This is a genomic window from Geobacter argillaceus (genome assembly GCF_007830735.1).
In the GTDB taxonomy this organism is placed as follows: Bacteria; Desulfobacterota; Desulfuromonadia; order Geobacterales; family DSM-12255; genus Geomobilibacter; species Geomobilibacter argillaceus.
In genome coordinates this window covers 1-56824 of sequence record NZ_VLLN01000015.1, presented here as the reverse complement: position 1 = coordinate 56824, position 56824 = coordinate 1, and the positions used below count along the sequence as shown (strand labels likewise).

The window sequence follows — 56824 nt, the reverse complement described above, 5'->3', positions numbered from 1 at the left end:
GGGAGTCGCCGGTGATGTCGGCAATCTCCTGCACCTCGTCCCGCATGTAGTTGTGGGCGAGCAACAGGGCGTTGCGGTCCTTCAGGAGGGCGCGGATGGTCTGTTTGATGTCGTCAGCCGGCATGCAAGCCTCGCAGCAAAATGTTCCCATTATGCCGTATACGGTACGGGACAGCGGGATGGTAGTCCATCTGACGCCGTCTTGTCAAATCCTTTGCCCCGCCGGCCCCCCATTCCTTGACACCCTGCAGGAAATCTTCTAATATTTCCTTACTTTTTGCGACAGCAGTCAACCAACGCGAGGTCTCATATGTTTGGCATCGGCATGCCCGAATTGATCGTCATTCTCGTTATCGCCCTCATCGTCATCGGCCCCCAGAAGCTTCCCGAACTGGCCCGGTCCCTCGGCAAAGGGCTGGCCGAATTCAAGCGGGCCACCGATGACTTCAAGCAGAACATTGCCGAAGAGACGCAGGCTCAGGAAGAAAAGGAACGGATCGCCAAAGAGGTGGCCGCGAAGGAGGCCGCTGAGAAGGAGGTGGCTGAAAAGGCTGCCGCCGGTTACGCCGCCGCCGAGAAGGGCACGACCGCCTCTGACAAGAAGGAGCAGGCCAAAAGCTGATCCGGGACCTACCTCTGCGCACTGCACATGAAAAAGGAAAGGGTGACATCCACCTTTCCGTCCGGTCTCTACAACGAAGAAGGCCCGCCTTGTTGGCGGGCCTTCGGTTTTTTTTATATCTTTGTTCCGTTTTTCACGGTGTCGTTCCGGCTGCAGTTACACCGGATGCAGACTGCAATTATGTATGTGTCCTGCCAGGCGGAGTTTCCTCGATAGTATTTACCCTCCTTTTCTGAGCAGTCTTGTTACGTTTTCTCTGCAGTCTGTTACAGGTAGCTACCTGATTAGACTATAGCGCCGATGAACTGATTTTACAGTCTATTAAATAATTTTTTATGCAGGTATACTGCTGGATGTTGTGCTAAAAAGATAGCCCCCCCCTTTGCAGTGCCAATCCCTACAACGATCTGCTGACAACAAGCCTCCCAACGCCCTCACGCCAGCCGTTCCCAGACGGTCAGTTCGGCGATGCTGTGCTGGAACTTGCGCCTGGTCTCTCTGATGACGAACGGCACGTCACGCGCTTCCCCCTTCTGCCGGAAATGGGGGGCCAGCGCCTCCTTGAGCCCGTCCAGGGTGGTCACGTTCTCGCCCGCCGCCTTGTAGCCGCCGAGCCACTCCTCTTTCTTCGTGAACTCCTCCAGCCAGGTGTAGGGGGAGGTGATCACCAGCAGCCCGCCCGGGTTCAGCCGCTCGTGGATGGTGGTGAGAAAGCGGCGGGGCGAGTAGAGCCGGTCGATCAGGTTGGCCGCCAGGATCAGGTCGTAGCCGGTGAACTTCTCGGGCAGGTTGCAGGCATCGGCCTGGAAGAACGCGACCCGCTCCCTGATCCCCTCCAGCCCCAGGTCGGCCAGGCTGATCTCATGGTACGACATGATCTCCCCCTCCTCTGGGAGGGCGTAGCGGAGATATCCTTCCTCCTGCATCCGGGCGGCCAGCCGAAAGAAGCGGGTGGAAAAGTCCAGGCCGGTGACCCGCTCGAACCCGCCCCTGGCCAGCTCGAAGGTGGCCCGCCCCACTGCACACCCCAGATCGAGGGCGTGCTCGTGACGCCGTCCGGCCATAAGCTCCAGGCAGATCCGGGCACAGGCTGCGGGGAAGTTGGGGACGCCGAAATGCCCGGGTCCGTAATGGGCGTCGCAGTACTCGGCCGTCAGGGCATCGGTTTCGTACTGGTCCTGGTGGATCTCCACCGGGGCCGCGCTCTCCACGTAGCGGAACCCGGCGTGCTGGAAGAAGTGGCGGCGGAAAGCGTAACGCGCATCGCGGGTCGCCTCGTTGCCGGTGGAAATCCAGGAGCCCCCCTTGATCAGGTTGTGGCGGGTGTCGAAGGTGGGGGTGGAGAAGTCGTCGTACCAGGGGTGGATCTCGAAGCCGTGGAACGGGTAGATGGGGGTCTCGGTCCACTGCCAGACATTCCCCAGCACGTCGAAGAACTCGCCGAAGCGGAACCGGTCTACCGGGCAGGAAGATGCCCACTGCTCCAGGTTGGTGTTGCCGGGCGCCCGGTCCCACCACGGCTGATCCGGGATGGCGCAGACGTCCCGCAGCCGGTGCCACTCGTCCTCGGTGGGGAGCCTGATCGTAAGGCCGGTGCGGGCCGCCTGCCAGTTGCAGAACGCCTTGGCCTCCAGGTAGTTGACCTCAACCGGCCAGTTCCAGGGGAGCGGGATTTCCTCCGCCATGGTCCGCAGCAGCCATCCCCCATCCTGCTGCATCCAGAAGAGCGGATGCTCCGCCTCCCGGAAGGTGCGCCAGTTCCACCCCTCCTCGGTCCACCAGCGCTGTTCCCGGTAACCGCCCGCCTCGACGAACTCCAGGAATTCCCGATTGGAGACCAGGTACTGGGAGGCCCTGAACCCGGCCACCTCCGCTTCATGGCGGCCATACTCGTTGTCCCAGCCGTACAGGGGGTGGTCGTGCGACTTGCCGAGTACGACCCGGCCGCCGGGGACCGGCAGCAGCTTGTTGGCCGGGGGCTCGCCCGTCTCGCGGCAGATGTCCCAGAAGGGGAGCCGCACCACCTGATCGATGGGGAGCTGGCGGATCAGGACCGATGACGTTTCAAGGTGTATCCGCTCGTGCTCGATCCCCATCATGATCGCCCAGAACGGGTCCCCCCAGGTGATGGGCAACATGAGCGGCAGGCGGCGGATGACGCTGTCCACCAGGTCGCGGGCCTTATCCCGGTACTCCTTTACCGCCTGCCGGGTCGGCCAGTCGTAGCGGGTGGCGTCCAGGTCGTCCCAGGACATTTCGTCCACCCCCACGGCGAACATCGATTCGAAGCGGGGATTGATCCGCGTGTCGATCACCCGGGCGATGGTCAGCTTGTTGATGAAGAAGGTGGCGGTGTGGCCGAAGTAGAAGATGAGCGGATGGCGCAGTCGATCGGCCCGCAGATAGAACGTGGCGTCCTCCTTTAGAGTTTCGTACAGCTTCTCGTCGATATCAAAGGTCCGGTGGAAGTACTCCAGTATCTCGCCCCGCTTTGCCTCCGGATCGCCTTCGTTCAGGATAGTGGTATGGGTTCGCTTCAGTTCCACGGCCGTTTCCTCCCTGCGTGCCTCAGTCGTCCGAACGTCACGGAATGAGGACGATCTTGCCCAACGTGCTCGCCTCCATCACGGCGTGGTGGGCCGTTGCCGCCTCGGCCAGCGGCAGCTGGCGGCTCACCACCGGCCGCAGGGTGCCGTTCTCCAGGCCTGCGCCAAAGGCGGCATGCATGCTTGCCAGTTCGGCTTCAGTGGCGTTGTAGAGAGTCATGCCGAGGATCGCCGCCTCCGTTCCCATGGCGTCTCTCGGATCGATCTCCACCCGGCCGCGGCTGCCGATCACCACCACCCGCCCCCCCTTGGCCAGCAACGGCAGGTCGTTCCCCAGGTTCACATTGGCGAGCATCTCCAGGATGATGTCGACCCCCCTGCCGCAGGTGAGCTCCCGGAGCTGTTCGAGATATCCCGCTGACCGATGATTCAGGACATGGTGCGCACCCTGGGCCGTGACCAGTGCCTTCCCCTCCTCGCTGCCGGCAGTGCCGATCACCCTGAGGCCGGCAGACCTTGCCAGCTGAACCGCTGCGATGCCGGCCCCGCCGCTGGCGCCATGGACCAGGACTGTTTCACCAGCCATTGCGCCTGCCCGTTGAAACAGGGCGCGGAAAGCGGCACCGTACGGCACGCCGATGGCCGCCCCCTGGGCGAAGGTTACCCCTTCCGGCAGCGGATGGGTCTGGAACTCTTTGCACAGCACCTGCCCGGCGTAGGTGCCGGACAGGGACCATGAGGTATAGACCCGCTGGCCGACCTGGCGGTGATGGACCCCGGGACCGACGGCGCTGACGATGCCTGCCCCGTCCAGGCCCGGGGTATAGGGAAGCTTGAGGTCCGGCCGGTACTGGCCGGAGCGGATATAGGTATCGACCGGGTTCACCCCGATGGCGTGCAGCATGACGACCACCTGATTCTCGGCGGGTGTCGGGTCGGGGAGTTCTGCCAGCTGCATCACCTCCGGCGGCCCAAAGGTATTGACGCGAATCGCTTTCATGATGATTTCCCCTTTCTTTTGGCGACGGAGCCGTTTCACATGTTCAGTATACCACCACTCCGGGAGGGATGGCGTATACTTGAGCTATGGCAGGCATGGCACCGAAAGGCCAAATCGTGGGTGGTTGCGGAAACGGTTTCCATACCTCACGGCAACAAAAAACAGTTTGCTTTTATAGACGACCGGTCTATTATTGTATCCATGGACAGAAACGAAACAAGAGAACATATCGTCCAGGTGGGGACCAGCCTGATCACCCTGCACGGTTACAACGCCACCGGTATCGATGCGGTACTGAAGGAGGCGGGGGTTCCCAAGGGGTCGTTCTATTACTATTTCAAGAGCAAGGAAGAGTTCGGCCTGGCGATCATCGATCATTTTGCCGAGCGGTTCGAACAGCGACTGGATACATTCCTCAAAGACAATGAGGTCACACCACTGAACCGCATCCGCAACTTTCTGGAGAGCGGCCAGACACGCGTCATCCAGAACGAGTGCTCGAAGGGGTGCCTGATCGGCAACCTGGGGCAGGAACTGGCCGATATCAATGAACGGTTCCGCAACCGTTTGGAAGAGATATTCAGTGTCTGGCACGAACGGTTCGTCGCCTGCCTGGAGGAGGCACAGGCTGCCGGAGAACTGCCGGCCGGAATCGATTGCCCGGCAGTTGCCTGTTTCATCCTTTCCGGCTGGGAAGGGGCGATTCTCCGGGCCAAGGTGATGAAATCCCCGCTGCCGATGCGTGGCTTCATCGATGTCCTCTTTGCCTCGGTGCTACAAAAAGGGTGAAATTTTTTCACCCGGCTATAGACGACCAGTCTAATATGTGATCAATTAAAGAAAAGGGAGGAAGTCATGAAGGTTGTCAGTCTGTTGGGGAGTCCGCGGTCAAAAGGAAACAGCACGGCCATTGCCAACCATATCCTTGAAACAGCAGCCAAGGGCGGCGCCGAAACCCGCTCGTTCGAGCTGAACCGGCTCAATTACCGTGGGTGCCAGGCCTGCTATGCCTGCAAGAAGACTGTCGACCACTGTATCCTTGAGGACGACCTGGCCCAGGTGCTTGCCGCGGTTCACGAAGCGGATATCGTGGTACTGGCATCGCCGGTCTACTACGGAGATGTGACAGCCCAGCTCAAGGGGTTCATCGACCGGACCTTTGCCTATCTCCATCCGGACTACCTCGTCAACCCGCAACCGAGCCGGCTGGCCCAGGGCAAGAAACTGATTTTCGTCCTGACCCAGGGGAACCCGGATGAGACACTGTTTGCCGACGTCTTTCCTCGCAACGAGATGTTCCTGAAGTGGCTGGGGTTCACCGACATTCGGCTGATCCGCGCCTGCGGGATTGGACCGGCCACCGTCGATGAAGTGCCCGCTGCCGTCCTGCAGCAGGCCGAGGACACAGCCCGAGCGCTGCTGGTGTAGCACAACCGCGCCAGCCATCTTACCCGGAAAGGGGGTGACACATATGCTACGGAAACGTTATCAACTGCGGGCAACTGCCCACTGCAAAGAAGGCTGCCTACTACAGTCCCGGGCATGACGTTAAACTGCCCATCCTATTTGGGAGAAGGGGTGCTGGGGGGGGAAGACATTGGTGACACTCAGAAACATGGCCACGGCTGCGTGGCAGGTAACGAGGCTTCATGACCGACGGTAATACCGGGAAAGGACAGCCGTCATTGTCGGTACTGCTGCTGATCAGCTGTACGGTCTGTTTTGTCTGCTTCTTCGGCTCGTACATGCGGATACCGGTCGTGCCCCTTTTTGCCTCATCGCTCGGTGCCGATTCGGTCCAGGTGGGGCTCATCAACGGCGCCTTCATGCTCATGGCCGGCTCCCTTTCCATACCGTCGGGGCTGGTGTCCGACCGTCTGGGCCGGCGACTGCCCATTCTGGCCGGGCTTCTGCTCCTGTCGGGCTCGTCGTTTCTGCTGTTCTGGAGTACCAGCCCGTTGCAGATGGCCGGCATCTACCTCCTGTTCGGCGTCGGCCTGGCGGCATTCGCCCCGACCCTGATGTCCTACGTGGCCGATTTCACCCCGCCCGACATGCTTGGCCAGGCGTTTGGCTGGTATACCATGGCGCTGTACGGCGGGATGACCATCGGTCCCGCGACCGGCGGCTTCCTTGCCAAGCTGCTGGGGTTGCGCCAGGTGTTTCTCGTCTCCGGCGGGCTGATTTTCATCATGTTCTGGGTGGCGCTGTTTTTTCTCCCCGTCGCGCGCACACCGCACAGAACAGCTTCGCGGCCGGCGATCATCCCGTCGCTGAAGAGCCTGCGGCACAACCGGCCGCTGCTCGCCTGCCTCACCGTCACCATCGGCACCTGCATGGGGTTCGGGCTGTTCGTGACCTTCATGCCGCTGTACATCACCAGTCTGGGTCTGAACGCCGGGGATGTGGGCACCGTGTTTGCCGCCCAGGCCCTGGCCAACGCACTCTCCAGGATACCGTTCGGTCGCTTGGGCGACCGGGTGGCTGACCGTGGCGTTTTTGTGACCTGGGGACTGGCGGGATTCGGTCTCGCCATTGCCGCCTTCGCCTTCTGCACCACCACGATCCCGCTCATGGCCGCTGCTGCCATGATGGGGATCAGCATGGGAATAGTATTTACCGCCATCGTCGCGCTGATCGCCGACGTGGTGCCCCGGGAGCTGCGGGGACTGGCCATGGGATGTTACAATACCTGCATCTATTTCGGGATGATGTTGAGTTCAACGGGGATGGGCGCGATCATCCGGTCGGCAGGCTACAAGACATGCTTCCTGCTGAACGGGGCTATCAGTGCACTGATCCTGGTGATCTTCTTTTTCCTGTACCGGCAGCCGGCCGTGACCCGGCCCGGTTGAACCCAGTTCGTGAACGGGAGGAGTCATGGAACAGACGATACGCAAGGAGATACAGCAGTTTGTTGCGACCAGCCCGGATAACCGCTTCCCTGAGGGTGACGGGCCCTATTTCGACGAGCCGCTGGTCGGCTATGCCGCTGCCGGAGATCCCCTGTTCGCGGAGTACCGGCAGATCATCGGTGCGTTCCACCAGACACCGACTGAGGTTCTGACAGCGGCCTGCGGCGCGGTGACGGCTGCGACGGTCATCTGCTGGATACTGCCGATCAGCCGGTCTATCCGTGAGAGCAACCGGCGGGAGGAACAGTGGCCCTCACGGGAGTGGGCGCTGACCCGCAGCAACGGTGAGACCGTCAATGCTGCCCTGCGCCGGCACCTGGTCGCCTGGCTCGAAGGGGCCGGACACCATGCCGTGGCCCCTCAACTCGCACCAACCTGGCAGCAACTGGCCGAAACACCGGTCGGGCTTGCGTCGACCTGGTCGGAACGTCACGCCGCCTATGCGGCTGGACTCGGTACCTTCAGCCTCAACGACGGCCTGATTACGGCAAAGGGAATCGCCCATCGCTGTGGCAGCGTGATCACAGACCTGCCCCTGGCCCCCACCCCCCGCATGTCGGCCAGCCACCGGAGCAACTGCCTCTATTTCCGGGACGGGAGCTGCGGCGCCTGCATCAAACGGTGCCCGGCCGGCGCCCTGTCCCTTCAGGGGCACGACAAGAAGGCCTGCCTGGGCTACGTGTACGGAGCAGTGCCGGCGGCGGTGGGAAAAGAGTATGGCGTACCCCACACCGGCTGCGGCCTCTGCCAGACCAGGGTCCCCTGTGAGGCACAGATCCCGGCTGTTCAGTAGTGCGGCGGGGGCTCTTCCCCTTCTTTCGCAACCATAATGGCGGTCATTGCGTTAGGCCAGCCCGAGTAAAACGCCAGATGGGTGATTACCTCGATCAATTGAGCCCATTGTTCAACGCCATTTCCTCGTACAGCTCCAGCTCGCTTATCCTTTATCCCTCCGCGCGGCCAGGACTTTCTCCGGCGTAAGCGGCAGGGAGCGGACGCGGATACCGCTCGCCGCAAAGAGGGCATTGGCCACCGCCGGTGCAATCGGAGGGACACCCGGTTCGCCGACGCCGCCGGGCGGGTCGCTGCTGGGAACGATCTGCACCTCCACCTCGGGCATGGTGTCCATGGCAACCAGAGGGTAGCCATCGAAATTCCCCTGTTCCACCCGGCCGTTTTTAAGGGTGATGGCGCCATAGAGGGCAGCGGACAGGCCGAAGGCGATGCCGGATTCCATCTGGGCCTTGACCGTGTCGGGATTGACCAATTTCCCGCAGTCCAGGGCGCACACCACCCGGTGAACCGTCACCTGCCCCTTGGGATCAAGAGAAACCTCGGCCACCTGGGCAACGTAGCTGCCGAAGCAGTCCTGCACTGCTATCCCCCGGCCACGTCCCTTCGGGAGCGGAGCACCCCACCCCGATTTCCTGGCGGCGGTCTCCAGGACGTTGAGGATGCGGGGGTGCTTTTTCAGGAGCGCCCGGCGGTACTGATAGGGGTCTTGGCCGGCGGCATGGGCCAATTCGTCCAGGAAACTCTCCATGACGAACGTGGTGTGCGAATACCCCACCGAACGCCACCAGAGCACCGGGACCCGGTTTTTCGTCGTGTGCAGTTCCACCTGGAGGTTCGGGATGTCGTAGGGCGTGTCGGCAGCCCCCTCGACCGAGGTGCGGTCGATGCCGTCCTTGACCATGCCTTTCTCAAACATGGTGCCTGCCACGATCGATTGTCCCACGATCCGCTGCTGCCACGCCAGAGGCATCCCCCGCTCATCGAGGCAGGCCGAAATCCGGTCGTACCACATTGGACGGTAATAACCGCCCCGTATATCGTCTTCGCGGGTCCAGATCACCTTTACCGGTTTCTTCACTGCCTTGGCCACCTGCACCGCCTGGACAACGAAGTCCGAGGCGGGATTGCCGCGTCGGCCGAAGCCTCCCCCCAGGAAGGTAGTTTCCAGCGCCACCTGTTCCGGCTTCAACCCTGCAACCCGTGCCGCCGCATTGCGGTCCACGGTCTGGAATTGGCTGCCGGTGCGGATCAGGCAACTGTCGGTTTTCAGGTCCACGAAGCAGTTAAGCGGCTCCATGGGGGCATGGGCCAGGTAAGGGACCTCGTACTCCACATCGAATTTTCTGGTTGCCTTGGCCAGCGCCGCGGCAGCATCCCCCTCCCTGCGGGCGACCAGGCCGGGGGTCTCCGCCAGCCGGGCATACTCGGCACGCATGGACGGGGTCGATATCGCGGCCCCGTCCCCTTCCTCCCACTCGACGGTGAGGGCCTCGCGCCCTTTGAGCGCCGACCAGAAACCGTCGGCGATAACCGCCACGCCCGCCTCCACCGCCACGACCTGCCTGACGCCGTGGATGGTCTTGGCCTTGGCGGCGTCAAAGGATTTCACCCTCGCGCCGAACACGGGAGAGCGGGCTATGACACATGTCAGCATGCCGGGAACGCTGACGTCGATGCCGAAGATGGCGGTGCCGTTTAGCTTGGCCGGGCTGTCGAGTCGGGGCAGCGGCTTGCCAAGGAGGGTGCCGGCTCCGCCCTTGAGTTTCGGGTTCTTGGGCACCGGCAGGGTGGCCGCCTTGGCAGCCAGCGCGCCAAACCCGAGCTTTTTCCCGCCCGGACCGAAGACCGTACCGTTTTCGACGCGGCAGTCCGACGGAGCAACCTTCCATTCCTTTGCCGCGGCGGCGATCAGCATCTCCCTGGCTGCCGCCCCGGCAAGGGAGAGGCGCTCCCATTCCGTGCGCACGCTGCTGCTCCCCCCGGTCACCATGATCGGGGCTCCGACCCGGTTGTATTCGGGGGCCACCGGTGAAGCGAGGAACGTGACCTTTCTCCAGTCGCAGCAGAGCTCCTCGGCAACCAGCATAGGCAACGAGGTGTAGACACCCTGCCCCATTTCGGACTTGTTGACGATCACGGTCACGCGCCCATCGGGTGCGACCCGCAGGAACGCGTTGGGGGTAAACTCGCTCCCGGTCGCGGCCAGGAGGTCGCGCCCAAACGGCAGGTGGCAGGCCAGAAGCAATCCACCGCCGGCCAGGACACCGGTGGTGATGAATTCGCGTCGGGTCATCCCCTTCTTATTACTCATGGTTTCCCCCCTTTCCCCGTGGCGGCGTGGATCGCCCGGCGGATGCGGCCATAGGTGCCGCAGCGGCAGAGGTTGCCGCTCATGGCAGCATCGATGTCGGCATCGCTCGGCTGCGGCTTTTTCTTCAACAGGGCCACCGCGCCCATGATCTGCCCCGGCTGGCAGTAGCCGCACTGGGATACCTCCTCTGCCAGCCACGCCTTTTTCACCGGGTGATCTTCCGGAATCCCTTCGATCGTCACGACCGGTTTCCCCTGAACGTCCTTGACCGGCGTTACGCAGGAGCGTTCAGGTGCACCGTCGATAAGGACCGTGCAGGCCCCGCAGAGCCCCTCGCCGCAGCCGAACTTGCTGCCGGTCAGCCCCAGTTGCTCACGAAGGACCCATAACAGCGGCGTTTCAGGGTCCACGTTCACCGTATGTTCCTTGCCGTTGACTACGACGATCATCGCTCCCTCCTTTTCGTATCTGGCCCTTACTCAGGCCTGTATTGTTCGTCGCTGACCTGTTCCTTCCAGTCGGCGGTCTTGCCTTCCAGGTTCTCCTGAATGGCGATATGTGTCATGGCAGAGTTTGGCGCGGCTCCGTGCCACGTTTGTCATGGTCTGAGCCTCCGAAAAGGTTACGATGCTGAATAGTGCGGCAAATATACTTGCCAGAAGTATGGTGAATTTTTTGTTCATGCTGCTCCCCTCGGTTCAGTTCAACCCCTTCTTCTCCCAAAAATTGTACATCAGATCCGCAATTTTGAAATTGTTCAGATCCGACATGAGCGCAACAATTAACTTCCCAAACCTTGTTTTCATCGTTTAACCCCTTATATCAGTGCCTTGCCGAAGAACTGGGTCAATTCCCCCATGGCTTGATTCACATATTATTCATTTGCGTCCTGTCATTTTTAGTGCAGCCTCGGGTACACCGTACCCCAGAATGAGCAAAGGCAGATAGACCGATCCTGTTGAATTATTGCCTGATAGCACGAATTATTGGGAAGTAAGCGTAAAGCAACGGAGGGGAGGCCAACAGTATGCAGTGCTGGTGGAAATCATGAGAACACGGGCAGACATACAGGGAATTTCGAATATCTATAGGCAAGATACGATATGATATTTTCTGGGAGGTGACATTGCCCGATAGGCCGAAGAAGGGGGGAAATGCGGGACATCCCCGTATTCCCCTTCCGACAGGTTTGCTCCTTCATTTATCCGAAATCTTCTTTCTCCCCGGCGGCAAAAAATTTTCCCCTGTAACCACGCTCCTGCCGGTCTTCTCCTCAAGATCCACCCGAGCTTTCCTGGCGATGCCGCCCCCCTTCTTCCCTGCCACCTTGTTCTCCTTCATGCCGGTTGCAGCCATCGTCTCGGCAATCTGGCGGGTGGAAAGCTCGGCCAGGGCGGTAAAGATCAGCTCCGCTTCACTCATATGGTCACGCAGGTTCTGGGTCTTCAGCCCTTTGAGTTTCTTGTGCTCCTTGACGGCGACACCGGCCCATTCCTGATGAATGATGTTGGTCAGGATGGCAAACTCGCTCTCCTTCTTGATGTCGTGATCTTTCCAGTAATCAGTCAGCTTGTTGCGGGTTTCCTGCCCCATCATCCGCTGCTGGATCCACTTTTCGCTCCGTCCGTGCTGCTGCCAGTACTCCCTTGCCCGGTCCAGTGACCGCGCCGGGTCGGCCATATCCTGCATCCGTTCGTAGCCGACCTTGGCCAGCCAGAGTTTGATCGGCTCTGCCTTGGGGCTGGGCACCGACTGGGTCAGGCGCAGCAGAGTTTCAGCCGTTGCGACATCAGTCAAACGTTGCTTCCCGTCCTCAGCAGTCATTTTCAACTGGTAACAGTTTGTTACCAGTTGACTGCCTTCCTTACCCAAGCGGCCTTTCAGTACCTTCCAATATTTTCTGGCCGTTTGAAAATCAGGCTGTTGCAACAATGCCCGGATGATATCAACCACCGAGAAATACCAGGTTTCGGTTTCCTCGTCATAAAGCCTGCGGATTTGATAATCTTCGAAAATTGCCAGCTTGTTTTTCATAGCACCTGAACCTCTTGATTTAGGACGCAGGAATTCCAGCAAATCAGGCTACTTAGTTTCTTTTCCCGGCACGACAGCATACTTCATAAACGAGAAATGCCGGTCAAAACCAAAGGCCGTGGAAAGCTTCATGCGCTCCATCACGGCAAAGCTGGTGCAATCCACGAAGCTGAAATCCTGATCCCGATATTTGCTGAAGATATCCCAGGCCCGCTCTTCATCGGTAGGCGTAACCGCAACCACCCTGACGAAACTGCTCTCCATCAGCTTTTGCCCGAAACTGCACGCGGCCTCATGCCCGATTCGATAGCGAATTAGGGTGACTGTTTCCGAGAAAATGAAGTTAGTGGTAATGAACGGCATCGTGTTGGCGGTCAGGAAAGCCGCCGCAGCCTTATGATCGGCATCGTCGCTGTCTACCAGGGCATACCAGGCGCCGGTATCGACAAAAATGCCGTTCACGGCTTCTTCCCGTATAGTACGGCATCGTGATCGCGGGCCGTATGTTTTTGTCCGCTCCCGCCGATTCCGACAATGGAGTAGACCGGATCATTTTCCGCTACACCCGGCTTTGGGGCGAATTTTTCAGTAATCATCTCGCGGATCAGCGCGGAAAGACTTTTCTTCGTTTTGCGCGACAGATCCAGCAGCGTCTGATACTGCCAGTCATCGAGAGAAATTTGGGTTCTATGCTTGATCGATTCCATAATCGGGCCTCCACGCAAATCTTACATCAGATGTAACTGCCGTCAATCGCCGGAAACGGGAAAGGGCGCCGCAATCAGCGCCCTTCGTTCAATTGGGGACGTAAAGGGGGCAGGAACAGGAAGCCAGGTTGCCGAACCTTTTTCAGGATTGATTCCTTTGGATCAGAATGCCGCACGCATGATCTGAAGGGCTTCATCCTTGCCAATCGAGGTCAGGATGCCCAGCTTGCCATTTTCCACTGCCTTCTCTGCCATAACTTCCAGGTCTTCTTCCTTGACGCCTGCCTCACGAAGGTTCGCCGGCATCTTGATGGCGGCATAGAAGGCCTCCAACGCCTTGACGCCTGCTTCCGCGGCTTTGGCGTCGTTCTCCTCGCGGATATCCATGACATTGCGAGCGAATCGTGCAAAGACCGGCAGGTGCTCAGGAGCTGCACTCATGGTATGACGCATCCAGGCGGGGGTCAGAAGCGCCAGGGTGACGCCATGGGTCATGTCGTACCTGCTTGAGAGTTCGTGTCCCATGCCGTGCAGCGGGAATGCGAACCCCGGTTTGCCGAGCACAAACTGGAATCCGGCCAAAGCTGGCCCACATGATGTTGGCGCGGGCGTCATAGTCCTTCGGGTTCGCCAGGATCTTCGGGGCGTCCTCCAGCACAACCTTCATGACCCCCTCGTTCATGCGGTCCTGAACCTTGGCAACGACATCGGGGGTGAAATATTGTTCCATGAGATGGCAGAGGATGTCCGCGACGCCTGCCATGGAATGATATTCCGGCACCGTATAGGTGTATTCAGGGTCCAGGATGGAGAACCTGGGATTGAGGAGCGGGTGCATGACAACCTTTTTCTTATGATCCGCACCGACGGTGATGACTCCCCCCATATCCATCTCGGAACCAGTCCCCGCCATGGTCAGAATGGTTGCCAAGGGGGCCGCCGCGCCGACATTGGACACTCCCGACTCCCTGACAAAGAGATCAGTGACCGGGCCATCATACTTGACACCGGCCGCAATGGCCTTACAGGCATCCAGGGTAGACCCGCCCCCCACGGCCAGAATGAAATCACAGCCGTTTTCGCGATAGAGTTTGATCCCGTCCTCCACGCTTTCGATCCGGGGGTTTGGCTGGATACCGCTCAACTCCACGTGGGCAAGACCGGCCTTGCCGAACTGCTCAAGAATGGCCTCGTAGATGCCGTTTTTCTTGATGCTGCCGCCGCCATAGGCCAGCAGTACCTTGGAGCCGCCATGAGCCTTGATGGTTTCACCGAGAATATTGATTTGTCCCTTGCCGAAGTAGGCAGTGGTTGGAATGCTGTAAATAAAGTTATCCATGATAATTCCTTTGTTTCCACTCTTAGCGACCGGTTAACTGTTCCAGCTTTTCCGGGTAGCGGGCACCGTGCACCTCGATCTGCGCGGCGGCCTTTTCGATGGCGCCGAGATCGTCGGCAGTGAGTTCGATGGCCACCGCGCCGATGTTCTCGTCCAGCCGCTCCAGCTTAGTGGTTCCCGGGATCGGCACGATCCATGGCTTCTGGGCCAGCAGCCAGGCAAGCGCGATCTGGGCAGGTGTCGCATTCTTCTGTGCTGCGATTTGGCCTATCAGATCAACCAGGGCCTGATTCGCTTTCCGGGCCTCCGGCGTAAAGCGTGGGAGGGTGGTGCGGAAGTCGGTACTGTCGAACGTCGTGCCCTCATCGATCTTTCCGGTGAGAAATCCTTTGCCCAGAGGGCTGTAGGGCACGAGACCGATTCCCAACTCTTCAAGGGTCGGAATCACTTCCGCTTCAGGATGTCGCCACCACAGCGAGTATTCACTCTGGAGTGCGGTCACGGGCTGCACGGCGTGGGCGCGACGGATCGTCTGTACTCCGGCCTCGGAAAGACCGAAGTGCCTGACCTTCCCCGCCTGGATAAGCTCCTTCACCGCTCCGGCAACCTCCTCGATCGGCACGTCCGGATCAACACGGTGCTGATAGAACAGATCGATGACGTCGGTCCTGAGCCTCTTCAGGGAGGCTTCGGCCACTTCCCTGATGTGCTCCGGCCGGCTGTTCAGGACCGGACCGCTCCCCTTCATCGCCCGGGGATCGATGCTGGTATCGAAACCGAACTTGGTGGCAATCACCACGTTGTCCCGCAGCGGCGCCAGCGCCTCACCGACCAGCTCCTCGTTGGTGAACGGGCCGTAAACCTCGGCGGTATCAAAGAAGGTTACGCCCCGCTCCACGGCAGCCCGGATGAGTGAAATCATCTCCTGCTTGTCTTTGGGCGGGCCGTACGAAAAACTCATCCCCATGCAGCCGAGCCCGAGAGCCGAAACGTCCAGACCGCTTTTGCCTAAAATACGTTTGTTCATTGTTCTCTCCTTTACCCTGTTCAGGACTACCTTGTTGATGATTGTATCCTAGCCCTGAACAAATGAAATCGGGTAGACCAATCCTGTCAATTTCTTGCCTGATTGTACAAAACACCGGATAATGGTTGTAACGCAACGTGGAGTTGGGTAGCATTTGACCATGGAGGAATCAATGATGGAAGCGGCATTTATGCAGGATAATGACAATAACAGCGTGGAAGTTACGGTCAAAGCCCTGGGGAAGAGCATTGCCCGATGGACCGGCAAAAGCGAAATACTTGAGACCGCGATCTCTGGATTGTTAATTTATCAACACGATGAGCCAACCCAGCCTCGAAGCGCTCTGTACGAACCGTGCGTGTGCCTGGTCGCACAGGGGGCCAAACGTGTCATGCTCGGAGACGACACCTATGTCTATGATGCCCACCATTATCTGATCACCTCGGTGCATCTACCCACTATGGTGCAGATTGCCGAAGCGAGTCAGGAAAAGCCTTGCATGGGACTGGTGTTGAAACTTGATCAGCGCGAAATTTCACAAATGATGGTGGACAGCAATCTCCCCCCGCCGCGTGTGCAACAGTCAAGCCGTGGCATGGTGCTCGGCGAAGTAACAATGCCGCTGCTCAACGCCTTTCAACGGTTGATCGACTTGCTTGCAGATGAGAAAGACATTCCGATCCTGGCGCCGGTCATTAAGCGGGAAATCATCTACCGTCTGCTGGTGGGGGATCAAGGGGAGCGCCTGCGCCAGATAGCATCGGCGGGGAGCCAGAGTCATCAGATCGCGCGGGTAATCGGTTGGTTGAAGGGGAACTTCACGCAGCCTTTACGTATCGATGACCTGGCTGCACAGGCCCGCATGAGCAGTTCCACGTTTCATCACCACTTCCGGTCGATGACCGCTCTCAGCCCTTTGCAGTTCCAGAAGCAGCTGCGCTTGCAAGAAGCCAGGCGTTTAATGCTGGCAGAACACCTTGATGCCGCAACCGCAGCGTTTCAGGTCGGCTATGAAAGCCCCTCACAGTTCAGCCGTGAATACAACCGGTTGTTTGGGGCACCGCCGTTACGAGACATTACGACACTACGTCAGATGTCTACCGCTGAATAACTTATTGTAAAAAATAGGTTTGAAACCAAGTACTGCATATGGCATAAGTTCAAGGACTTAATTAGGTGCCTTAAGGAGTCCGACAATGAACAGCATCCCCGCCCAGGAGATCAAACGGCGTGGTATCCTGCTCGACATCGGCAGTCATGATGAGGTTCGATGTTTCGGTGTCTATAGCCGCGAGGCGTTGACAAAAACACCATAGCCATGCCATAAAATAGCTTGCGTATCAAAGGCCGCTTCCACCTGCTGAAGCGGTTTTTGTATTTTTACAGCGCTGGAACGCAGAAATAAACCTGGAGAACGTGTGTGGACAACAGAAAACGGTTACTGAGCAGAAACAAGACGATAGCCACGGGCTTGATGATTGGCGCGGCCATACTGTTTGTGGTCGCCCGCCTGCATAAGGGGCATGGGGCCTGGGAGTGGGTCGCCGCCTTTGCGGAAGCGGCCATGGTGGGCGCGCTGGCGGACTGGTTTGCAGTGGTGGCGCTGTTCCGCCATCCCTTGGGCGTGCCGATCCCCCATACGGCGATCATCAAGAACAAGAAGGACGCCATTGCCGGGAATCTGGCCAGCTTCATCCGCGACAAGTTTCTGGCCAGCGATACCCTGATCGCCAAGCTGAGGGCGTACAACCCGGCCGAGCATCTGGCCGAGTATCTTATGTCGCGGGACAATGCCGCCGGACTGGCCAAGGGGCTGACCCGCCTCTGTGCCGACTCCCTGGATTTTCTCGATGACGAGCGGGTGCAGCAGCTGTTGAGATCAGTCCTGAGCGACCGGATCGACAACTTCGATGTCGCGACATCAGCCGGCACGATCCTCGATGCGCTCCGAAATAACAATCGCCACCAGATCGTGCTGGATGACCTTTTGAAACGCTGTGCCGTATGGCTAGCTACCGATGAAGCCCAGACCAGGCTGGCCAAGGCCATCGACGACATGTGTACCAATGAATATCCGCTGCTGGTGGCCTTCATCCCCAACCGGGACAAGTTTGCCCGAGGAGCGGGTGAAAAGATCGTCAAGAGGGTCAACGCCTTCATCCAGGAGGTCAATGCCGATCCCGGCCATGAGGTCAGGTACCGGTTCGACAGTGCCGTGACAGGCTTTATCGCCCGGCTGAAGAGTGACCAGGGGTTACGCGACAAGGTCGAGGCGATCAAGCGCGACGTTGTGCATAACCAGGCCATAACCGAGTATGCGCAGAATCTCGGCAGCGACCTGAAGAACTGGCTGCACAACGATCTGCAGCAGCCCCGGTCGCGGGTGCAGGAGAAGATCGCGGCGGCTGTTGCCGGCCTCGGCACGACCCTGGCGCACAACCAGGGGCTGAAGGAGTCGCTGAACGACCACCTGGAAACGCTGGTGCTGCACTACGGGGATACGCTACGCACGGTAATTGCCGGGCATATTACCGGCACCATGCAGCAGTGGGAAATAGACGACTATACCAACGAGATCGAGCTGAGCATCGGCTCGGACCTGCAGTTCATCAGGATGAACGGCACCCTGGTGGGGGGCGTGATCGGCCTGCTGCTGCATGCGGTATCGCTGCTGCTGGCATAGCCATCCCCGATTTCCAGTAATCATCACCGGAGACCGTTATGAAGATACAGAGAGTGACGCTGGAGAACCGCCCCAAGGTCTACGCCCTGTTGCAGCGAGCCTTTCCGGGCAGTGACTACGAAGCCGGGCTGGTGCAGAAACTCCACGAGAACGGCAGACCCATACACGAATGGGTCTGCATCCATACCAGCAAGGTCATCGCCTACATCGCCTTTTCCAATGCCTATCACGGCAGCGCCATCTGCGGGCTGCACCTGGCGCCCATGGCCGTGGCACCCGACTTTCAAAAGCAGGGGGTGGGGTCGGAACTGCTCAGATTTGCCCTGCGGCAGGAGGCGATCAAAAGCCAGCCCCTGTTTGTCCTGGGCAAACCCGGCTATTATCAGCGCTTCGGCTTTGAGCCCTGCAGTCTGCCTGTCTGCCCATTTGACAAAAACAATGCCCATTTCCTGAGTATGCGAAACCCAGGTGACACCAGCTTTGTTGTGAGCTATGAACCTGAGTTTAAGACTGCTGCCGTACCGCCAAGCCCGCAGGGCAAGAAGCGCCGGGCACGGTGAGAAGGGCGGAGTCTCGGGGACGGGGTAGAAAGAGATACCGCATTGCTGCAATGCCTGACCCGCGATTCCTTACAACACGTCCCATTTTTTCTTTCCTCACTGCAAACAGATCCCGCTGAAGCGCGGCCAATCCGTCAAACATTGACATTCCCACCCCCACCCGCTATACCAATCCCATGAAACGACGGCTGATCCAGCTTGTACTGACCCTGATCCTGGCCTGCCCACTGACCGCCTCGGCAACCGAGGAGTATGCCTCGCAGACTGGCCGCCCATGCGCCACCTGCCATTTGGACCCTTCCGGCGGAGGTGAACTGACCACGGCCGGAAGGGAATTTGCCGCGGCGCACCGCGAAGGGGCGGCCAAACCGGCACTTTCGACTATCTCCAAAGGTTTTCGCTTCGCAGCCGGCTACGTGCATCTTCTGACCGCATTCCTCTGGTTCGGCACCATTCTCTATGTCCACCTGGTACTCAAGCCGGCCTATGCCTCCAGCGGCCTGCCACGCGGCGAGGTGCGGGTCGGTGTCGGTTCCATGGTCGTCATGGGGATTACCGGCGTCGTCCTGACCAAGTTCCGGATCGGTTCTCCCGAGCTGCTCTTGCAATCCCGCTTCGGCATCCTGCTGCTGGTGAAAATCTCCCTCTACCTGATCATGGTGATCTCGGCGGCCTTCGTGGTCATCGTGATTGGTCCACGTCTGCGCAAACAGCGCAACGGAACTGTCCCGTTGATCACCAGCGGCGATATGAGCGCCGAAGAGCTGGCCATGTGCGATGGCAAGGAGGGACGTCCTGCCCTATTCGCCTACGACGGGATGATCTACGATGCCGGCGCCAGCCGTTTCTGGAAAATGGGGAGCCACATGGGCCGTCACCAGACCGGGAGCGACCTGACCGAGACCCTGGCCCAGGCGCCCCACGGAGCCGAGATGATGGCACGCCTGCCTGAGGTGGGGCGTCTGGTGACCGGAGTTGCCCGTCCGGCGCCGCTCCATGAGCGGGTGTTCTTTTTCATGGCCTACATGAACCTGGTGATCGTCTTCCTGATCGTGCTGATCCTGGCGCTCTGGCGCTGGTGGTAACATCAGTTGCGTGAAACAGTTTCCGACGAAGTTCCAGTAACCCGTCAATCAGCCAACAGGCTTATACGAATTCCGAGGTAGGTTACTTGATTCAAAAGGCGGCCGAATGGCCGCCTTTCCTTTTGCCTTGGCAACAATCTACTGTTGAACACCACACGAACCCACTACTCCTGCGGTCAGACCAGGTATCACGTGCTCCAGCCGGACCGCCTTTGATAAAGTATGTGCCGATTAGCGCTAATCTTCCGCAACATACGTTCCCCCTCCCTTGACGGGAGGGGGGCAGGGAAAAAAGGTATCTTGCTCAACTTGGGCTGGATCTGCCGTTTTCCGCCATTGGCAGCGGCTACAGCAACTGATCAAAATCCGGCGTAGTACTATTCCAGCCGGAAGTGTGGTACACCTACCATCAGGAACGCTCTCGAAGGAACTACCCATGAACAACAACGATCTACTCCGCAGGCTCCGTTACGTGTTGAACCTGAACGGCGAAACCATAGCCGAACTGTGCACGATGGGGGGGCATGAAATCAGACCGCTGGACGTGCTGAAACTGCTCAAAAAAGAGACTGAGCCGGGCTTTGTGGCCTGCGACGACGGGGTGATGGGCTCGTTCCTGGACGGCCTGATACTTTCCCGGCGCGGTGCTCACGAACCGAAGCCCGGTGCGGCTGCGGCAAAGGAGACGGCGCTGAACAACAACCTCATCCTCAGGAAGCTCAGGATAGCCCTGGAGTTGAGTGATGAGGCCATGTTGGCGATTCTCGCCAGGGCCGGGGTTCAGCTCTCAAAATCCGAATTGTCCGCACTGTTCCGGGCAAAGGGGCACAGAAATTTCAAGCCCTGTGGCGACCAGATGCTCCGCAACTTCATCCGTGGCCTGACGCTTGGCGACAAATACGTGGGGAGTCCCGGGACGGGACAGGGGCCGGGCGAAGGGAACAGCCCGTGAAACGGTGCCATCCGGGCACGGAAGCACGATGAAAATAGGCGGCCCATCGGCCGCCTGTCGCTGCAGAAATGGGAACCTGTCATGAAATTCACCCTGTTAACTCATTTCAAGGAGCTGGAAAAACGATCGAACACCGGCCGCCTGGTGGTGGATGTCCTGGGGAGCAGGGCCGAGCAGATCCGCTGGGATCGGACGAGGCCGCCGGCCAGACTGGTGGAGGAGATCGAGGCGGGTGGTGTGGCGCTGATCTATCCGGGGACTGCGGACGAAACCGGCGGCGATCTGACCGGGATACGTCACGTCATCCTCATCGACAGCACCTGGCATGAAGCACGGAAGATTCACCAGAAAAGCCCGTATCTGCAGAGGGCCAGACGCATTGGCCTCAAACCCGCCACAAGGTCCGTGTACAACCTCAGAAGAAACCAGAAGGAGGCGGGGCTCTGTACGGCCGAATGCGTCATTGAAATCCTGCGCAGCACCGGGAACCATGAAGAAGCGAAGCGTCTGCAGGAGCAGTTCCTGGCATTCATCAGGCCGCTTGATGCCGTGAGCGGAAAAGGTGAAGACGCGTAGACAGGGGGGATTCTGAGAAAACAGGGACACTTTCCCTTCCCTCTGTTATAGTGGCGGCATTCGGGTTCAAAAGACCATCGGGAAAGGAAAATACATGCTGGTACCTGTACGGCTGATAGTTGTTCTGTCTTTACTGGTCATGCTCTTTGGTTGCAGCAAGTTGACAATGGAGAACTACTCTAAAATCAAGATGGGGATTGGGTACAGCGAGGTGGTCACGATCCTCGGCAAGCCTGACAGCTGCTCGGAGGCTCTGTTTGTCAGGAACTGTGTCTGGGGGGACGAGCAGAAGAACATCACGGTTAATTTCTTGGGAGATAAGGTGGTCCTCTTCACCAGCAAGAACATCCGGTAAACCTGAACAAATTCCCGGGACACATACGTAAGTCACAGGCGACCGCTTTGGCCGCCTGTGACGTTTCATGGCCTTCTTCCCGGCACCCGGACTCACGTTACCGTGTGCCCTTTACTACGAAACGATATGGCGGTACATTTTATCCGCTGCTGATGATACATGGCGGAGATAGGGCGGATACCATACACAATGTGCCACCAACAGGAGATACCACTGTGGAACCTGACTTGAACCAGCTGCGCAACCTGATAAGCAAACGTAGGGATGAGATTGAACAGAGCGTTGCCGGAACCGGCTATCTGGCAAAGACCGTCATCGGCGTCGGCACCTTCTTGCTGGATAATGAAGGGAATATCGATCTGCTCTCGTCCAAACAGCTGGCCACCTTTGAAAAATTCCTTAAGCCGCTGCTGGAGAAGACTCACCGCTGACCGGCCGGGTGTATTACGGATTGGCGCCATGCGGAGGGATGATGAAGAAGTCGTGTTATGCGTGGGAGGGTGATACGCTCGTGCTCAACATCCTCGGCACGCCCAATGCCAAGCGGGACGCCATCGGCAAGGTGAAGGGACACCAGCTCTGTGTCAGCGTGACGGCAGTCCCCCGTGCCGGGCGGGCAACCGACCATATGGTGCGGTTTCTTGCCGCCGAGTTTGGCGTATCGGTCGGCGACATCCAGGTGGTGTTCGGACGGATGAATGTCAATAAACAGCTGCGGATCAAGGCCCCCACACGCCTGCCGCCGGTCATCGGACAGCAGGGACTGTTCTAGCTGGGGACAAATTGTCGCGGGAAAGAGATTCGCCATGGCGCCGGGGATGACGCGGTCGAGTGGTGCGGGCAACAGCACCCGTACTGAGGACCTGTTTGCTGAAATGGTGCAAGCGACGTACGAAGGAGAGGACATGGAGAACAGCGAACAACCGGAACTTTGCCGCCTGCAAATCCTGATGGTCGCCCGCGTTGACAAGCGCGGCGTCTGGCTGGAGGCCGGCGGTCGGCTGGCGCACCTCCCCCTGCGGGAGGCGCCCGATGCAACGCCGGGCGAGCTGTTGGAGGTATTCCTGTATCAGGACGTGGCCGGCGAGTTGCAGGCCACCTGCCGTCTGCCGCTGGCCCAGGCTGGCGAGTTCGCACTGCTGACGGTCCGGTCGGTTGGCCCCCATGGGGCGTTTCTCGACTGGGGCATGGCAAAGGAGCTGCTGGCGCCGTTCAGTCTCCAGCCCGAGCGGATGCAGGTCGGCAGGAGCTACCTGGTGAAGGTCGATCTCGATCCGCAGGGCAGGCCTTTTGCCAACGCCCGGATCGATGACTGCCTCGACCGCGGCCGTCCCGATCTGCATGAAGGCGATGCGGTAGCCCTGCTCGTCTGGCAGGTCACCGACCTCGGCGCCAAGGTGATTGTCGACCAGCGTTTCCCCGCCCTGCTCTACCGGGACGAACTGCCGGCCGGCACCCGCCCCGGCACGCAACTGGCCGGCTACGTCAAGCGCCTGCGCGAAGACGGCAAGCTGGATGTCACCCTACGCAAGGTGGGGGCCGAGGGGGTGGCAGAGGCCCGCGAGGTCATCCTCAAGGTGCTGGCGGCCAATGGCGGCAGCTTGCCGCTGCACGACCAGAGCTCACCGGCTCTCATCCAGAAGACCCTGGGAATGAGCAAGAAGACCTTTAAAAAGGCGGTGGGGGGACTCTACAAGGATGGTCTGGTAACACTGACCGAGGAGGGGGTCAGGCTAACGGGGAAAGGGGCGGGGGCAGGCCCCGAAAGTTAGGAGAGGGGCTGGAGACGACCATGCACCAAGCGGCCGCCTGCCCCGTTGGAACAAACGGCCGCAGACACGCCTGACAGGCCCCTAGATTTTCTCGAACAGATCCTTGCCGGCTCCGCAAATGGGGCAGGCCCAGCCATCGGGAAGCTCCTCGAAAGGGGTTCCCGGCGGGACACCGTTATCCGCATCCCCCTCGACAGGGTCATAGACATAGCCACAGACGGTGCATTTCCATTGTTGCATGGCGTGTTCCCTCCTTGCCGCCATTCCTGCCGCTACGCTGCCCTTTGCGGACGTCACTTAGTCCGCAGATCAGACAAGCGGCGTGTGCCGGCTAGCCACAACGGAGCAGCTTCTTCCCATCCTGGAACAGTACGTCAATCTTGCCCGGCAGGACAAGCAGCACGATGCCGAGCCCGAACTGCGGGTGCGAAAGCAGGTTTTTCACGCGGTACGTACCGTTCATATCGTACGGGACTGCCTGTGCCGGATCCATGCCCGACTTCAGTGCCGTCCACTCGGCAGCAGCAGCGGCCGCAGGATCGGCTTTTGCTGCGCGGGGAGTCGCCGCTTTCTTCTGGGTGGCTTTGGCGGCAGCAGGCTCTTTGGCTGGCTTGATCGGATGATAATTGTGGACGCCGTGGCAGGTATTGCACTCAACGCGCACTATCTGTTCGCCGACCATGGCGACAATCGTATGGTTCAGTATTTTCCGGCAGCGGGTACACCGTGTTTCAACAATACTCCCTGCCGACAGTTGTCCTCTCATGACCTCTCCCTTCGGTTGCTGTGCCCAATAAAAAACCACAGGGTTGGTCCCTGTGGTTCAGGTGCCTGCTAGATATACCATGTTACTGCGTGCGGAGCAATTGCAAAGCCACGATTGCCGGCAGCGCCCGTGCGCTGCAGAAACAAGCATCGAAATTCGGTGCCACCATGTGGCAGTCCGTCAAGCGGCCGTCCGGACTTCGCCGCCCTATGCGATCTCGTCCTCTGCAGGGGGCTGTTCCGGGGTGTCGTCATCAGTGACGGTGCTGTTTTTAGCCAGCTTGCGCTGAAGCTTTTCCTCGTTCTTTTTCTTTCGCTCTAATTCCTTTTGCCGTTTCTGAAACTGGAAATTGGGCTTTGCCATCGGGTAACTCCTGTGCGAACGTGATCTGGGCCAGACCGACCTTTACGGAACAGGTACTGTGATGCCTGTATCTGGACAGCACCAGTGAGCCGTTCAGGACAAAAAAAGCCCCGGGATTCTCCCGGGGCTTTTGTGGTCTACTGGAGACGATGATTAGATACGGGTCACGTTTGCGGCCTGAAGCCCTTTCGGACCCTTGGTTACTTCAAATGTTACTCTATCACCTTCAGCAAGGGATTTGAATCCGTCACCTGCGATGGCGGAAAAATGACAAAATACGTCTTCGCCATTTTCCTGCTCGAGAAAACCAAAACCTTTGCTGTCGTTAAACCATTTTACTGTTCCGTTTACCATTTGTGTACCTTCTCCTGATTACTTCCTGTTGTTGTTGTCCGGCACTGTGCCGAATCTGTTTTCGACCCTAACAGCTTTGTTCTGTTGATGTCAATCTATTATATTCAAGCAACAGCTGCTGACATATTTCAGCATCCGCAATAACATGCTTATTCATTAAATTTATTCACGTCGATATATCGGCAGATATCATAAAATACGCTGTAAACATGGCATGTTAACAGATTTGTTCAGATTATAGCCACTACAACTGGCGACAATTACCGCGAACGCGCCTTGCTAATGTAGTGACCCTGCCGTATTATTAAATGGATATGATGGATTTAAATGGTGATTTTGCTACTGGAAGGCCCACGAGTTGCTACTTGCTACTCACCCACCTCAACAAAAAAGAAAGCGGTACGAATCCATGACAATTAAAGTCGGCAACATTGTAAGTCACTCAGGCGGGCTGGGATGGGGCGCCGGCAAGGTCCTGGAAGTAACACCCAGCTCGGTGATGATCCAGTTCAGCGACGGTCATAACCGGAAAATTGCCGCATCTCACTTCACTACCTTGGAGCCAGCCGCCCCGGGTTCTTTTTCTCCTCCCCCTGAAACTACTGTCGAAACAAAGGCGCCCCGAGTTCCCAGGGTAGCAAAAAAGAAAAAATAGTCGGAAGGGCCGGAGCCGGTCAAAACAATGCAGGAAGGCAAGGCATCGACGAGAGCTGACAATGGTCGATGCCGAGTTTGTAGAGTTACATAATTTCGAGGGGCTGTTTGCCAGTCTACTTCTTTTCCGGGGGAAACAAAAAGGGAGAAGCAGCTACTTCTCCCTTTTCCCTCATAATCGCTTCTGCAACACACTTACAGCCCATGCAGGTTGCTGAATTCGCCCCATTCCAGATAGGTATGGGGTGCCTCGACAAAATCGTAGATGTTTTCGATCACCTCAAGATGTTTTCTCTCATCATCGGCGATTTTCTGCAATAGCAGCCGGGCATTTGGCTGAGTTTCGGCTGCGGCCATCCCTTCATAGAGCCTGATGGCCTCTTCTTCGGCCTTCACAATGTGCCAGAAGCCATCCAGGTCCTTCCGCAGCTCATGCATAGTATCGCTGCTTTCAAACAGCGTCTGGAAGCAGCTCTTCACGTCTCTGGCCCGGTCCACCATCGTCGATTCGGCATCGGCCGGATTGATCTGCTGCTTCATGGTTTCAAGGGATTCGCGATGCTCCCGTTTCGTTGCGGCAAGAAGCCCAAAGATCTCCTTCAATTCCCTGTTCTCCGTTTCATGTTCGAGCCGCTCGAACAGCCGCAACCCTTCCTCTTCGACCCTGGTTGCATAATCGAGGACGTTCATGCTGTTCACCTCCTTCTCTCTTACAAGTATAGCAGAAACGGCGGCATGTTTCATGGTCGGCGGGTCACGCTATCATCCGGCGGCTGCCGCAGTCAGCCGGTGCTTGACGAAGTGACACAGTTGAGCTCCCTCACCACTCACCGGCCTGCCACCTCCCCCCCTGCCGGGTGCCCCGACGCTTCAGTTCGGTATCTATGGCGTTGAGCAGTGCCAGTTTGTTCCAGCGGGGAGCAATCAGGTCGCGACTGCCATCTCCCACCAGCCGTTGGACCAGGACATTTGGTGCCAGCCGCTCCAGGAAGTCGCAGACCAGACCGACGTAGTCATCCTCGTTCAGTAGCGCGACATCACCCTTTTCATAACGTCTCGCCAACTCCGTTTCTTTCAGCACATGCAGGTGGTGGAGCTTCACCCCGGCCACCCTCAGACTGTTCAGATAGTCGGCCGTGGCCAGCATTTCCGCACGGCTCTCTCCCGGCAGGCCGAGAATGACATGGGCGCAGACGCGGATACCCCTGCAACTGGCTTCCCGGGCAGCCGCACTGAAACTGGCCGCGTCGTGGCCACGGCCGATCCACGCCAGGCTCCGGTCATGTGACGACTGCAGCCCCAGCTCCAGCCAGAAATAGGTGCGTTGTGCATAGCCGGCCAGGAGATCGAACACTGCCGGCGGCAGGCAGTCGGGCCGGGTGCCGACAATGAGGCCGACGATATCCGGAACCGCCAGCGCCTCGTCGTACAGGGCCTGCAGTTGCTCGACCGGGCCGTAGGTGTTGGAGAAGGCCTGGAAATAGGCAAGAAATTTTTGCGCATGGTACCGCCTGGCCAGGAACGCCTTGTCCACCTCGAGCTGCTCCGCCACCGACCTCCCGCGGGCAATGCCCGGTGCCCCGGCCCCCCGGCTGCTGCAATAGATGCAGCCGTCGCTCCCCGCGGTTCCGTCCCGGTTGGGGCAGGTGAAGCCGGCATCCACGGAAATCCGCTGGACACGGCAGCCGAAGAGGGCCCGCAGCTCTTCGGTAAACTGGTTGTAGCGTTTGGCTCCCATCGGCCTACCATAATCCACCCGGTCAGGTTTTGCAAGGCACCCCCTTTTCTCCTTGCCTGACCGGTTGCCACGGATTACACTCCCGGAACCGCTGAGGTGGGCGGGGCGATCAAACACGATGGGGAGCATTGCGTGACCAGGACCGAGAAGAGCTGGATACTCTATGATGTGGCGAACTCAGCCTTTGTGCTGGTCGTCGTGACCGCGGTCATGCCGATCTTCTTCAAGGAGATCGCCGCCCGCGGTGTAGCACCGGAGGTCTCCACCGCCTGGTGGGGATATGCCAACTCCCTCTCGTCACTCATCCTCGTCGTTCTGGCCCCGACCATGGGGACCTTTGCCGATTATGAGGGATGGAAGAAGCGGCTCTTTGCCATTTTTCTGATCGCCGGAGTCGCGGCAACGGCGCTCCTCTTCTTCTGCCGGGAGGGTGCGTGGGGTTACTGCCTGACGGTATTCGTTGTGGCCAGTACCTGCTGGTCCGGGGCCAACGTCTTCTACGACGCCTTCATCACCGATGTCACGGAACCGGAGCGGATGGACATGGTCTCCACGGCCGGCTACGCCTGGGGTTACATCGGGAGCGTCATCCCCTTTCTGGCCGTAATCGGTCTGATCCTCGGCATGAAATCGCCCGGCGGGACCGTCATCCCGGCCGCGGCCGCGCGGGCCGGCTTCGTCATCGTCGCCATCTGGTGGCTCGTTTTCTCCCTCCCGCTCCTGCGGGACGTACGCCAGGTCTACTTCTGCCCGCAGTCGGACCATCCGGTGGCAGAGGCGTTTCAACGGATGGTCGTAACTTTCCGCCACATCCGCGGCTACCGCAACTCCTTCCTGTTCCTGCTGGCCTATTTCTTCTTCATCGACGGCATCAATACCGTGATCACCATGTCCGTCGCCTACGGTATCGATATCGGGCTCAGTACCACCACGCTTATCCTGGCTATCCTGATCATCCAGATCATCGCCTTTCCCTTTTCTCTCCTCTGGGGCAGGCTGGCCGGCCGCTTTGCCGTGAAGCCGCTCCTGCAGGCGGGGATCGCCATCTACTGCCTGATCACCTTCATCGCCTTTCTGCTGCCGTCGCTTCCCACCGTGCAGGCCCGGACCATCGTGTTCTGGATCCTTTCCGTCCTGGTCGCCACCTCCATGGGGGGGATCCAGGCCCTCAGCCGCAGTTTCTTCGGCCGGTTGGTCCCACCTGACCGGTCGGCGGAATTTTTCGGTTTCTACAACATCTCCGGCAAGTTCGCCACCATCACCGGTCCGTTCCTGGTCGGCATTACCGGGCAGTTGGCCGGACACTCGCGCTACGGCGTGCTGAGCATCCTCATCCTGTTCGTGATCGGCAGCCTGGTGCTGGCAAGGGTTGACGAGCATGCCTGAGGGGTCGGCATGATCCTGTACCGGCTGCTGCGACTCTTCTTTACCCTTTGGCTGCGGCTTGGCCACCGACTCGCCATTGTCGGCGGGGAGCGGATTCCCGCCACCGGCCCCCTCATCCTCTGCGCCAACCACTCCAGCTACTACGACTCCATGCTGCTTGCTCTCTGCACGCGGCGGCCCGTCCGGTTCCTGATCATCGACGATTTCTACCGCCATCCGCTGCTGGGGTTCGTCATCCGCCATTGCGGCGCCATTCCGGTCACGCTCCGGGGAGGCGACCGGGAGGCGCTGCGCCGCGGGACGGAGATCCTGCGCAGTGGCGGGGTTCTCGGGATCTTCCCCGAGGGGAGACTCACGCGCACCGGCCACGTCGGCGGCGGCAAACAGGGTGCGGCGCTCCTGGCCGCGGCCAGCGGCGCCAGTATCGTGCCGGTCACCATCTGCGGCGCCTATGATGTCTATCCGAGAGGACGGCGTCTCCCCCGGCCGGGGAGCATCAGCGTGCTGGTGCACGAGCCGATACCGGTCGATGCAGGGCGGCGGCACGACCGGGCATATCTCCGGGAGGTTACGGAAAGGGTCATGGCCGTTATCGGGAACGGCCTGGAGGGAGGGGTTACAAAAAGCTTTACATGGCAGGGGTGATACGCTATATTTCCCGTTCGCGGAGAGGTGTCCGAGCGGCCGAAGGAGCACGACTGGAAATCGTGTGTATGCCCAAAGCGTACCGAGGGTTCAAATCCCTCCCTCTCCGCCATTTAACAATCTGGCGATGTCCGATACAGTCCGAAAGCCTCTGAGAAATCAGGGGCTTTTGCTGTTTTTACGTCCAGACACATCCAGCCCCATATTTTGACATCCGGTGTTTTTATGGTATTTTTACACCCATAATACCACAAAAAATTTCTGATACCATAAAAACCGGGGGATATATGCCAAAGCGTGTAATTCCGCTGACCGACGTCCAGGTTAAGAACGCAAAGCCCAAAGAGAAAGACTATAAGCTCGCTGATGGGTTCGGCCTGGTGCTGCTTGTAAAGAAAACAGGCGGGAAGCTCTGGCACTTCAACTATACCTTCGACGGGAAGCAATTGCTGTTATCCCTCGGCACCTACCCTGAAATAACTCTCGCAGACGCCCGCCAGCGGCGTGAAGACGCCCGCAAACTCCTTGCCCACGGAATATGCCCCGGAGAAGCCCGTAAAGCTGAGAAGCAGTCGCAGACTCAGCAGGCTGAAACCTTCGAGTCAATCGCCCTTGAATGGTACAACCGACAGGTGCCGGTATGGGCTGCCACCCACGCCGCCACGGTGATCAGCCGCCTGAAACGCGACGCGTTCCCCCATGTCGGCGCCAGACCGATTGCCGAACTGAAAGCGACCGACATGCTTCAGGTCTTCCGGCGTATCGAAGCGCGCGAGAAAATCGAGACCGCGCACCGGGTGAAATCCATCTGCGGTCAGGTGTTCCGGTATGCTGTCGCCACCGGCCGGGCCGAGCGCGATTGCACGGCCGACCTGAGAGGTACGCTGACACCGGTCATCCCCAAACACCATGCGGCCCTGACCGACCCGAAGGATGTCGCCCCTTTCCTGCGTGCCATCGATGACTACAGCGGCTCGTTCATCGTCAAATGCGCCCTGCGCCTATCGTCTCTTGTTTTCCTGCGACCGGGTGAATTACGCTTGGCGGAATGGACAGAATTTGATCTGGATGCGGCCGAATGGAACGTGCCGATCGAGCGGATGAAGCTCAAGAAGCGCCTGAAGGAGTCGCGAAAAGGGGAAAAACACCTTGTTCCGCTGGCACGTCAGGCGGTAGAGGTGCTGAAAGAGCTTCACAAGGTGACCGGCAGCGGCAAGTATCTTTTCCCGAGCATGAATACCACCCTGAAGCCGATCAGCGATGTTACGGTCAATCATGCGATCCGGCGCATGGGGTATGAAAAAGGCGAGATGACCGCCCACGGTTTCAGGGCCATGGCCCGGACGATCCTTGAGGAGGTCCTGCATGTTCAGCCTGAGATCATCGAACATCAGCTGGCGCATGTCGTCAGGGATTCGCTCGGGCGGGCTTACAATCGCACGACCCACCTGGCAGCACGAAAAAAGATGATGCAGACGTGGGCCGACTATCTCGATAATCTGAAGAGCGGAGCAAAAGTCATACAGATATCTGAGCAATCCGCAGGCTGAAGAATTATTTGTTGTTTCCGGATGTTTCTGCTTGTAACATATTGTTTTAATTGCAACTTTATCAAAAAATGTCCTTGACGCAATCGGCTGAGACGGTATTATAACGTCTCAAATTGATTGATCCGGTCCGGCATGGCGGGCCAACGGTCACGGCATAGACCCGGCAGCAGCAATACTCGGCCTGCTGTCTTAAGGATTGGGTCTTGACGGGCGGCATGTTGTTTTGCCGCGCCGTGGCAGCAATACTCGGCCTGCTGTCTTAAGGATTGGGTCTCCCATGCATCAACATGCAACGGCCATTTCCCCGAAACGGGGTAGTGGCCGTTTTTTGTTTTCCAGTCGGGGATTGAGGGAGCCGGTGAATGGAATGCCGAGGCACCTTCCCCCCGGGAAGATATTACAGGTAGAGAACAGTATGTTCCAAAGCAGTCCTGAAGCATCCGTTAATTGCACACAGAATCAAGGAGGTTTTATGCACAGCACGTTACCCGAGGCCGGTTTTGTCCGACTACCCAACATCATCGGCGACGCAAAGGCCGACCCACCCATTCCCCCTCTGTATCCTGTCAGTCGTTCCACCTGGTGGGAAGGTGTGCGATCCGGGCGCTATCCCCAGCCAGTAAAACTCGGTCCAAGGATAACAGCCTGGCGGGTTGAGGATATCCGATCACTGATCGCCCGCGACATGCATGTCGAATAGCCGTGCTTGGTCGAGGGAAGACAGCATGACCGCTGCCGGGACCGTTACCAAACTCGCCTCCTGCAGCAGCGAGCACGACGACACCCAGGCCGCCGAAATGTCAGTACTGGGAGCCATGCTGCTGGATCAGGACTGCACCCCGAAGGTCACGGCCCTGATATCCGAAGGCGACTTTCATCAGGAAAGCAACCGGCTGGTCTTCACCCTGCTGGTGACATTGTTTCGTGAAAACATCCCGGCCGACCTGGTGACAGTCTGTCACCGACTGAAGGAGGAAGGTAATCTGGAGCGGATCGGTGGTGGCGCCTATGTTGCCGAGCTGGTGGATTTCACCCCCTCGTCGGCAAATGTGGCCTATTACGCCAGGATCGTCCGCAAAAGAGCCCGAGAGCGGAAGATCGGCGGCATGGCCCGCGAGCTTGCTCTGGACCCCGGCAGTCTGCAGAAGATATTGCCCCGTCTGGCCGAGTTGCGGGAGGAAGAACAGAACGGTGAGCCGGGAAGGCGGCTCAAGGTGTTGAGTCTCCAGGAGCTTCTGCAGATCAGTTTCCCCGAGCGCGAAAACCTGCTCTTCCCCATCATCCTCACCCAGAGTCTCAGCATGATCCACGCCTGGCGCGGTCTGGGTAAGACCCATATCGGTCTCGGGATCGCCTACGCTGTTGCCAATGGTGGCACATTTCTCAAATGGCACTCTCCCAGGCCGCGAGGAGTCCTCTATCTCGACGGCGAGATGCCAGGCAGGGCTCTGCAGGAAAGGCTTGCAGCCATAAATGCTGCCAGCGAACGGGAACCGTTGCCGGACTATTTCCGCATCATCACTCCCGATCTGCAGGAGGCCGGGACCATGCCGGACCTCTCCACCATTGAGGGGCAGACAGCGGTCAACAGTATGCTGACACCGGAAACCGCCCTGATCGTCGTCGACAACATCAGTTGTCTCTGTCGTTCCGGCAGGGAGAACGAGGCTGAAAGCTGGCTTCCGGTCCAGGGGTGGGCATTGCGACAACGGGCGGCAGGCCGGGCGGTCCTCTTCATCCATCACAGCGGCAAAAATGGCGAGCAGCGGGGAGCCAGTAAGCGGGAGGACATGCTAGATACGGTCATCAAGCTGAAACGCCCGGTCGATTACGAACCGAGCAAGGGCGCTGTGTTTGAGGTGATCTTTGAGAAAGCCCGCCATCTAAAGGGTGAGGACACCGCCAGCTTCGAGGCGCAGCTGACCACCAACGCGCTCACCGGCCTTCAGGAGTGGATCTACAAGGATGTTGCGCAGACCTCTTTCGATAGGGTGGTGACCCTGGCCAACGAGGGGATGTCCCAATACGAGATTGCCAGTGAACTGCAGATCAATAAATCGAATGTCAGCCGGCACTGGAATAAAGCGGTCGAACAGGGACTGATAACGAAAGGCAAAAAGTGACAGTTGCGCGGTTACACTCTCTATAGGGGCGCAACAACGCAACTCTTCAGTCGGTGGAATACAAGCAGCGCAACCATCTGCCGCACATTGCGGATTCACGCTGCTGCACGAAGCGAAATCTGAGAAGAGTCTGGTCTGGAGCCTGTCACCAATTCCCGATGTTCGGGGTTGGTCAGGTTTTCAGGTTCTGGTTTTCCCCCTCGTTTTCCGCGCTGTGTCAGTCTGTACCGCCACAGCGCGGAACATTGAAAATTCAGATTCTTCACGAGCTGACGCGACATTTTCAGGAGGAACACTGTATGAGTCATGAAACGGAGACATTCAACACGCAGGCCGAGGTCGAGCGGGTCCGTCAGCGGCGAGCCGAAGCACGGCGCAAGCTGTACCGAAAGAGCCGCCTCGATAGATACCGAGCGGAACTGGTCGCCATGAAACAGGCCGGGGCCTCCTGCGCCGACCTGGCCGAATGGCTGAGGTCGAGCCATCGGCTGAAAATCCATCGCAGCTCCATCGACCGCTACCTGAAAAAGCTGCCGGAAATGGCATCGCATGGGGAAATCTGATGCCGAGTTTCCGTTCTCCCAAGTCGCAATCAGATCATGCCGTCTCGCAAAAGGTCTCTCTGGGCACAGGACGTCACGACCACCGAGATGACGGCAGGATTCACAGTGTCGGCACGGCACGCAATTACGGCACTTCGCTCAAGGGAAGCGCCAGGTACATGCGGGAAAACCGGCTGGGTGATCTCCGCAGCATGACTCCAAAGATTGCCATGCAGTACCTGACGCATCGGGCGACAATCGTTTCCCAGAAAACCCTGGATCTCGACCGTCAGGCGCTCCAGATGCACTTGGGCGTGAAACTGCGGGTGCAGATCATGGCGGATCTTTACTGCCGGTTGCGCCGCACAACAAAAAAAGCTCGCAGCATATGCCACGAGCCTTAAAATTTTTGGTCGGGGCGAGAAGATTCGAACTTCCGACCCCCTGCTCCCGAAGCAGGTGCGCTACCAGGCTGCGCTACGCCCCGACAAGGGACAGAATTTAGCCGTTCCGGGGGTTTTTGTCAAGCGGAAATTAGCCGGGAAACCGTTGGCCCACCTGTTCGTATTGACTTTGGGAACGTGTGCCGATATTTTGAAAAAATTGCATTAATTTCTGACCACAGGGTCTGATAATGGAAAGTTTGTCCCTCGGGGATGTTGGATTAATCACGTAAGGACCACCAGCTCATGCGCGTTGCCATCGTTTCACCATATTCCGTGGGCCCCATGCGGGGAAACATCACCACCGTCAGGCGGATACGCCGTTTCCTGGAACAGCTCGAAACCGAGACCATCGTTCTGCCGGCCGACACTCTGTCTGCCAGCGAGATGAGGCAACTCCTGACCTCTTTCGCGCCCGACATCATCCACGGGTTCCACGCCCGCTACTGTGGCGAAACGACCCGACAGCTGGCCAATGAACTGTCTGCCCCCTACCTGATCACCATCACGGGCAGCGACATCAACGACCCGACCCTCCGCAACCATCCCGATACGGCCCGCGCCGTGGTTGCCGCTGCGGCAATTGCCTGTTTCGACGATCATGAGGCCAAAGCGGTTGCCACCCATTTTCCGGACACCGGAAAGCGGATTTTCGTAATTCCCCAAGGGATAGAGCCGCCGCCCGTTACGGGCCATTGCCCCTTTGAGTTTCCGGAAAACGCCCTGGTGCTCCTTCTCCCGGCAGCTCTCAGGCCGGTTAAGAACGTGGCCTTTCCCATCCGGGCATTGCCGCCGCTTCTCGGCGACAATCCGGCCCTGCTGCTGGCCATTGCCGGCGGAGTCATCGACCAGAGCTACGCCACTGCCATTAGGGACATGCTGGCCGCATCCTCTTGTGCCAGATGGCTCGGCGAGGTCCCCTACGAGCAGATGGGGGATCTCTATGTCCGGGCCGACATTGTCCTTAACTGTTCGCTCTTTGAAGGGATGCCCAACAGTCTGCTGGAAGCCATGGCCCTGGGACGGCCGGTGCTGGCAGTGGATATTCCGGGAAATCGCTCGTTGGTGCGGGATGGTGAGACAGGAGTGCTGTTTCGGGATGAAACGGATTTCCGGCGGCAACTGCTACGGCTTGCCAATGATCCGACCTTGCGGGCGAACTGCGGTCGGAATGCCCGCGAATACGTACTGACCCAATTGTCACCCACGCGTGAGGCCGAAGGATACCTCAGGCTCTACAAAACGGTGCTGCACCGTTAGTCAAAAACCGGTTTTTACCGCAGAGAGACCAAAAAAACGGGCATACATGCACCACGGGCGCAAGCATGTGCGCCCGTGTCATGCGGCCGGCTGGTTCGGCAAATACTGCTCGAACTGCTTCTTGTCGATGGAGCAGCGGTAGGCCTCCTCCGGATTGATCCGCTTGGTCTTGAGAAGATCCAGCAGGTGCTGGTCCATGAGCTGCATACCGTCCTTCTTGGCGGTCTGGATGATGGAAGGGATCTGGAACGTCTTCGCCTCCCGGATCAGGTTGCCAACGGCAGGGGTGCCGAGCATGATCTCCAGGGCCGCCACCCGACCCTTGCCGTCCGACGTCTTGAGAAGCTGCTGGCAGACCACCCCTTTCAAAGATTCGGAGAGCATGGCCCGGACCTGTTCCTGCTGATCCGTCGGGAACACGTCGATGATCCGGTCAATGGTCTTGGCCGCCGTATTGGTGTGGAGGGTGCCGAAAACCAGGTGACCGGTTTCGGCGGCGCTCATGGCCAGGCTGATGGTCTCCAGGTCGCGCATCTCACCGACCAGGATGATGTCCGGGTCCTCCCGCAGCGCCGCCCGCAGTGCCGAAGAGAAGCTTTCCGTATGCTCACCGATCTGGCGCTGGTTGATGAGCGACTCCTTGTTCTCATGAATGAACTCCAGAGGGTCTTCCAGGGTGAGGATGTGCTCCTTGCGGGTCGCATTGATCAGGTCGATCATGGCCGCCAGGGTGGTCGACTTCCCCGAACCGGTCGGGCCGGTCACCAGCACCAGCCCCTTCTTGAACTGGGTCATCTTGCGGACCCCCTCGGGAAGCCCCAGATCGTCCGCTGACAGAATCTTGCTCGGGATGATCCGGAATACGGCAGCCACTCCCCGGTGCTGCATCAGGTAGTTTGCCCGGAAGCGTGCCAGATCTGGAATCGCATAGGCAAAATCCAGGTCCTTCTTTTCCTCGAAATAGGCCTTCTGTTTCTCGTTGAGTATCTCGTAGAGAATGCCGGTCAACTCTTCGTGGGTGAGCGGCTTGTAGTTGAGACGGACCATTTCGCCGTGCAGCCGGAAGATCGGAGGATTACCCGTGGAGAGATGAAGGTCGGAGGCCCCCTGCTCTTTCATCATTCTGAATAATGAGTCGATGCGTGCCATTGACAACTCCGTATGAATATTTCTGTAGATAGATCAGAGAACGAGGGAGGAAACGTATTCCGCCGGAGAAATCTCACCAAGCCTCAGGAGCTCCTCGCCTTGGGCCATGATCCCCCGGTGCCCCTGCTCTTGGAGGAATCGAAGCGCATCGCCCCCATCCCTGGACGCTTCCAGGTGGCCGATCAGCGCCATTGTCACCGGAATCACGTCCAGCAGATAACGTCGCGCCTTTACACCCGTATGATCGCATCTCTCACAACCGGTGGCCGTCCAGAATCGGGAAGGCAGGTTGGATATCCCCAGAACCGACAGTTCGTCCGATTGCGGTGTATATTCCTTGCGGCAGTCGGGACAGAGAAGCAGTATCCCGCGACAGACAACAATCCCCTTCAGATAGGCCGGAATAAAGTGATGCCGCTGCCAGAGGTGCCCCAGATAGCGGAACAGCACCCCTAGATCATGAAAAGGCACACCCGCAACGGCAAGTTTCCCTTGCATGGCCACCCTGCCGGCGGCGAGCAGTATCTGCTCCTCGCCCGCATCGCCAATGGCAACCATATCAGGAGCATGGTCCATGCCGGCCGCGATGAGGTCCGCAAACTCGCCGGCATCCAGCTCGTGACGCGGAATCCGCGGGAACCGTTTACGCCCGCGCCCCACCCCATCACCAAACAGCATGACACCTCTCCCTCTTGTTTCATGTTCGTCCAGGTAGAGATCGACGAGCCGGTCCCGGTCGGTCGCATCACGGGAGGCGCATAGGACAAGACCGCTTTGGAGTTCCGTCAGACGGCAAAAAACCTTTTCCACGTTGTCGGGAGCATCAAATTCCCCAATGGTTGCAGGAAAACGTGAAAGCACCTGCATCCGCAGGGTGATATAATCTCCCCCCTCCCCCTGCAGCACAAGCGCTTCGAAGGTAAGATCCTTCCCCCGAAAATGAACGACTAGTTGGCCCCTTTCCGACGCACTGCCAGCATGAATACCGGCAAGGCGTCGCAGCCGCTGAAACAGAGGACTGGCGCTGGGCCGGGGACAAAACCCGATCTCCCTGACTACGCCACCCTTGCGGGCCATGAACCGAACTGCGTCGTCAACCGGCTGCAGCGAGATCGAGGTAAGCTTTTGTTGCACCAGATAGCTCAACAGGTAATCAACGAGCTTGGCCCCGGTCAGATCGGCATTGATTTTGGCCATGACATCGGCAGGAAAAAGCGCAGAGGCGAAACCCAGCGACTCATCCGATTGTGGTGGGCCGTAAAACAGTTCGTGCATTTCCCGCATCTCCCGGATCAGAGCGACCGATACCGACACCCGGCAACCGGTCTGCTGTTCCACTGCGGCAATGGCCTCTTTGTGAAGCGGATCGATCATGGCGATGGAGAGCTCGTCGCCGGTTCGGATAAGCGGGATCAAGCCGTATTGCCGGGCGAGTGACGCCGGAAACAGCTCAACTGCAGCCCGGTCGACCATCTCCGCCTTCAGCCTGACATAGGGGATGTTCAGTTGATTGGCCAGTGCCCAGTCGATATCTTCCTGGGTAACGATCCCGAGTTTCACCAGGGCCTCGCCGAAACGGCAGCCGTGCTTCTGCTGCTCGTCCAGGGCCGCCCGGATATCGTCCTCGCCGATGATCTGCGACATGAACAGGATCGAACCCAGCGAGCCCTCTCTCATCAGACCACTCATACCATCCTCCGTTCCCGGACTGTATTGTAACGTTGGTTGATCATCTCCGGTGATTCGCTACCGACAGTGAAGATATCGTTGATGAATTGTATACAGTATTCGGTAATAGCTCTGAATTCTTAAGCTTAACTTGTCTTTTTTCTAAAGAATGTTACAGCTCATAACAAGAAAAGGAGGGTCTCCCCTCCTTTTTCTCGATCCGACCAATGGAATTGTCTTACTGACCTTTAGTCCCTTCCGCCGGCGCACTGCTATTTTCGCCTTTTGGTTGCTCTGCTTCCGGTTGCCCGGTCGGCTCCCGGTTCTCCTTTTCCGCAGCGGAAGGCTGTTCAGGTCCGGGCATCGGCCCCAACGAGGCGCTGCTGAGCGGCTTGAAGCTCTCCTCGCGCTTGATGCTCTCCTCCACCTTCCGCTGCAGACCGGCAATATTGGGGGCCTCTGCCAGTGCCAGCCGGTACTCCCCTTCACTCAGCACCCCTTTGGTCCTGAGGAGCTTCAGAATCATGTCCGACCGACGCAGTACCTTGGCCATGTTCCGGTATGGGTTGTACGCTACCCGCGGGCCGGGAAGCATTGCCGCCAGGAAGGTACATTCCCTTGGAGTCAACGCTGACGGATGTTTCCCGAAGTAGTAGCGGGCGCCGTGGCCGATGCCATAGACTGAAGGACCCAACTCCACCACATTCAGATAGAGTTCGACAATACGCCCCTTGGTCAGTTCCTGCTCCATCCTGAGGGCCAGGTACACTTCTTTCAGTTTCCTGGTAAGGGTCTTTTCCCTGGACAGGTAGACGTTCTTCGCCACCTGCTGGGTAATGGTGGACGCACCCTTGGCGAACGACTTCTTTTCCAGATCGTATTTGATCGCATTCTTGATCGCCTTGACGTCGATCCCTTCGTGTTTATAGAAATTGGCATCCTCGGCCAGGATAACACTCCATTTCATCTCCGGAGGAATGGTAGCAGACGGTGTCCAGTAGTGATTCTTGGGGCCAACGGTAAAGGGATGGTACGCACCCTGCCAGTCCTTCACCTGGATGGACACGTTGGTCTTGCGATTCGCCAGGTCAGCGACCGGCGGCATCAGTGCCAGGGAAACGATGACATAGGCGAGGTACAGGACGACAATGCCAGCGCAGGCGATGAGTATCTTCTTCATTATCTTTCCGTTCCCTTCCCCTCGCGCTGCTTCACTGCCGCCATATCGGCAGCCATGACAATAGCGGCCTTCATGCTTTCCGCCGATGCCCGACCTGTTCCGGCGAGGTCGTAGGCAGTCCCATGATCCACTGATGTGCGGATGATGGGAAGCCCCAGGGTGACGTTCACCCCGTCGTCGAAATGGAGCAGCTTGAGAGGGATCAATCCCTGGTCGTGGTACATGCAGACCACTCCGTCATAATCGCCGCGAACGGCAAAGTGAAAGAGCGTGTCAGCGGAGAGCGGTCCCACCGCATCGATCCCCTCAGAGCGGGCCAGGGCAACGGCCGGAGCGATAATCCGCTCCTCCTCGTCGCCGAACAGTCCACCTTCGCCACAGTGGGGATTGAGGGCCAGCACGGCCAGTTTCGGGTTCGGCTTGTAGTATCGGGCGAGGTCATCACGGGTGATCCTGATCGTGGTCAATACCCGCTCAATGGTCAGCAGTTCGGGAACATCGCGCAACGCCTCATGGATCGTGACCAATGACACGCGCAACCGCTCGCCGGCCAGCATCATGACCACATCCCCCGTGCCGGTCAGCTCTGCCAGGAGCTCGGTATGTCCGGGGTAACGGTAACCGGCTCGATTCAGGACATCCTTGCTGATCGGTGCCGTGGCCATCGCCGCAGCAATACCGGACTGGCAGAGACGTACCGCCTCAAGGATGTAGCTGTGGACAGCCGTGCCAACCGCCACCGTGGGCGTGCCGAACGGCATCTCTTCCCGGGCGAGGTGTGACAGCGGCAGTACGTGCAGGGTGTCGGCAGGGAAATACTCAGGCAGGGCATCGGCCGAGACCGGTTTCAGGGAAAGCCGGGTTCCGGTAACAGCGATAGCGCGCTCCATGGCGCCCAAATCGCCCAGGACCAGCGGTCGGCACAGGTGAGCTACGTCGGGCAGGGAAACGGCGCGAGCAATGATCTCGGGACCGATGCCACACGGGTCCCCCATGGTTACGGCAATAACAGGCAAGGTCGCGCCCATGCGGTCACTCCTTTCAACGAAATCGTTTGGTATTGTTATGCCATGAGCTCCTTTATCTCTCCAGCGATATTGCTGGCAACAGACATAAAAAAAGAGCGGCTGAGCCGCTCTTTCTCGATCATATATGGTATCGCTTATCTGCGGGCAGCCTTGCCGGCAACCTGCATCCGGATAAGTGCCCGCTCCAGTGCTGCCTCGTAGACAACGAAGTTCTTGTCCTCGGGAGTAAGCTTCTTGAGTGCTTCCTCTGCCCGTCCCAATGCTGCCTTGGCCCGCTCCAGATCTATTTCGTCGGCCGGTTCCGCAGTCTGCACCAGAACCGTCACGGTGTCGTCCTCAACCTCAAAGTAGCCCCAGTTCACCGCCAGATGGGATACGGCGGCGCCCTGCTTATAGGTCAGTTCGCCGATCTTCAGGGCGGTGAGCATCGCGGCATGGCCGGGCAGAACACCGAACTCGCCGAGCGAGCCATTGGCCGTGATTTCGTCCACCTCTGTCGAGAGGACCTTCTTGTAAGGGGTTACCAGTTCGAGCTTCAGTTTCTCAGCCATCTATGAATCCTTTCAGGGCGACCTGCGGGTCGCCCCTACCAGTCACTAGTCACCAGTTACCAGTCACCGACTCTACGCTGCCAGCTTCTTGGCCTTTTCAATCGCCTCGTCAATGGTCCCGACCATGTAGAACGCCTGCTCCGGCATATCGTCGTACTTGCCGGCAACGATCTCCTGGAACCCCTTGATGGTGTCCTTGAGTTCGACGTAGACGCCGGGGGTCCCGGTGAAGGCTTCGGCAACGTGGAACGGCTGGGAGAGGAAACGCTGGATCTTCCGGGCACGGGCAACAACCAGCTTGTCCTCCTCGGAAAGCTCGTCCATACCGAGAATGGCGATGATGTCCTGGAGGTCCTTGTAACGCTGGAGCACGTACTGGACGGAACGGGCAACGGCGTAGTGCTCCTCGCCCACGACCTGGGGATCGAGGATCCGGGAGGTGGAGTCGAGGGGATCAACGGCCGGGTAGATACCGAGCTCGGCGATCTGACGGGAGAGAACCGTGGTGGCGTCCAGGTGGGCGAAAGCGGTGGCCGGCGCCGGGTCGGTCAAGTCGTCGGCCGGAACGTAGATGGCCTGCACCGAGGTGATTGACCCCTTGTTGGTGGAGGTAATCCGCTCCTGGAGCTCGCCCATCTCGGTGGCCAGGGTCGGCTGGTAACCGACGGCCGAAGGAATGCGGCCGAGGAGTGCGGAAACCTCGGAACCTGCCTGGGTGAAACGAAAGATGTTGTCGATGAAGAGGAGCACGTTCTGGCCTTCCTCGTCCCGGAAGTATTCGGCAACCGACAGTGCGGAAAGGGCGACGCGGGCACGGGCCCCCGGCGGCTCGTTCATCTGGCCGTACACCAGAGCGGTCTTCTCGAGAACGCCGGACTCGGTCATTTCCATCCAGAGGTCGTTACCTTCGCGGGTACGCTCGCCGACACCGGCGAAGACGGAGAAACCACCGTGCTGCTTGGCGATGTTGTTGATCAGCTCCATGATGAGAACGGTCTTGCCGACGCCGGCACCACCGAACAGGCCGATCTTGCCGCCCCTGGCATAGGGTGCGAGCAGGTCAACGACCTTGATACCGGTAGTGAAGGATTCGACCTTGGTGGACTGATCCTGAAAGGAGGGAGCCGGACGGTGAATCTCGTATTCTTTCTCGTGACCGACCGGACCTCTCTCGTCCACCGGCTCGCCGATGACGTTCAGTATCCGACCGAGGGTCTTGCGGCCAACCGGCACAACGATCTGCTTGCCGGTGTCCAGCGCCGACTGACCGCGGACCAGGCCGTCGGTGGAGTCCATGGCGATGGTCCGGACCGCATTCTCGCCCAGGTGCTGGGCCACTTCAAGGACCAGGTTCAGCTCCTTGTCATCGATAGCCGGGTTGGTAACCCGGAGTGCGTTAAATATCGGCGGAAGCTTCCCCGGCTCGAACTCGACGTCGACAACGGCGCCGATAACCTGTGAAATTTTCCCAAAATTCTGACTCATGGTGTTTCCTTCCTCCGGCACCCTGGCGGGGCCTCTATAATGTGGATATGAAATCCGCTGTTTATCCTTTGATCGACTCGGCGCCGGAGATGATCTCCATCAACTCTTTGGTGATGGCAGCCTGACGGGCTCGGTTGTACTGGAGCGTCAGCTTGCTGATCATCTCGTTGGCGTTCTTGGAAGCACTGTCCATGGCGGTCATACGGGCACCGTGCTCGGCGGCCACCGACTCGAGCAGTGCCCTGAACAGCTGCACCTCGATATGTTTGGGGAGCAGTTCGGCCAGGAGTTCTCCCTGGGACGGCTCGTAGATGTACTGTGGCGGCAGCATCTCTTCCTCACCGGCCGAAGAGGTGATCGGCAGGAGCTTGTCCAGGGTAATGTCCTGCGACATGACGCTCCTGAAGGCGTTGAACAGGAGGTGAACCTCGTCATATTCATCGGCAACGAACGACTCGATGACCTCCCGGGCGATGAGCGCGGCAGTCTGGTAGTTGAGGTTCGATTGGATATTGGTGTGGCTTTTCACAACCTTGTGCCGGTTCTTGAGGAAATCGTACCCCTTGCGGCCGATGGTCATGACGGAGAGCTCTTTGTACTCCCTGGCATTCCCCTTCAGGAAACGGTCGGCTGCCTTGCAGATATTGGCGTTGAACCCGCCGCAGAGGCCGCGGTCCGAGGTGACGACGATGAGCAGGAGCCGCTCCTTGGGACGCTCCTGGAGGAGAGGACTGACGTCCGAACCCACGTTCTGTGCCAGACGACCGAGCACTTCGGCCAGCTTGCCGGCATAGGGACGGGCAGCGACGACGTTCTCCTGTGCCCGGCGGAGCTTGGCCGCCGAGACCATCTTCATCGCCTTGGTAATCTGGCGGGTATTCTTGACCGATCCGATCCGCTTTTTAATACTCTTCAGGGTTGGCATAACGGCTGACCGTCCTTATTAGGCAGTAAATTCCTTCTTGAACTCATTGAGGCAGGCAACCAGCTTCGCCTTCAGATCGTCGTCGATCGCCTTTTTGTCGCGGAGTTCGGCAACAACATCTGACTTGCGGGAATCGAAGAAGGAGTTGAGCTCCTGCTCGTAGCGCTTGAGTGACAGAACAGGGTACTCGTCCAGGTAGCCGTTGTTGGCGGCAAAGACGATGAGCACCTGCTTCTCAACCGGCACCGGCTGGTACTGGGCCTGCTTGAGGATCTCGACGAGACGCTCGCCACGTGCCAGCTGCATCTGGGTAGCCTTGTCCAGGTCGGAACCGAACTGGGCGAACGCAGCCATCTCGCGATACTGGGCCAGGTTCAGACGCAGCGTACCGGCAACCTGCTTCATTGCCTTTACCTGGGCGGAGCCACCGACGCGGGAGACGGAGATACCGACGTTGATGGCCGGACGGACACCGGAGTAGAACAGGTCGGACTCCAGGAAGATCTGACCGTCGGTAATGGAGATGACGTTGGTCGGAATATAGGCGGAAACGTCACCGGCCTGGGTCTCGATGATCGGCAGAGCGGTCAGGGAGCCGGCTCCACACTCGTCGGACAGCTTGCAGGCACGCTCCAGCAGACGGCTGTGGAGGTAGAAGACGTCGCCCGGATACGCCTCGCGCCCCGGAGGACGGCGAAGGAGGAGCGAAAGCTGACGATAGGCAACGGCCTGCTTGGAGAGGTCGTCGTAGATGATCAAGGCGTGCTTGGCATTGTCGCGGAAGTACTCGCCCATGGTAACACCGGTATAAGGGGCGATGAACTGGAGCGGTGCCGGCTCCGAGGCGGTGGCGGCAACGACGATGGTGTAATCCATGGCGCCGTGCTCCTGCAGCTTGCTCACAACCTGGGCAACCGTGGAACGCTTCTGCCCGATGGCGACGTAGATGCAGACAACATCGCCACCCTTCTGATTGATGATGGTATCCATGGCAACGGCGGTCTTGCCGGTCTGGCGGTCGCCGATGATCAGCTCCCGCTGTCCGCGCCCGATAGGCACCATGGAGTCGATCGCCTTGAGGCCGGTCTGCATCGGCTGATGCACCGACTTTCGCTGAACGATGCCCGGGGCCTTTACTTCCACCTTGCGGAAATCGCTGCTGTTGATCGGTCCCTTGCCGTCGATCGGCTGACCGATGGCGTCCACGACGCGACCGATAAGGGCGTCGCCCACCGGGACCTCGACGATGCGGCCGGTCCGCTTGACCGTGTCGCCTTCCTTGATGGCCTCGAAGTCACCGAGGATGGCGGCACCAACGTTATCCTCTTCCAGGTTGAGGCACATTCCGGAAACACCGCCGGGAAACTCCAGCAGCTCGCCGGCCATGGCCTTGTCCAGACCGTGAATGCGGGCGATCCCGTCACCGATCGAGATAATCGTGCCGGTCTCGGCAACTTCGACTTCTTTGCCGTACTCCTTGATCTGCTTGCGGATTATTTCGCTGATTTCTTCGGCTCTGATTTCCATTGGTTCGTCTCACCCCTTCTGTAATGTATCTTCAATCCGAGTTAACTGGGTTTTCACACTGCCGTCAAATACCGTGTTACCGATCTTGGTGACGATACCGCCGATAAGGGCCGGATCGACATTCACCGTGAGCGCCACCTTCTTGCCGGTGTTTTTCTCAAGGGCGCTCTTGATCTCCGCCACCTGGGCTTCATCGAGTGGCCGGGCCGTCGTCACAACCGGCCTGACCACACCGGAAAGGTCGTCGGCAAGGGAGCTGAAACTGGCCACGATCTGGGGAAGAGCGGCAATCCTGCCGCGCTCCAGGAGCAGGAGCAGAAAATTCCCGATGGTCGTGGAAGCAGTCAACCTGGCGTTCACATCCTTGAGGATTTCACGCTTTGCCTCGATGCCATACGCCGGATTGGCAAACAGCGCTCCGAGGGCCGGATTGGAAGCGAACAGGGCCTCGACAGTGGTCAGTTCGCTGTGAAACCGCTCCACTGATCCCTCTTCCGCACCGAGCTGCACGAGGGCCTTGGCATACCGTCTTGCTATCGCGCTTGCACTCACTTTAGATTTACCACCTTGGTAAGATATTCACCAACCAGACGATCCTGGTCGTTCTTCTCGATTTTTTCCTTCAGGGTCCCCTCTGCCAGTTGCACGGCCAGGTGAGCAGCTTCCCTGCGGAGCTCGGCCCTCGCTTTCAGGACCTCCTGATCGGCTGCGGCGCGGGCCTGCTCACTGATCTTCGCGGCGCCGGCCTTTGCCTCGGCAATGATCCGCTCCTTCTCGGCAAGCCCTTCACGGCGGATGTTCGCCTGCAGTTCCTCTATATCCTTGTTGGCCTGGGCCAGCTTGGTATTGTACTCGGCAAACTTCCGCTCGGCCCCGGCCCTGGCCTCTTCGGCCTCCTTCAGGGCCTTTTCGATGCCGGACCGGCGGTCGGCCAGCGACTTCTTCATGTCGGCCTTCTTGATGGCCCAGACAATAATCAGCACCAACGCTGCAAAATCGATGCACCGCCACATGAAGTCCTTCATCTGTGCTGCACCACCGTGACCGCCGCCCCCCCCTTCGGATGCAGAGGCAACTACGGCGAACCCGAGAAACAGGAGCGAGACAACTGCCTTCACAACAGCAGGACTAATCCGCATCGACGAAATCCGCCGCATATTACACACTCCTCCCGAGAACCTTCTCACAAATTTCCAGCGACAGGGTGCGGGCCTGCTCCTGCAGAAGAAGCTTGGCATCAGCGGCTTCCCGTGCAACCCGCTCCTTGATGGCGGCAAGTGAATCGGCAGCCTCTTTCCGCGCCTTCTCCAGCACTAACGCTTCCTCGGCCTGGGCCTCCTTGATCAGGGTGGCCCGCTCACTGCCGGCCTCTCCCTTCACGGCCCGCAGTTTGGACTCGTACTCCGCCATCTTGTCCTGGACGTCCTTGTCCACAGCTTCGGCCCTGGACTTGGCTGCAGCCAGTTCGCCACTGCGGTCGGCAAGCACCTTGCGGATCGGCTTGTACAGAAAGATGTTAAGAATGAGCACCAGGATCAGGAAGTTGATCAACTGGATGACAAAGGCTAAATCGAGATTGATCACCGTACACCCCTTGCCGGTCAAAATTAGATATCTTGTATACAAAAATTGTATACTGCATACAAAAAATTGGAGGACCGCGGCCCCCCTGGCTTCAAAACGGTCGATAGGTACCACAGCCGACCAGGGGTGTCAAGTTTTTTCAAGTCATAAAAATTATTTAACATGGTGGTTTTCGGTGTTTTCCCATCTATCAACAACAGATGAGAATATGGACATATCGCTGAAACTAGCGTCATGAAGGAATAGGGAAAGTAAGGTGAAGCGGGAAGTCAGGATTGCCACACTAAAGACCTCGCCCAGATAGCTCAGTCGGTATGGAGCATGACTTGTCATGCGTATTGCTCGGCTCCGCCGACAGAGCAAGGATTGCTTGGTCGTAGCAAGATTTCGATCTGCGTCAAAACAAAAACGGGCACTCACGGTCGGTATCGTAAGTTCCCGTTAAATGGTGCCAAGAGACGGAATCGAGCCGCCGACACGAGGATTTTCAAGCTTGTGCTCAGTCGCGCATCTGCTCGTAAATACCAGACAGGACGGATGCGTAGACAATCTCGCCCAGGTTATAATTCTGCTTTTCTGATGCTGCAGAGTAGCCCCTTCCACGGGGACTCACAAATGTTTTACTTGTTAAAAGGTTCACAAAACTTTGGATGCTGTTCTGGCTCTTGTGGATTTTACGATTACATTTTCGTGCTGGTGCTCAAGCCGGTACGCCAGCTGCGGCCTGGTCAGCCCCAGCATCCTGGCTGCAGCGGAAAGGTTACCGTTAGCCTTTTCTACGGCGGCTGTTGCCAACATGTTATTGGCCTGCTCCATCGTTATCTTGCCACTCAGGATAGCCTCACAAAAATCTTTGCCGCTTTCCCGCTGGCTGTCGCTCAACCCGCCTTTTGCATCGAGTCCGAATTCGAGCGAACTATCGTTGTTGTACGACGGAAACATATGGTTTATCGTAAGGTGAGTGCCGTTCGGGGCGAGCATAACACCGCGTTCCACAACGTTTTGCAGTTCACGGATGTTGCCCGGCCATTGATAAGCCAGTAACGCCAGCTTGGCCTTATCGGAAAAACCGCGCAGTTTCTTGCCATTGATCGCGGAGTATTTCTTGAGGAAGTTTTTGGCAAGTAGCAAGATATCCAACTTACGTTCTCTTAATGGCGGAATGTGGATCTGCAAAGCGTTGAGCCGGTAATACAGATCGGATCGAAATTTACCTTCCGCGACCAGTTGCCTCAGGTCAATGTTGGTTGCGGTGACCAACCGCACGTTAACCTTGTGTGTCGTTGTACCCCCTAGGCGTTCAACCTCCCCTTCCTGCAGCACACGCAGCAGCTTCGCCTGCGCCGAAAGAGGCAGGTCACCAACTTCATCAAGAAACAGCGTGCCTCCATTAGCCCGTTCGAAACGACCGGGCCTGGAAACGAGAGCGCCCGTAAAGGCTCCCTTTTCAACACCGAACAGTTCTGATTCAACGAGATCATGGGGAATAGCGGCGCAGTTGATGGCGATGAACGGTTCCTTGCAGCGACTTCCTTTGTCATGCAGGGTGCGGGCAAAAACTTCCTTGCCAACACCCGTCTCACCCTGCAAAAGTACCGTGATCTGACTCGCTGCTGCTTGGGTGAGTAATTCATAGGCGCCAAGAAAGTTCAGCGAATTGCCGACAATATCCGAGGGTAATTTCTTTTCACCCATGGCGGAGCGCAACTGTACGATCTGGGTCTGGAGACCCATGAGTTGTTCGGCAATTGACTCCTTGTTCAGGAAATGCGCGAAATCGCTTGCATCCTCCCAATCCTCGACCGGTTTACCGATCATGTAGCAGTGGTTAGCGCCTTTGGAAATGCACTCAAACTCCTTGCACAGAATCTGTCGCCCCATGAATGCGGATGTATAGCCACTGGCATAACCGATCAGGTTCCAACACACGCATTCAGAAGACTCACCGTAATGGCGAAGATGCGCCTGTCCTTCCCAAGAATTCTCCCACATTGCCTCGACATAGAATTTTCCCTTTTTTCGGTCTATCTCAAGCTTCGGGATGGTAGTTTTTACGATTCCTTCCAGTGTATGAAGAAGAGGTCCGGCCATGAAAGCATCAAGATCACTGGTCACCTCCGGGCTGATACGGGTCAGTTCAAAATCGCTCACGCCGGAGGCATACCCCATGCGCATGAGCAGGCCTCGAGCGCGGTCCATGCCAAGGGTATCGATCAACTCACGGCGCATCTGCGCATGAGCATCGGCATGAACAAGAAGCATACGGTGTTCATGCAGCCATATCTGCCCGGTTTCGGAAGAGAAATGCAGGTGCGAGCGCAGGTTGTTACTGACCACATCGGTCAAAGGAGTTCCAATGATCTGCTTTTTGCTCTTTTTCACCGTAATGCCCTTTTTCAATATGACCAGCCGACAGTCTGTTTCACTACCAGTACCAATCCAAAAAGCCGCAAATAAACAATGTTTTAACATACTATCTCATTTCTATCAATTGCAAAACAATAATTACTCTCAACATGTCCGTCCCCGGAAAACCGTACATACCCCCTGGTTATTCACCAAAATACAGGGCGTTACACTCTTAGCAAGTGTGTTAAGGGTGACGTGGGCACGCGATTATGTGTGATTCATATGGGCATTCACTCCACACTTTTCGCTTGGCATCAATACAAATATTTCATTATTTGGTAAAAGATCTGGCCAGGAATGATCAGATTTAGAATTTAATAAAACCCAGGTTTATTGGCAATTGCTAACGCTAATCGCTTTATCTGGTTGTGAAAGCTTCTCTCAATAATGCATTAAAGCCTACATTATCAGCCTATTACATACCACAGATCACCTCGTCCCCATAACGATACGCACCTGACCAGCCATCCACAAAATGCATGGCAAAATAACAGTATTCCCACACAACCTACCAACAATATCAGCATATCATAATGAAATTACAGGGCACATTCATGTCTTGCCATATTATTACGACTAACGCAATGCCTGCTATGCAATTTTTAAAAACATTGTTTGGCATGTCAAATGCTTTTAGGCCACAAGATGACAATCTTCTGAGTTGCGAACATGACACTAAGCTTGTTTGAGTCTGTAGCTTGATGGTTGACCACCAAAAGTACCGCACCAGTAGCGCCAGCAAGTATCAGCTACTACAAACAAGCAATTTACCAGAGGAGACACGAATGATCACTCCCCTTATTACAGAAATTCAGAGATTCAGCTTGCAGGATGGACCTGGAATAAGAACAACCATCTTTGTCAAGGGATGCCCTCTGCACTGTCCTTGGTGTCATAATCCAGAAAATATCAACATGAAGCGCGAGTTTTATTTCCACGCTAACAAGTGCACAGCATGTGGAAAATGCAGTCATAATTGTCAATCCAGCAACTACAGACATTCTCAGACCATGAATCAGAGTGAACCTGTAAGTAATGATAGAAGTGAGTGTACTCTGTGCCTGGAGTGTGTGTCATCATGCCGGTTTGGTGCACGTGAAGCAGTAGGTAAATCGATAGATATGAGCAGTATCATAGAGGAAGCGGTATCAGACCGGATGTTTTATGCTAACAGCGGGGGCGGGGTCACGATAAGCGGTGGCGAGCCGCTCATGTATCCTGCATTTACCCTTGAGCTGGCTCGCATTTTAAACACCAGAGAGAACATCAACGTGGCAATTGAAACATGTCTGTCTGCAAAGTGGGACAGTATTGTGCCGTTATTGGAATGCGTCGATCTGTTCATTGTCGACATCAAGTCGCTGGATCCGGCCAAATATACACACGTTATCGGTGGCTCCCTGCGGAGAGTCCTGGCAAATCTGGAACGGCTCATCCACTCCGGGGCAGCAGTACGTATCCATCTGCCAATCATTCCTGGCTTCAATGACTCCCTCTATGATTTCGAATCATACGCGAAGTATCTGGGACGATTTGCCGGTCATCTGACCGGGGTCGACCTGCTCCCCTATCACTCATATGCAACGGGCAAGTACGCACAATTGGGGCGTCGCTACAGCTACCTGGGAATCCCTGACCTTCCCAGCCGTCAGCTTATCCCCCTGACCAATGCCCTGAGGCAGAGGGGTATTCGCGAAGTTACCATCGGCGGCATGGTTGGAACCATTTCGCAAACAGACACGTTGAACATTGATGAGATCTCGAAACCCGTCCGTGAAATTTTGCCACACCCGGCGAGTTTGTTACGACGGAAGGGGGTGATCGCAACTCGGCGGTAACAAATATTATCGAATTTCCACGGTTTCAGGATGTTTGTCACACCTACTAAAGGAGATACAAGATGGCCACATGTAAAGATTGCTCATTCTATTTTGCCGTTCCTGAAAATGCAGGTGATTACAAGCCCGGAAAAGGTGATTGCGTTACCCAGAAGGAAGATGCCAAGGGGAAGTACTGGCTTTCCAAACCGACACTGAATGCCACCCCTTCGTGCCCGACGTTCAAGAAGTCCAAATAATCCCAAAGGGAGATACATTATGGCGACGGTAGCTCAATCGATTAAGTACAGAAACAAGGTCATTGATTTCCCGCTGGAAAATCCGGAGGAGCTGAACGTTCCGGACGAGATGCTGCACGAAAACCTCTGCAAGCCGACCACGGAGAGAACCAAGAGACTCAAGGCGAGATGCCGCTGGAAGCATGCCTCTGCCGGTGAATTCATCGACAAGGAAGTGCGGGCCGGCATCGAAAGGATGCGCCTGGTTACCGAGTCCCACAAGGCCACTGCCGGCAAGCCGGAAGTAATCCGCCGGGCGCTGGGGCTGGCTCATCTTCTCGACAACTCGACCCTGGTGCTCCAGGACGACGAATTGATCATCGGCTACCATGCGGAAGATCCGGAAATGTTTCCGCTCTATCCGGAACTCGCCTACATGGCGGTGCAGGACTACCTGATGACCGACTATGCTCCGCAGCCCAAGGAAGAGGCCCAGGAAATCCTCAACTACTGGAAGCCTTTCAGTATCCAGGCCAAGTGCGAGCCCTACTTCGATCCGATAGACCTGACGAGGATGTACCAGGTCAGCACCATGGAAGGCCCCATGTTCGCCTCCGGCTACAACAGCATCGTGCCACCCTACGAGACGGTGCTGGAAGATGGCCTCTTGAAGCGGATTGAAATGGCCAGGAAAAAGATCGCCCATGCGCAGGCAGAGATGGAGAAGACACCGTGGGATGGCACCAAGCAGCTTGACTGGATCCCCAAGATCGACCTCTGGAAGGCAATGATCATTTCCTGTGAAGCGGTCATCAACTGGGCCCGCCGTCACGCCCGATTGGCCAAGATCGTGGCGGAGAACTTCGAAACCAATCCAGCCCGCAAAGAAGAACTGCTGGAGATCTCGGAGATCTGCCACCGCGTACCCGCCGAGCCGTGCAAGGGGATCAAGGACGCCTTCCAGTCCAAGTGGTTCGCCTTCCTGATCTGTCATGCGCTCGACCGCTATGCCAGCGGCTTTGCCCAGAAAGAGGATGAACTGCTGGAGCCGTATTATAATATGAGCGTAAGAGACAAGTCCTTCCAGCCCATGACCCACAAGGATGTCGTCGAACTGGTGGAGTGCGAACGGCTCAAAATCTCCGAGCACGGCGCCGGCAAATCCCGCGCCTACCGGGAAATTTTCCCCGGTTCCAACGACCTGTTCATCCTGACTCTGGGGGGCACCAAGCCCGGTTATGTTGATGCCTGCAGCGACATGACCGACGCCATCCTGGAGGCGGCCCGCAATATCCGCACCACCGAGCCGTCCATTGTCTTCAGATGGGATCCGGTGGGCCGGGTCAAAACCAAGCGACTGGTGTTCGAGTGCGTCCGGGACGGTCTCGGCTATCCCTCCATCATGCACAACCGGATCGGCGTCGATCAGATGAAGTTCTTCAGCAAGTTCAGCCAGAACAGCAACGGTGTCACCGACGACGAGGCGCACCGCTGGGCCAACGTGCTCTGCATGTCGCCGGGGGTATGCGGCAGAAGGAAGACGCAGAAGACGAGATCCGAAGGGGGGAGCGCGATGTTCCCGGCCAAACTGCTGGAGATCGCCCTCAACGACGGGTATGACTGGTCCTACTCCGACATGCAGCTCGGTCCCAAGACCGGAAAGGCCTCGGAATTCAAGACGTTCGAGGACCTGGTGGAAGCCTTCCGCAAACAGTACGCCTACGTCTGCAGCCTGGTCATCCGTGCCAAGGACGTCATGCGCCATTTCGAGTGCCAGGTGATGCAGATGCCGTTTGTCTCCGCCATCGACGACGGCTGCATGGAGTTGGGGATCGACTCGGTACAACTTTCAGAGCAGCCCAACGGCTGGCACAACCCGATCACCACCGTGGTGGCCGCCAACTCCCTGGTCGCCATCAAGAAGCTGATCTACGACGAGAAGAAGTACACCATGCAGCAGCTCCTGGATGCACTCCATGCCAACTGGGAAGGACATGAGGCGATGCGCCAGGAGTTCCTGAATGCACCCAAGTGGGGCAATGACGACCCCTACGCCGACCCCATCATCCAGGATTTCTACGAGAACATCCTCGGCGGGGAGCTGGCCAAGGTCACGAATTTCTCCGGCGGGCCGGTCCTCCCGGTCGGCCAGGCCGTTGGCCTCTACATGGAGGTCGGCACCCGTACCGGGCCCACCCCGGACGGACGCTTCGGCGGCGATGCGGCTGACGACGGCGGCATCTCACCCTACATGGGGTCAGACAAGAAAGGGCCGACCGCTGTCCTGAAGTCAGTTGCCAAGATCCAGAAGAACCAGAAGACCAACCTGCTCAACCAACGGCTCAACGTCCCGATGATGCGCAGTGTCCATGGGTTCAACATCTGGAAATCCTACATGGACACCTGGGAGCAGCTCCATATCGCCCATGTGCAGTTCAACTGCGTGAGCACTGCAGAGATGAAGGCCGCCCAGAAAGAGCCGGAAAAACATCAGGATCTCATCGTCAGGGTTTCGGGGTTCAGCGCCCGTTTCGTGGATATCCCGACCTATGGCCAGAACACCATTATCGCCAGGAACGAGCAGTACTTCGGGGCCGATGATTATGAATTCCTGAACTCTCCGCTCCAATAAACTCGAACCATGTCGGCAGGTTCACCAATGGTGCGCCGAAGTGAACCTGCCGACATCACGACAGGAGATCCACATGTCAGCTACCGCACAAAACAGCAGTCCAAAAATGATGATGCATGAAGAGACAGGCACCGGCAAGCCGTGTATCACCTGCAAATGGCAGATAGCCGACCCCACCAATCCGGTCAAGGGACAGTGCACGGTGAACCGCACCCAGATGGGGGGGGTGTGGAAAAGATGGGTGAGCGATGTCTACAATAAGACCTGCGGCAAACATGAGGAAGGAAAGCTCAGCTTCCGGGAGCATGTCTAAGGAAGCAGGCATAACAGTCTGTCCTCAAGGCCACCGAGCCAGATTTCGGAACATCCCGCTACAGGGGGATCAGGAGGGAGCCGGTCCTGCGGTGTCAAGGCGCCTCCCTCCTACCCCCCAGACCACCACGAGGTTTCATGCTATGTCAGCCACCAAACACGATAACCTGTCAGTACCCCGGGAAGATCCCTATTTCTATGTAAGCAGTGACCTGGCTGACATTTTCGAAAAAATCCACCTGTTGTCGAAAAACAAGCCGGTAAACGTGCTGATCTCTGGCCGACAGGGATGCGGAAAGTCGTCGTTGGTCAGGCAATATGCCGCGATCTACCGGAAACCCCTGTCCACATTTCAAGTGGGAATACTTTCAGAGCCAGGCCAGCTGTTCGGCGAATACGCCCTGGAGGCCGGAGAAACCAAGTATAAGCAGTTCCTGTTCCCTGAGGCGATACAGACCCCCAACAGCGTGATCCACCTTGAGGAGATCAACCGACCGGAGCATCCCAAGGCCCTGAACATGCTGTTTTCTCTTCTATCCGACAGCAGGGACGTATGGCTTGAAGAGCTGGGGCATATCAAAGTGGCTGAAGGGGTCGTATTCTTTGCCACACTGAACGAAGGTGAAGATTTCGTCGGCACCGAGCTTCTCGATGCAGCTCTGCGGGACCGCTTCTACTTCCTGTTGATGGATTACCTGCCAAACGAGGTGGAAAAAGAGGTACTGGTAAAAAAAACCGGCATTACCGCTAGCCAGGCCGATGACATCATGGCTTCCCTCAACTACCTGCGCGGCCACTCTGACCTCAGAATCGACGTATCGACAAGAACCGCTCTCATGATCGGAGACATGATGGCTGTTGGGGCGAGCCTGAGGCAGGCCCTGGCCGTCAGTCTCCAGACCAGCCAGGAAGCGCTGGAGTCGGTCCTCATAGGCCTGCACGTCAACAAGGGATACAGCGAGACCGTCAGCAACGAATACGTCCTTTTTGATCATGCGTGGCACCAGCGAAGCAGAGAGAACCGATGATCCCGTCAGGAAACATCGAACAGAGCGGCAGGGCCCGTGAACGGTTCCTGATCTCCGGAGAAACCGGCTATTCCGAGTACTGGCGCAGGGACAAATCGCCCGTTGAACTGCTGGAGCTGGCAAAACTGCTGCGCGGTATCAGAAAAGTGGTCACACAGGTCGGCAGGAACAGTGGATCGGTCGTATGGGAAGGGATGACCGGCCAAGCTGACAGCATACCCCTTGACCCGACGCCGATCATGGGACGCTATCCGATTCCGGCCTCCCGGGCCGACATTGCCATCGGCATCGCGGTCAGAGGCGCCTATCTGAAGACCGAATGGACCGACCATGTTGTGAAGCTGGCACGGACAAGATTCGATCTCCCCCCGATCTATGCATACAAATTCACCCACTATCTGGAGATCGCCGAGAAGGTCTATGTCGATCTCATCGCCAACCGGAGCATTTTCGGCCTCTATGCGGCAAAGGCCCGTGAATGGGAGACCGAGAAGGCGGCAAAGCATTTCATCAACCCACCTTCGTTCACCGAACTGCTCCATATCTGGTGGCGCATAGCCACAGATCCGGACCAGGAGGCATTCAAACGACCGTACGAAGATCACTCAGTGGTCGGCATGGTCGGCAGGACCACAGCCGGTCAGTTCTATACCGGACCGATGGCACTTCTCAACTCCATTGTGGCCGATCTGATCACCACCTGCCCCGCGCTCCCGACGGTTACCGAGCGCTGCGAATACCGGTTGGAGCGTTATGCCTCGATCTTCAACGAACTGCTGGAAATGGTCAAATTCTGGCCGACCGACCGCAAGGATCCCTTTCTTCTCTCCGCTGACTTCAATGAGGAGATGGTTCGGGAAGACCTGGATAAAGAGGGGGTAAAGGCGACTCTTCTCAGTTTTGCTGACGAGATCGAGAGTAATCTGGAGAGAAGGCATATCGATTTCACCGAACAGGTGAAATCGGTCGTGGTCAACTTCGGCGAGGTGGTTCGCGTCGAGGGGAACGACATCGTCATGCCGGCAAAGAAAAACATCGACAACTCATTGCTCTACAAGTTGCGAACGGTTCTTCAACTGGTTGCACAGCGCAACATTTCCTACAGCCGCGGTCTGGCTTCGGGGAAGATCGATCGCACCCGTCTCTACCGGGCACCGACCACCGGCTCCATCTTCAATCTCAAAAAGACGCACCACGAACTGTACAACGACATAGTGCTCCTCGTCGACTGCACCGGCTCCATGGCCGAACCCAACAAGTGGGCGAAAACAGAGCTGATCTACCAGACACTCTTTACGGCCATTCTCAGTTTCAATCCGCAGGCCAAACTTCTCGCCTACAACGAACGGAAGGATACCTGTCGGATAACCGAAATTTACCAGCAGGGTAAATTCTACAGTGTCATGCCGCACGGGAGGACCGCTTCCGGTGAGGCGATCATTGCCACCGCCCTGACGCTGGGGCAGCGGCAACGGACCCCCTTTATCATTCATCTTACCGACGGCGCCTCCAACTATGGCTGTGGCGTCGCCGACGCCATACGCTATTGCCGGCGCAACAGGATACACCTCCTGACCATCGGCCTGGAGTGCGACCCGATGAATCAGACGGCACTTCGCGAAGAGTACGGAGAGCTTATTCAATTCGTGCAGAGTATCGACCAGTTCCCTCCCTTGTTCAAAAACCTTCTCTCATCAAGCAAATTGAGGCATTGAGGTTAATTCCCCGTCGGTTGGTCGGAGGCGCCATGGCAGCAGCGTTAGACATGTCAGCCGATGTTGTCGTGATTGACCGGCTATCTCAAAACTCAAAATCCACTCCAGCCCCACCGCTCTCACTTCAGAATCAGATTAGCACTCCACGCTGCCAAGGCAGCGCTTTGTCAAAGAGTAACTTGCTGTTTTCCTATGGATCATTTACGGTTCCTCTGGCAGCCGGGATGAGGAGGCCGCTTTAACACTGGTGCCTTGTGCCCGTCGATTAGCATGGTCCGGGAGCTGGCGATTTTGTCATTGGTGAAGCATCTGCTATCCCGTTCAGAAGAGAGCCGTATCCGACAGTTCCCCTTTCCGGCTTGCCGATCATTATTGCGGAGGCCGGAGTGATGAAGCAGAAGAAGCCGTTCAAGAGAAAGCTCATGAGACTACCCAAGCATCTGGTACACCTCAATGCGTATGCCGCCGGTAT

Annotated in this window: 56 protein-coding genes, 2 tRNA genes and 1 pseudogene (1 of these 59 cut by a window edge); 30 read left to right on the top strand and 29 right to left on the bottom strand. The window is 57.7% G+C overall.

Going from position 1 to position 56824, the window contains the following annotated elements; genetic code table 11:
- On the bottom strand, positions 1 to 124 hold the beginning of the coding sequence (gene nadA / locus JN12_RS12680; protein WP_145023272.1) for a quinolinate synthase NadA. 791 nt of this gene lie to the left of the window's left edge; only the first 124 of its 915 coding nucleotides appear in the window; it begins with the start codon at positions 122 to 124; its stop codon lies off the left edge, out of view.
- A gap of 186 nt (positions 125 to 310) precedes the next feature.
- Between nadA and JN12_RS12675 the strand changes: the two genes are divergently transcribed.
- Positions 311 to 622 (top strand): TatA/E family twin arginine-targeting protein translocase, encoded by a 312-nt coding sequence (locus JN12_RS12675; RefSeq protein WP_145023270.1) that lies wholly within the window; start codon positions 311 to 313, stop codon positions 620 to 622.
- Between the two features lie 434 nt (positions 623 to 1056).
- Here the strand turns inward: JN12_RS12675 and ovoA are convergent, their stop codons facing one another.
- Together ovoA and JN12_RS12665 are read right to left on the bottom strand one after the other, a co-directional pair.
- Entirely contained in the window at positions 1057 to 3168 is a 2112-nt protein-coding gene (gene ovoA / locus JN12_RS12670; protein WP_145023268.1) for a 5-histidylcysteine sulfoxide synthase, read from the bottom strand.
- A gap of 37 nt (positions 3169 to 3205) precedes the next feature.
- A complete protein-coding gene (locus JN12_RS12665; protein ID WP_145023266.1) occupies positions 3206 to 4168 on the bottom strand; it encodes an NADPH:quinone reductase in 963 nt (320 codons plus the stop codon).
- Positions 4169 to 4369: 201 nt separating this feature from the next.
- On the opposite strand from JN12_RS12665, the gene JN12_RS12660 reads away from it, so the two are divergent.
- The 4 genes from JN12_RS12660 to JN12_RS12645 all read left to right on the top strand — a co-directional run bounded on the left by JN12_RS12660 (position 4370) and on the right by JN12_RS12645 (position 7876).
- Positions 4370 to 4957, top strand: coding sequence for a TetR/AcrR family transcriptional regulator (locus JN12_RS12660; protein WP_145023264.1), 588 nt, complete (start codon positions 4370 to 4372; stop codon positions 4955 to 4957).
- Positions 4958 to 5023: 66 nt separating this feature from the next.
- Complete coding sequence (locus tag JN12_RS12655) at positions 5024 to 5596, top strand: flavodoxin family protein (protein ID WP_145023262.1); 573 nt, start codon at positions 5024 to 5026, stop codon at positions 5594 to 5596.
- Positions 5597 to 5817: 221 nt separating this feature from the next.
- Complete coding sequence (locus JN12_RS12650) at positions 5818 to 7023, top strand: MFS transporter (protein WP_145023260.1); 1206 nt, start codon at positions 5818 to 5820, stop codon at positions 7021 to 7023.
- A gap of 25 nt (positions 7024 to 7048) precedes the next feature.
- Positions 7049 to 7876: an epoxyqueuosine reductase gene (locus tag JN12_RS12645; protein ID WP_145023258.1), complete on the top strand. Its 828-nt coding sequence runs from the start codon at positions 7049 to 7051 to the stop codon at positions 7874 to 7876.
- A gap of 144 nt (positions 7877 to 8020) precedes the next feature.
- On the opposite strand, the gene JN12_RS12635 is transcribed toward JN12_RS12645, so the two are convergent.
- The 7 genes and pseudogenes from JN12_RS12635 to JN12_RS12600 all read right to left on the bottom strand — a co-directional run bounded on the left by JN12_RS12635 (position 8021) and on the right by JN12_RS12600 (position 15296).
- Complete coding sequence (locus JN12_RS12635) at positions 8021 to 10189, bottom strand: xanthine dehydrogenase family protein molybdopterin-binding subunit (protein ID WP_145023254.1); 2169 nt, start codon at positions 10187 to 10189, stop codon at positions 8021 to 8023.
- Complete coding sequence (locus tag JN12_RS12630) at positions 10186 to 10638, bottom strand: (2Fe-2S)-binding protein (protein ID WP_145023252.1); 453 nt, start codon at positions 10636 to 10638, stop codon at positions 10186 to 10188. The genes JN12_RS12635 and JN12_RS12630 overlap by 4 nt, the downstream gene beginning before the upstream one ends.
- 748 nt (positions 10639 to 11386) lie before the next feature.
- A complete protein-coding gene (locus tag JN12_RS12620; protein WP_145023250.1) occupies positions 11387 to 12223 on the bottom strand; it encodes a BRO family protein in 837 nt (278 codons plus the stop codon).
- A 48-nt stretch (positions 12224 to 12271) separates the two neighbouring features.
- A complete protein-coding gene (locus tag JN12_RS12615; RefSeq protein WP_170241915.1) occupies positions 12272 to 12685 on the bottom strand; it encodes a type II toxin-antitoxin system VapC family toxin in 414 nt (137 codons plus the stop codon).
- Entirely contained in the window at positions 12682 to 12930 is a 249-nt protein-coding gene (locus JN12_RS12610) for a ribbon-helix-helix domain-containing protein (RefSeq protein WP_145023246.1), read from the bottom strand. Before JN12_RS12610 ends, JN12_RS12615 begins: the two co-directional genes overlap by 4 nt.
- 162 nt (positions 12931 to 13092) lie before the next feature.
- Positions 13093 to 14269, bottom strand: a pseudogene (locus JN12_RS12605) (iron-containing alcohol dehydrogenase).
- 22 nt (positions 14270 to 14291) lie between these two features.
- Positions 14292 to 15296 carry an aldo/keto reductase gene (locus JN12_RS12600; RefSeq protein ID WP_145023244.1) on the bottom strand — a complete coding sequence of 335 codons (1005 nt, stop codon included), beginning with the start codon at positions 15294 to 15296 and terminating at the stop codon, positions 14292 to 14294.
- A gap of 172 nt (positions 15297 to 15468) precedes the next feature.
- Between JN12_RS12600 and JN12_RS12595 the strand changes: the two genes are divergently transcribed.
- From JN12_RS12595 to JN12_RS12550, 10 genes are all read left to right on the top strand, one after another.
- On the top strand, positions 15469 to 16407 hold the full coding sequence (locus JN12_RS12595) for an AraC family transcriptional regulator (RefSeq protein ID WP_145023242.1): 939 nt from the start codon (positions 15469 to 15471) through the stop codon (positions 16405 to 16407).
- A 309-nt stretch (positions 16408 to 16716) separates the two neighbouring features.
- Positions 16717 to 17979 carry a DUF445 domain-containing protein gene (locus JN12_RS12590; protein WP_145023240.1) on the top strand — a complete coding sequence of 421 codons (1263 nt, stop codon included), beginning with the start codon at positions 16717 to 16719 and terminating at the stop codon, positions 17977 to 17979.
- A 38-nt stretch (positions 17980 to 18017) separates the two neighbouring features.
- Positions 18018 to 18539: a GNAT family N-acetyltransferase gene (locus JN12_RS12585; RefSeq protein WP_145023238.1), complete on the top strand. Its 522-nt coding sequence runs from the start codon at positions 18018 to 18020 to the stop codon at positions 18537 to 18539.
- A gap of 176 nt (positions 18540 to 18715) precedes the next feature.
- Positions 18716 to 19624: a CopD family protein gene (locus tag JN12_RS12580; protein ID WP_145023237.1), complete on the top strand. Its 909-nt coding sequence runs from the start codon at positions 18716 to 18718 to the stop codon at positions 19622 to 19624.
- Between the two features lie 436 nt (positions 19625 to 20060).
- Positions 20061 to 20576, top strand: coding sequence for a YehS family protein (locus tag JN12_RS12575; protein ID WP_145023236.1), 516 nt, complete (start codon positions 20061 to 20063; stop codon positions 20574 to 20576).
- A gap of 81 nt (positions 20577 to 20657) precedes the next feature.
- Positions 20658 to 21152: a DTW domain-containing protein gene (locus JN12_RS12570; RefSeq protein ID WP_145023235.1), complete on the top strand. Its 495-nt coding sequence runs from the start codon at positions 20658 to 20660 to the stop codon at positions 21150 to 21152.
- Between the two features lie 94 nt (positions 21153 to 21246).
- On the top strand, positions 21247 to 21507 hold the full coding sequence (locus JN12_RS12565) for a DUF3862 domain-containing protein (protein WP_145023234.1): 261 nt from the start codon (positions 21247 to 21249) through the stop codon (positions 21505 to 21507).
- A gap of 215 nt (positions 21508 to 21722) precedes the next feature.
- A complete protein-coding gene (locus JN12_RS12560; protein ID WP_145023233.1) occupies positions 21723 to 21938 on the top strand; it encodes a hypothetical protein in 216 nt (71 codons plus the stop codon).
- Between the two features lie 41 nt (positions 21939 to 21979).
- Positions 21980 to 22279 carry a DUF167 domain-containing protein gene (locus JN12_RS12555; RefSeq protein ID WP_145023232.1) on the top strand — a complete coding sequence of 100 codons (300 nt, stop codon included), beginning with the start codon at positions 21980 to 21982 and terminating at the stop codon, positions 22277 to 22279.
- A 133-nt stretch (positions 22280 to 22412) separates the two neighbouring features.
- Complete coding sequence (locus JN12_RS12550) at positions 22413 to 23279, top strand: CvfB family protein (RefSeq protein WP_145023230.1); 867 nt, start codon at positions 22413 to 22415, stop codon at positions 23277 to 23279.
- Positions 23280 to 23360: 81 nt separating this feature from the next.
- Here JN12_RS12550 and JN12_RS12545 read toward each other — a convergent pair whose 3' ends face one another.
- From JN12_RS12545 to JN12_RS12520, 6 genes are all read right to left on the bottom strand, one after another.
- Entirely contained in the window at positions 23361 to 23519 is a 159-nt protein-coding gene (locus JN12_RS12545) for a rubredoxin (RefSeq protein WP_145023228.1), read from the bottom strand.
- Between the two features lie 91 nt (positions 23520 to 23610).
- Positions 23611 to 24045, bottom strand: a complete 435-nt coding sequence (locus JN12_RS12540; protein WP_145023226.1) for a hypothetical protein — start codon at positions 24043 to 24045, stop codon at positions 23611 to 23613.
- A gap of 207 nt (positions 24046 to 24252) precedes the next feature.
- The gene (locus tag JN12_RS20500; RefSeq protein ID WP_170241914.1) at positions 24253 to 24408 is read right to left on the bottom strand and encodes a hypothetical protein; all 156 of its coding nucleotides are present in this window, start codon (positions 24406 to 24408) and stop codon (positions 24253 to 24255) included.
- Between the two features lie 153 nt (positions 24409 to 24561).
- The gene (locus JN12_RS12535) at positions 24562 to 24762 is read right to left on the bottom strand and encodes a cold-shock protein (RefSeq protein WP_145023224.1); all 201 of its coding nucleotides are present in this window, start codon (positions 24760 to 24762) and stop codon (positions 24562 to 24564) included.
- 849 nt (positions 24763 to 25611) lie between these two features.
- A complete protein-coding gene (locus JN12_RS12525) occupies positions 25612 to 26106 on the bottom strand; it encodes a ferritin family protein (protein WP_170241913.1) in 495 nt (164 codons plus the stop codon).
- Between the two features lie 130 nt (positions 26107 to 26236).
- On the bottom strand, positions 26237 to 27154 hold the full coding sequence (locus JN12_RS12520) for a TIGR01212 family radical SAM protein (protein ID WP_145023219.1): 918 nt from the start codon (positions 27152 to 27154) through the stop codon (positions 26237 to 26239).
- Between the two features lie 132 nt (positions 27155 to 27286).
- Here JN12_RS12520 and JN12_RS12515 point away from each other — a divergent pair, with 132 nt between their 5' ends.
- From JN12_RS12515 to JN12_RS12480, 8 genes are all read left to right on the top strand, one after another.
- Positions 27287 to 28540, top strand: a complete 1254-nt coding sequence (locus JN12_RS12515) for an MFS transporter (RefSeq protein ID WP_170241912.1) — start codon at positions 27287 to 27289, stop codon at positions 28538 to 28540.
- A gap of 9 nt (positions 28541 to 28549) precedes the next feature.
- Complete coding sequence (locus JN12_RS12510; protein ID WP_145023217.1) at positions 28550 to 29185, top strand: lysophospholipid acyltransferase family protein; 636 nt, start codon at positions 28550 to 28552, stop codon at positions 29183 to 29185.
- Between the two features lie 21 nt (positions 29186 to 29206).
- A tRNA-Ser gene (locus JN12_RS12505) sits at positions 29207 to 29297 on the top strand.
- Positions 29298 to 29472: 175 nt separating this feature from the next.
- The gene (locus JN12_RS12500; RefSeq protein ID WP_145023215.1) at positions 29473 to 30735 is read left to right on the top strand and encodes a tyrosine-type recombinase/integrase; all 1263 of its coding nucleotides are present in this window, start codon (positions 29473 to 29475) and stop codon (positions 30733 to 30735) included.
- A gap of 472 nt (positions 30736 to 31207) precedes the next feature.
- Positions 31208 to 31435: a helix-turn-helix transcriptional regulator gene (locus JN12_RS12495; RefSeq protein ID WP_145023213.1), complete on the top strand. Its 228-nt coding sequence runs from the start codon at positions 31208 to 31210 to the stop codon at positions 31433 to 31435.
- A gap of 25 nt (positions 31436 to 31460) precedes the next feature.
- A complete protein-coding gene (locus JN12_RS12490) occupies positions 31461 to 32858 on the top strand; it encodes a DnaB-like helicase N-terminal domain-containing protein (RefSeq protein ID WP_170241911.1) in 1398 nt (465 codons plus the stop codon).
- 299 nt (positions 32859 to 33157) lie between these two features.
- Entirely contained in the window at positions 33158 to 33421 is a 264-nt protein-coding gene (locus JN12_RS12485; RefSeq protein WP_145023209.1) for a hypothetical protein, read from the top strand.
- Positions 33421 to 33804, top strand: coding sequence for a hypothetical protein (locus tag JN12_RS12480; protein WP_211360539.1), 384 nt, complete (start codon positions 33421 to 33423; stop codon positions 33802 to 33804). Before JN12_RS12485 ends, JN12_RS12480 begins: the two co-directional genes overlap by 1 nt.
- 6 nt (positions 33805 to 33810) lie before the next feature.
- Here JN12_RS12480 and JN12_RS12475 read toward each other — a convergent pair.
- Positions 33811 to 33887 (bottom strand) — tRNA-Pro (locus tag JN12_RS12475).
- A 202-nt stretch (positions 33888 to 34089) separates the two neighbouring features.
- On the opposite strand from JN12_RS12475, the gene JN12_RS12470 reads away from it, so the two are divergent.
- A complete protein-coding gene (locus tag JN12_RS12470) occupies positions 34090 to 35103 on the top strand; it encodes a GPMC system family 4 glycosyltransferase (protein ID WP_145023207.1) in 1014 nt (337 codons plus the stop codon).
- Positions 35104 to 35181: 78 nt separating this feature from the next.
- Here the strand turns inward: JN12_RS12470 and JN12_RS12465 are convergent, their stop codons facing one another.
- The 12 genes from JN12_RS12465 to JN12_RS12410 all read right to left on the bottom strand — a co-directional run bounded on the left by JN12_RS12465 (position 35182) and on the right by JN12_RS12410 (position 48672).
- A complete protein-coding gene (locus JN12_RS12465; protein ID WP_145023205.1) occupies positions 35182 to 36252 on the bottom strand; it encodes a type IV pilus twitching motility protein PilT in 1071 nt (356 codons plus the stop codon).
- Between the two features lie 33 nt (positions 36253 to 36285).
- The gene (locus JN12_RS12460) at positions 36286 to 37941 is read right to left on the bottom strand and encodes an ATPase, T2SS/T4P/T4SS family (RefSeq protein WP_145023203.1); all 1656 of its coding nucleotides are present in this window, start codon (positions 37939 to 37941) and stop codon (positions 36286 to 36288) included.
- A 217-nt stretch (positions 37942 to 38158) separates the two neighbouring features.
- Entirely contained in the window at positions 38159 to 39100 is a 942-nt protein-coding gene (locus JN12_RS12455) for a transglycosylase domain-containing protein (RefSeq protein ID WP_145023201.1), read from the bottom strand.
- Positions 39100 to 40128, bottom strand: coding sequence for a 4-hydroxythreonine-4-phosphate dehydrogenase PdxA (gene pdxA, locus JN12_RS12450; RefSeq protein ID WP_145023199.1), 1029 nt, complete (start codon positions 40126 to 40128; stop codon positions 39100 to 39102). Before pdxA ends, JN12_RS12455 begins: the two co-directional genes overlap by 1 nt.
- A gap of 134 nt (positions 40129 to 40262) precedes the next feature.
- Positions 40263 to 40679, bottom strand: coding sequence for a F0F1 ATP synthase subunit epsilon (locus JN12_RS12445; RefSeq protein ID WP_145023197.1), 417 nt, complete (start codon positions 40677 to 40679; stop codon positions 40263 to 40265).
- 72 nt (positions 40680 to 40751) lie between these two features.
- Positions 40752 to 42164, bottom strand: coding sequence for a F0F1 ATP synthase subunit beta (gene atpD, locus JN12_RS12440; RefSeq protein WP_145023195.1), 1413 nt, complete (start codon positions 42162 to 42164; stop codon positions 40752 to 40754).
- A gap of 61 nt (positions 42165 to 42225) precedes the next feature.
- Complete coding sequence (gene atpG / locus JN12_RS12435; RefSeq protein ID WP_145023193.1) at positions 42226 to 43089, bottom strand: ATP synthase F1 subunit gamma; 864 nt, start codon at positions 43087 to 43089, stop codon at positions 42226 to 42228.
- A gap of 18 nt (positions 43090 to 43107) precedes the next feature.
- Positions 43108 to 44616, bottom strand: coding sequence for a F0F1 ATP synthase subunit alpha (gene atpA, locus JN12_RS12430; RefSeq protein ID WP_145023191.1), 1509 nt, complete (start codon positions 44614 to 44616; stop codon positions 43108 to 43110).
- Between the two features lie 9 nt (positions 44617 to 44625).
- Positions 44626 to 45168 (bottom strand): ATP synthase F1 subunit delta, encoded by a 543-nt coding sequence (gene atpH / locus JN12_RS12425; protein ID WP_145023188.1) that lies wholly within the window; start codon positions 45166 to 45168, stop codon positions 44626 to 44628.
- Complete coding sequence (locus JN12_RS12420; RefSeq protein ID WP_145023186.1) at positions 45165 to 45773, bottom strand: F0F1 ATP synthase subunit B family protein; 609 nt, start codon at positions 45771 to 45773, stop codon at positions 45165 to 45167. The genes atpH and JN12_RS12420 overlap by 4 nt, the downstream gene beginning before the upstream one ends.
- A gap of 1 nt (position 45774) precedes the next feature.
- Complete coding sequence (locus tag JN12_RS12415) at positions 45775 to 46200, bottom strand: ATP synthase F0 subunit B (protein ID WP_145023184.1); 426 nt, start codon at positions 46198 to 46200, stop codon at positions 45775 to 45777.
- Between the two features lie 636 nt (positions 46201 to 46836).
- Positions 46837 to 48672: a sigma-54-dependent Fis family transcriptional regulator gene (locus tag JN12_RS12410; protein ID WP_145023182.1), complete on the bottom strand. Its 1836-nt coding sequence runs from the start codon at positions 48670 to 48672 to the stop codon at positions 46837 to 46839.
- Positions 48673 to 49310: 638 nt separating this feature from the next.
- On the opposite strand from JN12_RS12410, the gene JN12_RS12405 reads away from it, so the two are divergent.
- The 6 genes from JN12_RS12405 to JN12_RS12380 all read left to right on the top strand — a co-directional run bounded on the left by JN12_RS12405 (position 49311) and on the right by JN12_RS12380 (position 56352).
- Positions 49311 to 50447: a glycyl-radical enzyme activating protein gene (locus tag JN12_RS12405; protein ID WP_342795414.1), complete on the top strand. Its 1137-nt coding sequence runs from the start codon at positions 49311 to 49313 to the stop codon at positions 50445 to 50447.
- Between the two features lie 62 nt (positions 50448 to 50509).
- Entirely contained in the window at positions 50510 to 50686 is a 177-nt protein-coding gene (locus JN12_RS12400) for a benzylsuccinate synthase gamma subunit family protein (RefSeq protein ID WP_145023178.1), read from the top strand.
- Between the two features lie 19 nt (positions 50687 to 50705).
- Positions 50706 to 53297, top strand: coding sequence for a glycyl radical protein (locus JN12_RS12395; RefSeq protein WP_145023176.1), 2592 nt, complete (start codon positions 50706 to 50708; stop codon positions 53295 to 53297).
- Positions 53298 to 53370: 73 nt separating this feature from the next.
- Complete coding sequence (locus JN12_RS12390) at positions 53371 to 53610, top strand: benzylsuccinate synthase beta subunit family protein (protein WP_145023173.1); 240 nt, start codon at positions 53371 to 53373, stop codon at positions 53608 to 53610.
- A gap of 142 nt (positions 53611 to 53752) precedes the next feature.
- Positions 53753 to 54637 (top strand): AAA family ATPase, encoded by an 885-nt coding sequence (locus JN12_RS12385; RefSeq protein ID WP_145023171.1) that lies wholly within the window; start codon positions 53753 to 53755, stop codon positions 54635 to 54637.
- Positions 54634 to 56352 (top strand): vWA domain-containing protein, encoded by a 1719-nt coding sequence (locus JN12_RS12380; protein ID WP_145023169.1) that lies wholly within the window; start codon positions 54634 to 54636, stop codon positions 56350 to 56352. Before JN12_RS12385 ends, JN12_RS12380 begins: the two co-directional genes overlap by 4 nt.
- The last annotated feature ends 472 nt before the right edge of the window (positions 56353 to 56824 follow it).

Excerpts from the sequence above, each read along its gene's own strand:
- JN12_RS12675 (WP_145023270.1), top strand. The coding sequence starts at position 311 with ATGTTTGGCATCGGCATGCCCGAATTGATCGTCATTCTCGTTATCGCC.
- JN12_RS12665 (WP_145023266.1), bottom strand. The coding sequence starts at position 4,168 with ATGAAAGCGATTCGCGTCAATACCTTTGGGCCGCCGGAGGTGATGCAG.
- JN12_RS12660 (WP_145023264.1), top strand. The coding sequence starts at position 4,370 with ATGGACAGAAACGAAACAAGAGAACATATCGTCCAGGTGGGGACCAGC.
- JN12_RS12655 (WP_145023262.1), top strand. The coding sequence starts at position 5,024 with ATGAAGGTTGTCAGTCTGTTGGGGAGTCCGCGGTCAAAAGGAAACAGC.
- JN12_RS12650 (WP_145023260.1), top strand. The coding sequence starts at position 5,818 with ATGACCGACGGTAATACCGGGAAAGGACAGCCGTCATTGTCGGTACTG.
- JN12_RS12645 (WP_145023258.1), top strand. The coding sequence starts at position 7,049 with ATGGAACAGACGATACGCAAGGAGATACAGCAGTTTGTTGCGACCAGC.
- JN12_RS12635 (WP_145023254.1), bottom strand. The coding sequence starts at position 10,189 with ATGAGTAATAAGAAGGGGATGACCCGACGCGAATTCATCACCACCGGT.
- JN12_RS12630 (WP_145023252.1), bottom strand. The coding sequence starts at position 10,638 with ATGATCGTCGTAGTCAACGGCAAGGAACATACGGTGAACGTGGACCCT.
- JN12_RS12620 (WP_145023250.1), bottom strand. The coding sequence starts at position 12,223 with ATGAAAAACAAGCTGGCAATTTTCGAAGATTATCAAATCCGCAGGCTT.
- JN12_RS12610 (WP_145023246.1), bottom strand. The coding sequence starts at position 12,930 with ATGGAATCGATCAAGCATAGAACCCAAATTTCTCTCGATGACTGGCAG.
- JN12_RS12600 (WP_145023244.1), bottom strand. The coding sequence starts at position 15,296 with ATGAACAAACGTATTTTAGGCAAAAGCGGTCTGGACGTTTCGGCTCTC.
- JN12_RS12595 (WP_145023242.1), top strand. The coding sequence starts at position 15,469 with ATGATGGAAGCGGCATTTATGCAGGATAATGACAATAACAGCGTGGAA.
- JN12_RS12585 (WP_145023238.1), top strand. The coding sequence starts at position 18,018 with ATGAAGATACAGAGAGTGACGCTGGAGAACCGCCCCAAGGTCTACGCC.
- JN12_RS12580 (WP_145023237.1), top strand. The coding sequence starts at position 18,716 with ATGAAACGACGGCTGATCCAGCTTGTACTGACCCTGATCCTGGCCTGC.
- JN12_RS12575 (WP_145023236.1), top strand. The coding sequence starts at position 20,061 with ATGAACAACAACGATCTACTCCGCAGGCTCCGTTACGTGTTGAACCTG.
- JN12_RS12570 (WP_145023235.1), top strand. The coding sequence starts at position 20,658 with ATGAAATTCACCCTGTTAACTCATTTCAAGGAGCTGGAAAAACGATCG.
- JN12_RS12565 (WP_145023234.1), top strand. The coding sequence starts at position 21,247 with ATGCTGGTACCTGTACGGCTGATAGTTGTTCTGTCTTTACTGGTCATG.
- JN12_RS12555 (WP_145023232.1), top strand. The coding sequence starts at position 21,980 with ATGAAGAAGTCGTGTTATGCGTGGGAGGGTGATACGCTCGTGCTCAAC.
- JN12_RS12550 (WP_145023230.1), top strand. The coding sequence starts at position 22,413 with ATGGAGAACAGCGAACAACCGGAACTTTGCCGCCTGCAAATCCTGATG.
- JN12_RS12545 (WP_145023228.1), bottom strand. The coding sequence starts at position 23,519 with ATGCAACAATGGAAATGCACCGTCTGTGGCTATGTCTATGACCCTGTC.
- JN12_RS12540 (WP_145023226.1), bottom strand. The coding sequence starts at position 24,045 with ATGAGAGGACAACTGTCGGCAGGGAGTATTGTTGAAACACGGTGTACC.
- JN12_RS20500 (WP_170241914.1), bottom strand. The coding sequence starts at position 24,408 with ATGGCAAAGCCCAATTTCCAGTTTCAGAAACGGCAAAAGGAATTAGAG.
- JN12_RS12535 (WP_145023224.1), bottom strand. The coding sequence starts at position 24,762 with ATGGTAAACGGAACAGTAAAATGGTTTAACGACAGCAAAGGTTTTGGT.
- JN12_RS12525 (WP_170241913.1), bottom strand. The coding sequence starts at position 26,106 with ATGAACGTCCTCGATTATGCAACCAGGGTCGAAGAGGAAGGGTTGCGG.
- JN12_RS12520 (WP_145023219.1), bottom strand. The coding sequence starts at position 27,154 with ATGGGAGCCAAACGCTACAACCAGTTTACCGAAGAGCTGCGGGCCCTC.
- JN12_RS12510 (WP_145023217.1), top strand. The coding sequence starts at position 28,550 with ATGATCCTGTACCGGCTGCTGCGACTCTTCTTTACCCTTTGGCTGCGG.
- JN12_RS12500 (WP_145023215.1), top strand. The coding sequence starts at position 29,473 with ATGCCAAAGCGTGTAATTCCGCTGACCGACGTCCAGGTTAAGAACGCA.
- JN12_RS12495 (WP_145023213.1), top strand. The coding sequence starts at position 31,208 with ATGCACAGCACGTTACCCGAGGCCGGTTTTGTCCGACTACCCAACATC.
- JN12_RS12490 (WP_170241911.1), top strand. The coding sequence starts at position 31,461 with ATGACCGCTGCCGGGACCGTTACCAAACTCGCCTCCTGCAGCAGCGAG.
- JN12_RS12485 (WP_145023209.1), top strand. The coding sequence starts at position 33,158 with ATGAGTCATGAAACGGAGACATTCAACACGCAGGCCGAGGTCGAGCGG.
- JN12_RS12480 (WP_211360539.1), top strand. The coding sequence starts at position 33,421 with ATGCCGAGTTTCCGTTCTCCCAAGTCGCAATCAGATCATGCCGTCTCG.
- JN12_RS12470 (WP_145023207.1), top strand. The coding sequence starts at position 34,090 with ATGCGCGTTGCCATCGTTTCACCATATTCCGTGGGCCCCATGCGGGGA.
- JN12_RS12465 (WP_145023205.1), bottom strand. The coding sequence starts at position 36,252 with ATGGCACGCATCGACTCATTATTCAGAATGATGAAAGAGCAGGGGGCC.
- JN12_RS12460 (WP_145023203.1), bottom strand. The coding sequence starts at position 37,941 with ATGAGTGGTCTGATGAGAGAGGGCTCGCTGGGTTCGATCCTGTTCATG.
- JN12_RS12455 (WP_145023201.1), bottom strand. The coding sequence starts at position 39,100 with ATGAAGAAGATACTCATCGCCTGCGCTGGCATTGTCGTCCTGTACCTC.
- pdxA (WP_145023199.1), bottom strand. The coding sequence starts at position 40,128 with ATGGGCGCGACCTTGCCTGTTATTGCCGTAACCATGGGGGACCCGTGT.
- JN12_RS12445 (WP_145023197.1), bottom strand. The coding sequence starts at position 40,679 with ATGGCTGAGAAACTGAAGCTCGAACTGGTAACCCCTTACAAGAAGGTC.
- atpD (WP_145023195.1), bottom strand. The coding sequence starts at position 42,164 with ATGAGTCAGAATTTTGGGAAAATTTCACAGGTTATCGGCGCCGTTGTC.
- atpG (WP_145023193.1), bottom strand. The coding sequence starts at position 43,089 with ATGCCAACCCTGAAGAGTATTAAAAAGCGGATCGGATCGGTCAAGAAT.
- atpA (WP_145023191.1), bottom strand. The coding sequence starts at position 44,616 with ATGGAAATCAGAGCCGAAGAAATCAGCGAAATAATCCGCAAGCAGATC.
- JN12_RS12420 (WP_145023186.1), bottom strand. The coding sequence starts at position 45,773 with ATGCGGCGGATTTCGTCGATGCGGATTAGTCCTGCTGTTGTGAAGGCA.
- JN12_RS12410 (WP_145023182.1), bottom strand. The coding sequence starts at position 48,672 with ATGTTAAAACATTGTTTATTTGCGGCTTTTTGGATTGGTACTGGTAGT.
- JN12_RS12405 (WP_342795414.1), top strand. The coding sequence starts at position 49,311 with ATGGTTGACCACCAAAAGTACCGCACCAGTAGCGCCAGCAAGTATCAG.
- JN12_RS12400 (WP_145023178.1), top strand. The coding sequence starts at position 50,510 with ATGGCCACATGTAAAGATTGCTCATTCTATTTTGCCGTTCCTGAAAAT.
- JN12_RS12395 (WP_145023176.1), top strand. The coding sequence starts at position 50,706 with ATGGCGACGGTAGCTCAATCGATTAAGTACAGAAACAAGGTCATTGAT.
- JN12_RS12390 (WP_145023173.1), top strand. The coding sequence starts at position 53,371 with ATGTCAGCTACCGCACAAAACAGCAGTCCAAAAATGATGATGCATGAA.
- JN12_RS12385 (WP_145023171.1), top strand. The coding sequence starts at position 53,753 with ATGTCAGCCACCAAACACGATAACCTGTCAGTACCCCGGGAAGATCCC.
- JN12_RS12380 (WP_145023169.1), top strand. The coding sequence starts at position 54,634 with ATGATCCCGTCAGGAAACATCGAACAGAGCGGCAGGGCCCGTGAACGG.